The following is a 57,671-nucleotide window of genomic DNA, read 5'->3' as shown; positions in this document are numbered from 1 at the left end:
TACAAATACATTTTTGATTTTCTCAACATCAGCAGTTCTGATTTCGATTAAGAATTTATCATCTGTTGTACGTGGATCTGGGTTTTTAGCTTTAGCTCCTGGGTACATTTTGTTACGCACTAAGTATGTTAATGACATAAAGTGCGCTGCACAGAATACTGTCAACTCGAACATAATAGGAACGAAAGCTGGCATATTCTCACCCCAAGAAAAAGATGGTTTCCCTCCAATATCTTGAGCCCAGTCATGGTTCATAATAAACCATGTCATCAAAGATGCTAACGTTGTACCAAATGCACCGTAGAAGAAAGCAAGGTCAGAAATACGAGTTTTCTTTAATCCTAAGGCTTTATCTAAACCGTGTACAGGGAAAGGTGTATATACTTCATCTATCGTAATACCTTGTTTACGAATAGATTTTACTGCTTTTAATAAATCATCATCGTCTCCGTAAAGACCATAAACGATTTTAGTGTTCGTGATGCTCATCTTCAGTATGATGTTTTTTATAGCTTTCGCCTGATGATTTCAAAATAGTTTTTAATTCAGATTGTGAAATAACTGGGAATGTACGTGCGTACAATAAGTATAACACAGAAAAGAATCCCATAGTACCTAAGAAGATACCTACGTCTACCCATGAAGGCATAAACATTGTCCAGCTCGATGGTAAATAGTCACGAGATAAGTTGATAACGATAATATCAAAACGCTCGAACCACATACCGATGTTAACTACGATAGAGATAACGAATGTCCAGAAGAAGTTTCTTCTGATTGGACGAATCCATAATAATCCTGGTACTAAAACGTTACAGATAATTAACGCCCAGAATGCCCACCAATAAGGTCCTGTTGCTGCTCCTGGAGAGAAGTATGTAAAGTCTTCGTAACGAGATCCTGAATACCAAGCGATCCATAACTCTGTTAAGTAAGCTACTGCAACCATACCACCTGTTACAACGATTACAATGTTCATGTACTCGATGTGTTTACGTGTGATATAATCTTCGTAGTGTAAAACTTTACGCATTACACTTAATAATGTTTGTACCATCGCGAAACCAGAGAAAATAGCTCCGGCAACGAAATATGGAGGATATACTGTTGAGTGCCATCCTTTGATTACCGACGTTGCGAAGTCAAAAGATACAATCGTGTGTACCGAGAATACTAATGGTGTACATAAACCAGCTAATACCAAAGATAACTCTTCGAAACGTTGCCAGTGTTTTGCTCCACCACCCCATCCGAATGATAAGATTCCGTAGATTTTCTTAGCGAATGGTTTTGTTGCACGGTCACGTACCATAGCGAAGTCAGGAATTAATCCCATCAACCAGAAAACTGTTGATACAGAGAAATACGTAGAAATCGCGAATACGTCCCATAATAATGGTGAGTTAAAGTTAGGCCATAAAGATCCAAATTGGTTAGGAATTGGGAATACCCAGTACATTAACCATGGACGACCCATGTGAATTACAGGGAATAACGCTGCCTGTACAACGGCGAAGATCGTCATGGCTTCCGCAGAACGGTTAACCGACATTCTCCATTTTTGACGGAATAATAATAAAACGGCCGAGATTAACGTACCAGCGTGACCGATACCTACCCACCATACGAAGTTGGTGATATCCCATCCCCAGTTAATCGTTCTATTCAATCCCCATACACCAATACCAGTTCCTACGGTATAAGCAATTGCTCCAACACCAAAGATGAATGCAACCATTGCTATACTGAAACATGTCCACCACAATTTACTTGCTGGCGTCTCAATTGGACGAGCAATGTCTACTGTGATATCGTGGTAGGTTTTATGTCCTAAAATAAGGGGTTCTCTTACCTGTGATTCGTAATGTGACATATTTGTTTACCTTATTAATTCTTTACTAATTTAATTAAGCTTGTTCTTTTCTGTTTCTAACTTTTACTTGATAGATAACGTTTGGTTTTGTACCAATTTCTTCTAATAAAACATAAGAACGTTTATCTTTTGAAGCTGCTCTTACTTCAGATTTATCATCATTGATATCACCAAATTTCATCGCACCTGTTCCACAAGCAGCAGCACAAGCAGCAGCAGCCATAAACTCTTCGTCTTTAACTACTCTATTCTCTTTCTTAGCTTTTAAGATTGCAGCTTGAGTTTGTTGGATACAGAATGAACATTTCTCAATTACTCCTCGTGTACGTACAACAACGTCTGGGTTAAGTACCATACGACCTAAATCATTGTTCATGTGGAAGTCATATTTGTCATTATTCGCCCAGTTAAACCAGTTGAAACGACGTACTTTGTAAGGACAGTTATTTGCACAATAACGAGTACCAACACAACGGTTATAAGCCATCATGTTTTGACCTTGACGACCATGAGATGTTGCACCTACTGGACACACAGTCTCACAAGGAGCGTGGTTACAGTGTTGACACATTAATGGTTGGAAAATCACATCTGGATTTTCAGCCTCTGGCTTAATTAAACGTGTATATTGTTGTGGTTCGTTATCTGGATCAGATTCTAACGCAACTTTTTGAGTTAATTTTCCGTCTTTATCTTGGTAAGTAACATCAGAGTAGTAACGGTCAATTCTTAACCAATACATATCTCTCGACATACGCATTTGCTCTTTACCAACAGTTGGTACGTTGTTTTCTGCTTGACAAGCAATTACACACGCTCCACATCCTGTACAAGAATTCATATCAATTGTTAAATTGAAGTGAGGTCCTGTAGAACGATCAAAACTAGCCCATAAGTCAACTTCACCTACTGGAGAATCTCCTCTCCATGTTGGCATCTTCGCAACTGGATTCCATTCTTGACGATCTGTATTGATGAAATCAGCTAAAGAAACTTCTCTTGCGATTTCGTAACGTCCCATCAATGTTGGTTGCTGTTGCATGTTAGCAAATTCGTGTTTATCTGAACGAGAAGATTTTTCGATCTTAACGTTAGATGCACCTACATTACCAGTGTATAATGCGAAAGCATTAACCCCTACATTGTTTGCAACTTTACCAGCTTTTGTACGACCATAACCGAAAGCTAAACCTACAGTTCCGATTGCTTGACCTGGTTGGATGAATACTGGAACGTTTTCTAAAACTACTCCATTAACAGTTAAGTTTACATACTCACCGTCAAATTGCATTCTTCCGTTTGTAACGTTGTAGTTATCTTGAATTTTGATTCCTAATTTTTCCGCATCATTTGGATTAACTGTTAAATAGTTATCCCAAGAGTTACGTGTAATTGGATCTGGTAATTCTTGTAACCAAGGATTGTTTGCTTGTGTACCATCTCCTAAACCAGCTTTAGAATAGAATTGAATTTCCCATTCTGTTGCTTTAGCTCCAGCTAATTTTGTAGCAGCCGCAGCAGCAACACCAGTGTTAGCATTAAATGCAGAAGTTTCAGTCGCTTCATTATAACCATTGTATAATGCTTTGTTGAAATCTACACCTAATTTTGGTAAAATAGCTGATTCCCAGTTTTGTTTTACATATAAGTAATATGGAGAAACTTTTTGTCTTGTTGCAGAAACCGCCATCACCATAATTGGATCATTTGGATCTTCTACTTCTGTAACTTTAGTAACTCCTGTCATCCATGCGATTAATGAATCTTGGAATTGACGAGAATCAAAAATACGTGGAATTGTTGGTTGTTGTAATGAATATACACCTGTTAATGGGTTGAAATCATTCCAAGACTCTAAACCGTGAGTAACTGGAGCAATAACGTCCATTACTGATGCAGTTTCGTCTAATTTTTCAACTAAACCAACTTTAAGTCCAATGTTTTTAAAAGCTCCTTCAATTTCTTTTGCATTTTTAGCATTGTAAATTGGATTTGTTTGGAAGTTTAATAAAACTCCAACTTGTCCAGCTTTAGCTTCAGCAACAAATTGATTAAATACAGCGTCGTTAGACTCTTTTAATAAAACAGCTTTATCAGAAACTGCAGCTGATCCTAATAATTGGTTAATTGCAAATGCAATTGCGTATGCTTCTTTCGAACCATCTGCCATTACTACAGCTTTAGAACCTTTTGCTGTTAATTCAGCAGCAATAGCTAATGCTTCTTTAGAAGAAGCTGAACCACCTGCTAATTTATTATAAACTTCAGCCAATACTTTTTCAGTATCAGTTGGTTTTAATGGATAACGTGTATCAGCATTTGCTCCTGTTAAAGATAAAACAGATTCTACTTGGATGTGACGCATCATGTTTGCTCCTGGTTTACGAGCAACACCATAATCACCTTCCATTCCACCACCATTGTAATCACCTAAGAAATCTGCGTTGAAAGAAACAACTAATTCAGCATTCTTAAGATCATAGAATGGCAATTCTCTTTTTCCGTAAACTTCTTGCGCTGCGTCTAATGCATTCGTAGAAGAAATTGCATCATAAACAACGTGTTGAGTTGTTGGATATTTTGTTGCAAACTCAGCAATCAACTTTTTAGTTGTTGGTGAAGGTAAAGAAGAAGTTAAAATAACTACTTTTTTCCCTCCTACTGATGCTAATGCTTTTGTTACACGTGCATCAAGCTCTTTCCAAGATGTTGCTTTGAAGTTATCACCTGCGTTTGTTAAAGGTGATTTTATTTTATCAGAATCGTATAATGATAATACAGATGCCTGAACACGTGCATTTGTAGAACCATAATATTTTGCGCCTTTGTTTGCATCAATTCTAATAGGACGACCTTCTCTTGTACGTACTAATACGTTCGCGTAATCGTATCCATCAAAAACTGTTGATGCATAATAAGTAGGTACACCAGGCATAATGTTTTCTGGTTTCACTACATAAGGAACAGATTTTACGATTGGAGCTTCACAGGCTGCTAAAGTAACAGCAGCTGTACTGAACCCTAAAATCTTCAAAAAGTCACGTCGTGAAGTTTGACTATTCTCCATGGCGTTATCATTCCCTAAGAAATTATCTACAGGAATTTCTTCTGCAAATTCGTTGGTAGTTAACTTTTCATTTAATGTATTGTCAGTTAACTCCTCAAAACTTTTCCAGTAATTTTTCTTCGAAGCCATTTATACTCCTCTCTTTTTTATATTAATAATGACATTTACCACACTCTAAACCTCCGATAGCATCAACTGTAATCTTAGTTGCGTCACCGTACTGTTTTTTCAGTTTTTCGTGTAGTTCTGCGTAATATTCTTTGTTATACTCGTTGTCCATATCTACCTCAGTAGTTCTGTGACACTCGATACACCATCCCATTGTGAAATCATTCGCCATTTTTACTTCGTTCATTTCATCAACACGTCCGTGACATGCGAAACAAACTTGGTCTCCTGATCCAATGTTCAATTCTTTAGCATTTGGAATAGTTCCATCTTTAATTGCTTTCTTAATCGCTTTCTCTCCAGCTACAACGTGTTGTGCGTGGCTAAAGAATACGAAATCTGGCATATTGTGGATACGTACCCATTCGATTGGTTTTTGTGGACCATCGTATTTGTTCGTTTCTGGATTCCATCCAATCGCTTTATACATTTTTTGGATTTCTCCTGTATAGAAATTCTTAACTGCTTCCTCATCAGCGAATTTACCAGAAGTGATTAATTCTTCTTCGAAGTAATCTCCTTTGTATTCTTTGATTGTTTTGTGACAGTTCATACATACGTTTGGTGAAGGAATTCCAGACACTTTACCGTATTTAGCAGAACTGTGACAGTACTGACAGTCGATACCTTGTACACCTGCGTGAACTTTGTGAGAGAAATAAATTGGTTGTTCTGGCTCGTAACCTTTATCAACACCAATTCCCATTAATCCCCAATACACGTTGTACAATGCAAAGAATGCTAATACTGCGATTAACACACCACCAACTTTTTGGTATTTCTGAAAGAATTCAGCAAAAGAAAAAGCTACTCTTTCAGTTTCTGCATTTAATTCCTCTGTAGCTGTCGCTTTAACTAATGCATTAACGCGAACCAAGATCCACAATAATAATACCGCTAAAACAACAAAACCTACTGCAATTACTCCTGAATTAGCTCCACCTCCTTGTGCAGCCTCAGCAGCTTTTTTCGCAGCGGCTTCTTTCTTTTTCGCAGCTTTAGCTTCTTCAAAAGCCTTAACTCCTGCATCAGGATCAGCTGTATATGCTAAAATATTATCAATATCACCTTCTGATAAGTTAGGGAAAGCTAACATTTCAGTGTTATTGTAATCAGCATAAATTTTGTTTGCATACGCATCTCCTGATTCACGCAAAGCTTTGTTGTCCTTAATCCAAGCGTGTAACCACTCTTTTCCAAGTCCAGCTTCTTCTTGTACGCGTTTCTCAACATTACGTAATTCCGGCCCAATTAATTTACCATCAATCTGGTGACATGCAGTACAGTTGGCTTCGAATAATTCGTAACCTTTTCCTGCATCTTGGGCATTTGCTAGGGAGAACGTCGATAGTATTATCGCGCAGCTCCATAAACGTATTCTTTTTAGAAATCTTGCCTTCATTTACTTAAATAATCTCAGTTCGTTGTTTCTTTTAACTCGTTTTTATTTGAACACTTAACTAACAGCAAAAATAGCTTCAATACTTAATAAAATCATAAAGTTTACATACTGAACTTTGTCATTGAGCTTAATTTAAAACGTTTCTAAATTAATTGTTAAAAAATATCGCTGTATAAATATTATCTATTTGATTTGATAGAAAAGATTTAGAACAAGAAAAATTGCTATTTAACATAATTTTAAAAATAATCAAAGTTCTTTTTATTAGAATCTGCCAATCAATTTTATAGTTTTATCATCATTAATTAGTATTCATAAAAAAATTGGAACAATATTCGTTGTAAGAAAATAAAAGTCTATAAAATTTAATAACTTAATTGTAAAAAGTATATTTGCACAAATTAATTTCATCTTATGAAAAAATTTATCTTTTTATTCCTTATTACTTTTTCTTCTTGTGTTTTTGCTCAAGATAAAATTGATACTGTTCAAATCATCAATAATGGTACATTGAATATGGAAATTGATAGTAGAATAAATAATGTATTAAAAGCAAAAGAAGATGCTGTTTGTAGTTATACCACTACTGTAAAGAAACCGACAGAGAAAAAACCAGTTATACAATCTAATGATCCTTGTGCGGGAACGCCACAAGTAAGTGGTTTCAAAATTCAGATTTATTATTCAAAAGATAGAAAAGATGCGGAGAAAGTAAGAAATGAATTTTCTAATTCTTATCCACATTTATCGGCTCAGACTGCTTATTTCTCGCCAGATTATCGTGTTTTGGTTGGAGATTATTTCACAAGAGCATCAGCTTCGAGAGATATTCGTCGTTTAAAATCAAAATATAACAGTGCTTTTTCTATTCCGTTCAAGGTTTTGTGTAGAAAAGCGAAGTAATAGTTTATAAAAAGGAAAATGTATCCTTATCACAACAAAATAAAACAACGAATAAATAATGGCGAATTAGTTTCGTTTGAGTTTGTAGAAAAATATAAAAATATTTCTCCATGTTTAGTTTTATATTTCAAAACAGAACCTTTTATAAGACATATTCGCGAGCATCGTTTTTCTGAATATAGACAATTACTAAAAATAGAAAACGATTAACTTCTTTTAGAGATTTAAAATTTATTCGAAAACATAAAAAAATCGTTATCAATAATCTTGGTAACGCTTTTTTATATTTTAATGGTAATATTTAGTAGTTGATTCATGCTTTTGTTTTTAGTTGTTCAGAATTCTAACTCTGCCCTCAATTTCTAATTGGATAAGTATCGATGCTAAATTAGTTTGTACAAATCCTAAATTACCTGCAACTAAAACACCTTTTTCTCCAGTCGATATTTTTTCGATTCCATAAACACTCGATTCATCTTCGGGACTCGAATTTCCTTCGTAACGATAGATGTAAATAATCTTAAAATCATGCGGATGATCAATCAAATCACTTTCTAATAAATTAAAATCTTCTTGATATCCTTTTTTGGCAAGCTCGCTTAGCGCAACACTTGACGTTTCATAATTAAATTGCCTTCTTTCGAACATAAAATTTATTTTTATTTTGTTAATAATTATAAATCTAATTAATTAATAGACAGAAAGTTGTTAAACATACGTTAACAATTTGATGACATAAAAAATTTAACATACTTAATGATTTATTGTATTCGAAATAAGTTCTTATTTTTGACAAAAAGATAAAATGATTTTAGAAAAATTAAACCAAAACGAAGCAAATTTTGCTGATGTTATCGCACATATCGAAGAAAATTATACTTATACAGCTTCTGCATTTGTAAATGGAAATCAGGAAAATGTTGTCGATCAAAATCAAGGAAGTGCAAAAGTTTTTGCGTTCGCAAAATTGAATAATTTTTCGGAAGATGATACCTTAAAATTATTTGCAGAACATTATCAAGCGGTTTTAGATACGCCAGAAGGAACAGACCACAACAACATTCGTCAATTTATGAAGAACGGTTGGAATGGTGTCAAATTTGAAAACGAAGTATTGAGAAAGAAATAATCTCGATAAGAATAATTAGAATAAACAAAAAACGTCTTACATAATGTAAGACGTTTTTTGTTAATTTAAGGCAGTATCCCAAAAACTGTGTAAATATAAAATAAGGTGGTTTTTAGTAACTCACCTTATTTATTTTATTAAATTTATAAAACACAGTTTATTATGAAAAAATCTGTAGCACAATTGATCCAAGATCAAGGTCATTTAGAGGGGATCACTAAGTAAATTATTAAAAGAATTACATTCAGACTTATTAGAAGCCATGCTTCATGGGGAGCTTGAAGCCCATTTAGACTATTCCAAAAATGAGAAAAGTGACAATCCAAACGCGCGAAATGGCACTACTTCAAAACGTTTAAAAAGTGAATATGGAGAAACGACAATAGAGGTTCCTCGGGATCGTGAAGGTAGTTTCGAGCCCATTATCGTTCCAAAACATCAATCCAAATCCGTTTCCGTTGAAAACATGGTGATTTCGCTTTACGCAAAAGGTCTGAGTGTTTCGGATATTGAGCAGGAACTTTACGAATTATATGGCTACAAACTCTCTACATCAGCGATCTCCATCATTACTGATAAAGTGAATAGTCAAGTATTGGATTGGCAAAATCGTCCTCTTGAATCGATTTATTGCATTGTTTGGATGGATGGTATTGTATTCAAAGTACGTCAAGGTGGAAAAGTAATCAATAAAACGATTTATTTAGCCGTTGGTTTAAATCGTAAAGGTCACAAAGAAATCCTTGGCATGTGGCTTGGAGAGAACGAATCTGCTGCTTTTTGGCAAGGTGTGATGACTGATTTGAAAGTTCGTGGAGTTGAAGATATTTTGATTACTGTAACCGATAATTTGAACGGATTTACTCAGGCAATCACCAATATTTTCCCTCAAGCGAACACACAAATTTGTGTAGTTCATCAAATTAGAAACTCGGCTCGATATGTGGTTTGGAAAGATAAAAAAGAGTTTACCTCAGATATGAAATTGATTTATAATGCGACAAATAGAGAAATGGCAGCTCATGAATTAGACCGATTCGCCGAAAAATGGAATCAAAAATATCCTTACGCGATACAATCTTGGAGAAATAACTGGGACGAATTGACTGTATTTTTTGACTTTCCCATTGAAATCAGAAAAATTATTTACACCACCAATCTTATCGAAAATTTGAACGGAAAAGTGCGTAAATACACCAAAAATAAGATGGTATTCCCAACGGACGACGCGCTGAAAAAGTCGGTTTATCTATCCTTAATGCAAATTTCTAAAAAGTGGACACAACCTATTCATAATTGGGGGATAATTTTAAATCAATTTTTAACTATTTTTGAAAAAAGGGTTCAACTATAAAATAGTCAAACCCATCTGAAATCTATTTACACAAAATTTTAGATAGTGTCTTATTTAACTAAAAAGGCGCCATAAAACTAATCGTATAATGATCGATGGTTTTTCCATTCAAATCTTTCAATTCCAAACTAACTGGTACTTTATACGATTTTAGCTCGCTTTTCGGAATTTTAATATCAATTAAACCTTGCTTCAATTCGCCTTCGTCTATCTTTATATATTTATCAGGTTCTACTAGCAATACGGTTTTTCCACCTTTGAAACCATTCACATTTACAACTAATTTGTACGTTTCATTCGTTTTATTCATCAAACTATATTGCATCGTATTGATAATATAATCGCCTTCTACAACATAATCTTTTCCTGGAACTTGTAAAAATTTTACCTCGACATCACTTCTATTCGACATAAAAATCGTCATAGCAGAAATCATCGCAACCAAAACTAACGTAAACGTGACTAATCTTGCAGTTATTTTGAATGATTTTCCTTGTTCAATATTTTCTTCGGAAGCATATTTTATTAATCCTGTTGGCAAATTAATCTTCGTCATAATATCATCGCAAGCATCCATACAAGCTGTACAATTGATACATTCTAACTGAGAACCATTTCTGATATCGATTCCCGTAGGACAAACCGCCACACATTGACCACAATCGATACAATCTCCTTTTCCTGCAGCAACACGATCTTCACCTTTTCTGAATTTTGAACGTCCATTTGTGCTTTCACCACGTTTAAAATCATACGAAACTTGAATCGTTTTTTTGTCAATCAAAACACCTTGAAATCTCCCGTAAGGACAAACCAACGTACAAACTTGCTCACGAAACCAAGCGAAAACAAAATAGAAAAAAATACTAAAAATAAATGTTCCCAATAATAAACCTCCATGCTCTGATGGACCTTCGGTAATTACTTTGATCAATTCATCCATTCCGATGATATATGCCAAAAATATATTCGAAAAGAAAAACGAAATAATGTAAAATATCGTCCACTTTCCTCCTCTTTTCAAAATTTTTTCTTCGTTCCAATCTTGTTTATCCAAACGAATTTGTTTGCTTCTATCACCTTCTATCCAATACTCAATTTTACGAAAAACACTTTCCATAAAAATTGTTTGCGGACATAACCATCCACAAAACAATCGTCCATAAACAGTCGTAAATAATATAATAAAAACCACACTTACAATCATCCCGAAAGCAAGTAAGAAAAAATCTGTTGTAAAAAATGGATAACCAAAAAGAATGAAATTCGTATTGAACACATCAAATTTAAAAATAGGATTTCCATTTGTTAATTTTATAAAGGGTAACCCAACTAATAAAAGCAATAGAACCGAAGAAACAATTGTACGATAATTAGTGTATCTCCCAGAAGGTTTCTTCGCATACACCCATTTTCGAGTTCCTTTTTTATCCATTGTTGCGACCTCTGTTCTGAATTGCTCATTCTCTTTTTCGAACCCAAGTTGCGTTGTATCATGCTTTACATCACTCATACCATTTACTTAATATCTATGCAAATTTACCGCTACATCTACGCTAAACTTTGGCACTATTTATGGTATTTATGGTAATATTTACGGATTGATATAAATCATTAATTCATAAAAACATAGACCTCCCCCCCTAAACTACCTAGTATGAGAATTTTAATTTATTTTATCACATTATGCTTTGCAAATAGTTTATATGCGCAAGAAATACATAACACAAAAAATGTCTCTCAATTAGCTATTTATCCGAGCTGCGAAGATTCTACAGACAATTATTCGGGGTGTTTTGAAAACAAACTAACAGAAGATGTTTCACAGCGATTAGCGAATATAAAATTGGATAAAATCTTAAAAGGTTCAGGAGATTATTTCGCAAAATTATTTTTTGTGATTGATGAAAACGGAAACTTCACAAATGTAACTTCCCAAGGAAATGAAACTTTAGCAAGAATTTCGACACATATTTTATACAAAATAAATCGTGAACAAGAAGAAAGTGCAACCAAAATAAAACCTGCTTTAGTAGACGGAAATCCTGTAAAAGTTAGTTTTAATATTCCAGTAAAATACAATTTAAAGTAACTACGAATAATATTGTTTTCTGAATTGTTCGGGCGTAAACTCAGTGTATTTTTTGAAGAATTTCACAAAATAAGAAGCATCCTGAAAATTGAGTAAATACGCAATTTCTGTGACCGAAATTTCTTTATTTACCAACAAACGTTTTGCTTCTAAAACAATGCGACTTCTTATTAATTCACCTGCCGAAGTAGCTAACACATCTTTGCAAAGTGCATTCAAATGATTGGGTGTGATGTACAACAATTCGGCATACTCTTTTGGTAATTTTTTGATCTTGAAATTTTGTTCAATAAGTGACTGAAAATTACGCAACAACACCGATTGATAATCATTTTTTTTGACATTTACAGCTTCCAAACTACGTTCAATATCAATGAATAAATTCATCAAATGGAAACCAATTTTTAAATTCGAGAATTGATTATTTTCTTGATTTTCATTTATCATTTCTTCAAAATAACTTGAAATTTTTTCTTGTACATCTGGCGAAATTTCAACCACATGATCTTTCACCAAAATAGATTGTAAAAATCTAAATTTCTGTAAAATGGAAGAATTAATTCCAATCCAATCGAAAAAATTATCAAAGAAATTCACGACAAATCCATCATATTCTTCCTTAAAATACCATTGATGCACTTGCCCTGGTTTCATAAAATACATTGTTCCAGATTTTGCCTCAAATTTCTCAAAATCGATCAAATGCTCGCCACTACCTTCTGTAAAATAGACCAAATGGTAATAATTATGACTGTGAACTTCCTGTAAATGTGGATTACTATCAACATAACCTCTAAAACGATCGATGGAAAACAACTCATTGCTATTTTTTTCGGTATTCAGGTTACAGATATCGTATGTTGGAAAAAGTCTTTTAGTCATTTTGAAACAAATTATCAAGTGTAAAAATAAAGAATATTTGAAAGGAAAAATTTAACTTTAAACAATAGAACATCAAAAATGGAATTTAAAGAGAAAAAAATTGTCTTACTTTCTTTGGATGGCGGAGGAATTAGAGGAATTATATCGTGTGTCATTTTAAAATACATCGAAGATAAATTAAAGGAAATTCATGACGAAAATGCTAAAATAGGCGATTATGTCGATTTTATTGCAGGTACAAGTACTGGTGCTTTAATCGCTTCTTTGTTGTTATCGCCTTCGGAAGATAATCCTAAAAAAGCAAAACACTCGATTACAGATGCGTTGAATATTTATTTGGGAGAAGGAAAAAATATTTTCTCAAAAACATTCTGGACAATTCTCAATAATCCGTTGAGTGTGCTAAAAGATAATTTACCAACGCTTGTATTGGAAGAGCAATTAAAAATCGTTTTTGGAGATACAGAGTTAAAAGATTTGATTCGTCCTTCCGCGATAGTATCTTATGATACTGAGCATCAAAAACCAAAAATTTTCAATTCGATTGATGGAATCTCTCCTTTCCGAAATTTCTATGTAAAAGATATTTGCCGTGCTTCATCAGCTGCGCCAACTTATTTTGAACCTGCAAAAATAAAATCATTCGCTGATCAAGAATTTAGTTGTATTGATGGTGGTGTTTTTGCAAACAATCCAACTTTTGTTGGCTTTATCGAAACGCAAAAAATAAATTTTAATAAATACTTCAAAGATGAATTAAAGTATAATGGAACAGCTCCTTTACAAGAATTTATTATCATTTCTCTCGGAAATGGTTCGCGTGCAAAATCTTATAAACACGAACATTTAACAGGAATTTCAAAATCTAAATGGGTAGATCCTTTGGTAGACATTTTTATTTCGACTGGCGTTGATATGGTCGATCAGGAAATGAGAAGCATGTTCGCTTTATTGAAGCCAAAATATCAACAAAATTATTATCGATTTAATCCTGAAATTCCAGAATCTGCATTGGATTTAGGAAATGTTTCCAACAGCAACATTAAAACATTATTGGACGTTGCCAATGATTATGTCGCAAAACACAAAGAACATTTGGATGAAGTCGTTCAAAAATTAATTTTCAATCAAATTGAAATCTCATAAAAAAAGGCTTTGAGTAAAATTTCAAAGCCTTTTGTAATTTCTATTTATTTCGAACATAAACAAATATTTCCTGTTCTCGATTCAATCCTCTATTATCCACAATACTTTCTAAACACGCATGACAATCTGTTACAATTCCCTCTCCATTGTAATTCGTGTAACTCCCATTCTCTAGCGCAACAACATGTGGTTTCAACAAATCTGCATTCAGTTTTTTGCGTTCTCCAATCAAGGTGTACACATATTCACGTCCAGTTTCGTCAGTAAAATTATCTACTTTATAAATTTGATCCAATTCTCTTTCGTGATCAATTATAACAAATAAGTAGTCTTTGTGGCTATCTTTTTCAAAAAAAATTCTTCTCATAGCTTCAATTGTTTGACTCAAATTTAATAAAAGAATATTGGTTTTACCAATGAAAATTAAAAAGTTTTAAGAGAATTTTAAAATATTATCAATTTCAAAACAGATAATATTTTACTTTTACATTAGCCAAAACACAAAAATGAAAACTCTTCTAAAAATCTTGACTTTAGGATTAATTTGCCTTATTTGTCAACCAATTTTTGCGCAAAAAAACGCGAAATTAAAACATGACTTCGAAAAAATTATCCGTTCAAAACATTCATTTCCTTTTAATGGAGTTGTGATTGTTTCCAAAAATGGTAAAACGATGTATGAAAAAGTACATTTCTGGTATTATCCTTGTAGGAAATTTGTATCTTGAATCCAACTAAAACGAATAAAATCTAACCAATTGGAATTCAATACAAAAAAAATACTCAAATATTTCTCTCTTACGCTTTTATCAATAATTTTATTGCTGACCATTGCAATTTTTAGTTTACAGTTTCCTGCTGTACAAAATTTTGTAAAAAATAAATTAGTTAATTACCTCGAAAATAAAATACATACAAAAGTTCAATTAGATCGTATTTATATCGATTTTCCAAACAGTTTGGTCATGGAAAATCTTTTTTTACAAGGACAAGATGTCGACACACTTTTATCGGTCAAAAAATTTGACGTTGGTTTAGATATTTGGCAATTGACCAAAAGTAAAGCCGATATAAAATCTATTGATTTAAATGGTGTTCACGCGAATGTTATTCGTAAACCAGATGGAAAATTCAATTTCAATTATATTATCAATGCTTTTGCAACAGACGAAAAAGACGAAAGTCCTTCAAAGCCATTTATCATTTCGTTAGATAAAATAAAACTGAATGATATTAATGTTTCCTTCAATGATCAGCAAGCGGCAAATAACATCAAAGTTTATCTAAATTCATTTGATACGCGTGTCAAAAAATTCGATTTAGAGCAAAATTCGTATGGAATTGGCGATATCAATTTGGATGGTTTAAAACTAAAATTGAAACAAGATATTGTAAAAGAAGTTGCGAAAAAAGTAGAAGAAAAAGTAGATTCTTTGAATGATCAAAAGCCAATGAAAATTGAATTGAACGGAATTAATTTAACCAATTTTGAAGTAGATTATGGTGATGATATTTCTGGAATGTTTGCTAAAGTCAAATTCAAAGATTTCAAAACGCGTGTTAAAAAACTTGATTTACAACAAAATTCTTATGCGGTTGATGATATTTTAGTGAATGGTTTGTTGGTTGATTTTGATCAAAAAATGGTTAATAAAATCAAAGAAAATAATGTTGATAAAATTGATCCAAAATCTAAGCAAAACCCTCTTCAAATTGCATTAAACAAAATTAATTTGAATGATATAAAAGTCAATTATGGTGATGAAAACTCTAAGACTTTTGCCAAAATTAACTTAAACGAATTCGAAACGAAAGTCAATAAACTTGATCTTGACAATTCTATTTTCGATATCGAAAATATTTTATTGAAAGACGCAGATATTGAAGCGAATTTATACCTTTCTTCGAACAGTTCTACTTCAACCTCATCTACTTCTTCATCACCAATGAATTTGGTTTTGAATGAAACGAAATTAGAAAATGTAAAAGTAAAATACAACAATACAGCTGAACGTCGAACTGCACAAGGAATGGATTTTAATCATTTGGATTTTTCTAAATTAAATCTTGATTTGCGCGATTTCGAAATGAAAAATAACACATTTGCTGGACAAGTAAAAAGTGCTGAAATAAAAGAATCAAGAGGATTGAATATTCAGAAATTGACAACAAATTTCTTGTACGCAAACACACAAGCGTATCTGAAAAACCTCTATTTACAAACACCAAAAACTGTTCTTCGTGACGAAGTTATTTTGCACTACAATACGATTAATGAGTTAACTTCTCATCCAGAAAATGTTTTGGTTAATGCGAATATCAAAAACTCAAAAATTGGTTTTGCAGATATTTTAAATCTTGCTCCAACGCTTAGAAATACGACGCCTTTCGACAAATATCCAAACGCCATTCTGAGTGTTAACACCAATGTAAAAGGAAAAGTAAACGATTTATTGATTAACAATCTCCAAGTTTCTGGTTTAGACGATTTGCAACTTTCGGCTTCTGGAAGAGTGAAAAATGCGATGAATCCGAAGAATTTATTTTATGATTTAAACATCAAAAACTTCTCGACATCATCAAAAACGATTTATAATTTAGTTCCGAAAAAAACTATTCCAAATAACATTAGAATTCCTTCAAAGCTTTCTGTCAAAGGAAATGCAAAAGGAACAACCGAAATTATCAATACACAATTGGCAATAAATTCTACGTTGGGAAATGCGAAAATTGATGCAATTGTGGACATGCAAAAAAAGGATGCAGAAAAATATAATGTCAAAGCAGATCTACAAAATTTGGATATTGGAACGCTTATTAGCAACAAAGATTTAGGTAAAATAACTGGAAAAATTAACGCTGTTGGAACAAGTTTCAACCCTGAAAAAATGGTTACAAAACTTTCAGGAACCGTTTCATCCGCTTATTACAATAAATATACTTATCAAAATATTGCGCTCGACGCAAAAGTGAATCGTGGTGCGTTTGATGCGCATGTTTTCTCAAAAGATCCAAATGCGAATCTTAATTTAACTGCTTCTGGTGTGTACAAAAAGGATTTATCAGATGTAAAATTGAACGGAAATATTGTCAAATTAGATGTTCAAAAGCTTGGTTTTTACAATGAATCAATGATTGTTGCAGGAGAAATTGATGCCAATTTTGCTGATTTAAATCCAGATTATTTAAATGGTTCTTTGTACCTGAAAAACTTTGCATTATCCAATACAAAAGATGTTTTTCCAATGCAAGAAGTGAGCTTGATTGCGACTTCAACTGCTGATTCGAATCAAATTAGTTTGACTTCACAATTGGCCGATTTGGATATGAAAGGAAAATTTAAATTGACACAAATTTTTGGTTCGCTAACTTCAACAATTAACCAATATTATGAATTTCAGAAACCAAATAAAGACGAAAAAATAGAACCTCATCAATTCTTTACTTTGAATGCAAAAATTAAAGATGATGAGTTGATTCGAAGATTTGTTCCAGATTTGAAAAACTTCGAAACCATAACATTTGATGCAACTTATAATACAGATTCAAAACAGATTAATGTGGATGGAAAAATCCCAAATTTAACGTACGGAACAAATACGATTAACAATGGATTGATAAAATTATCCAACCAAAATGAAGCCTTGTTGTATTCGTTGAATGTGGATGCGTTAAAAAGCGAAAGTTTTCAATTACAAAAAATTGATTTGAATGGTGATATTACAAATAATGTGATCAATTATAACGTTTCGACAAAGGATGTGAAAGATGTAACGCAATTTTTGCTGGCTGGAAATCTAAAAACGTTGAATGATATCACGGAAATTAGTCTAAATCCGAATGGATTGGTTTTAAACTACGATCAATGGCAAGTTGGCGAAGGAAATTTAATTCAGTTAAGAAAAGATGGAATTGTGGCGAATAATTTCAGTTTGATGAACAATGGAAGTCAAATTTTATTGCAATCTGAATCGGAAAAAGGAACAAGTCCACTGAATATTACCATTAAATATTTCAAAATTGAAACCATTGCAGAAATCATTAAAAAAGAGGATTTACCTGCCGAAGGAACAATCAATGGAACAGCTCAAATTAGAGATTTAAACAAAGAAATGACCTTCAATGCTGATTTGACCGTTTCAGATTTAAAAGCTTTTGGAAATCCTATTGGAAATATTATAGCAAAAGTAAAAAACACTTCTCCAACCATGATTAACGCTGACATTACCTTAGATGGAAACAGCAACAACATGAAGATTTTTGGAGATTATAACACCAAAGAAAGTGCGTTTGATTTAGCTTTAGATATCAATCGATTAGAAATGAAATCGGTGCAAGGATTTACAATGAATCAAATCAAAGACACAGAAGGTTATATTTCTGGAAATCTAAAAATCGCTGGAACAATGGATAAGCCGAGCATTTTAGGTCAAGTCAAATTTAATCAAGTAGGTTTAACGATTGCTGAAACAGGAAGTAATTTCAGAAAAATTGATGACGTGATTGATTTCACGAACGAAGGAATTGAGTTCAATCGATTCAAAATTAATGACAACGATGGTAATTCATTAACGATAAGAGGAGAAATTTTAACCGAAACGTATCGTGACTTCGCTTTCAATTTAACAGCAAATGCACGAGATTTCAATGTGGTAAATTCAGAAAAATCGAACGACGCCATCATGTACGGAAAGTTAGCTGTTAATGCAAACTTAACGATAAAAGGTGACTTAGATTTACCGAAAGTAAACGGAAGCTTAACCGTGACTGATGATACGAATTTCACATTTGTTTTACCACAATCTTCACCTTCTTTACAAGAGCGCGAAGGAATTGTCGAATTTATCGATCAAGATCAAGTGGCGCTTCAAGAAACGATTAAAACAGATGAATTAATAGCCGAATCTAAAATAAAAGGGTTAGATGTAAGTGTCAATATTGAAATTAGTAAAGAAGCTAAAACATCTATTATCATCGACAAAGCAAACGGAGATTTTGTTGAAATACAAGGTGAAGCAGAATTAACAGGCGGAATGGATCCTTCAGGAAAAATGACGTTGGTTGGCGTTTATCAAGTAGAAAAAGGTGCGTACGAACTTTCGGTAAGCTTGTTAAAACGTCGTTTTGATATTCAGAAAGGAAGTACCATTACATGGACTGGTGAGCCAACTACAGCCAATTTAGACATTACGGCGATTTACAAAACAAAAGCTGCTCCCATTGATTTAATCGAACAACAAATTTCAGGTTATTCATCAGCAGAAATGAACATGTACAAACAACGAATTCCGTTCAATACTGAATTAATTTTAAAAGGTGAACTATTAAAGCCTGATATTAAATTCAATATTTCAATGGATAAAGACAATCCTTCCATTGCAACTGCGGTAATCGAAAATACACAATCGAAATTGGATCAGTTGAAAAATGATGAAGCCGAAATGAACAAGCAAGTATTTGCCTTGTTATTATTGAATCGTTTTATTGGCGAAAATCCATTCGAAAGTAAAACAAGTGTTTCTGCAGAAACAATGGCGCTACAAAGTGTGAGTAATATTTTGTCGCAACAATTGAATAATTTGGCGGATGATTTAATCCAAGGAATTGATATCGATTTGGGATTAGATACACAAGACGATTATTCTTCGGGATCTAAAAATACACGAACAGACCTGAATGTTGCCGTGAGCAAACGTTTGTTAAACGACCGATTGAAAGTTTCGGTTGGAAGTAATTTTGGTTTAGATGGTGATGCGCGAGAAAATGAAAACATGACTAATATTGCGGGTGATATTACAATTGATTATAGTTTATCGCGTGATGGTCGATACATGTTGAGAGCTTATCGAAAAGATGAATACCAAGTCGCATTACAAGGACAAATTGTAGAAACAGGCGTTGGATTTATCATCACATTAGATTACGATAAATTCAAAGAAATTTTCGAGAAAAGAAGAAAAAATAGAGCGAACAGAGCAAATAGAAAAACACAAAATCAAGAAGTGAAACCATGAAAAAATCAGTTTTAACCTATATCAAATTTATAACTTGTTCAATTTCTATTTTAGGTATTTCTTCTTGTAGCAATACACGTTTTCTGAAAGAAGGTGAAATGCTTTACACGGGCTCTAAATTAACAATAGAAGGCGATTCGTTAAGCAAAACCGACAAAGCTGAATTAAAAGATAATCTCGAAAAAAATATCATTCCAAAACCTAATTCAAGTTTTTTTGGACTTCGTCCTCGTTTGTACATTTACAACATCACGAGCGAACCTAAAAAGCAAAAAGGATTGAAATATTGGTTGAAATATAAAGTGGGACAGAAACCTGTTTTATTGGGTGATGTCGACATCGAATTCAATAAAGATATTTTAGTTAATTATTCTGAAAACAAAGGATATTTCAATGCCAAAGCACAGGGTGATACAATAAGTAAAAACAAAAAAGCGGAAGTGCATTATGTCTTGCAACCGCGCAAACGTTATTACATCAACCAAGTTAATTTCCCAAAAGATACCACTTTGGCGGTCAACAAGGAAATTAAAAAAACGCAAGCAAATACGTTACTGAAAGATAAACAACCTTTCGATTTGGATGTAATCAAAGCTGAACGAGAACGAATAGATGCGCGTCTGAAAGAAAATGGTTATTATTATTTTCATCCTGATAACATCATTGTGCAAGCGGATAGTACGGTTACGAATAAGCAAGATGTCGAACTATTTGTCAAGTTAAAAGACAAAACGCCAGAACAAGCAAAACAACAATATAGTATTGACAAAGTAATTGTTTTCCCAGATTATAACATTCGAGACGCACGAAAAGGTATCTATAAAATGCCGATGAACAATGATTCCTTAGCAAAATACGAGCAAAATGGTTTTTACATGGTTGATCCAAAAAATAGTTTCAAACCAAAAGTTTTTGATCGTGCGTTATATTTTAAAACGGGAGAGATTTACAACCGAGCAGATCATAATTTAACCCTTAATCGATTAATTAATTTGGGGGTATTCAAATTTGTGAAAAATGATTTCGTGATTTCTGATTCGGTTAACCATAAATTTGATGTGTATTATACCTTAACACCACGCGAATTTCAGTCGTTGAGATTAGAAGTTTTAGGACGAACAAACTCGGCGAATTATGGTGGTGGTGAGTTAAATTTAAATTGGACACATCGAAACATTTTCAAAGGTGCAGAACAGCTTAAAATGGCGTTATATGGTGCATTTGATATGCAATTGGGCGGACAAAAAGATGCAAATAATATTTTTAGAGCTGGTTTTAATACGCAACTTTCTATTCCGAGAATTGTAGCGCCTTTCAAATTTCATTCATCAAGTGCGTTTGTACCGAGAACCAATATTGAGATTGGTTACGAATATCAAAACAGATCGAGATTATATACGCTTCACAATTTCAATACTTCTTTTGGTTACGTTTGGAAAGAGAATGCGCAAAAAGAACATAATTTAAAGATTTTTAGTGCAACTTTAGTCTTTCCAGAAAAAGTGACAGATGAATACAACAGCAAAATCTACGATTCAATTGGAAATATCATCAACCCAAGTTTGAAACGCGTTGTCGACAAACAATTAATTTTTGGACCACAGTATTCGTATACGTATACCACAACAATGTTACCTCGAAAAAGCACATTCTATTACCGAGGTTTAGTTGATTTGGCTGGAAATTTAACAGGATTAATAACAGGTGCGAATGCGAAAAAAGACAAGGAAAAAGAAATTTTCAAAATACCATTTAGTCAATATGCAAAAATGGAACATGACTTCCGTTTTTACCATAAATTCTCGGAAAAATCATCAATAGCCACACGATTCATTGGCGGAATAGCCTATCCGTACGGAAACTCTGAATTTGTTCCCTATTCCAAACAATTTTTTGTAGGAGGAAGTAACAGTATTCGTGCATTTAGAGCCCGAACATTAGGGCCAGGAAGTTATGATCCACGTAATCAAAATTCGAATTTCTTTTTTGATCAATCAGGTGATATTAAATTAGAACTAAATGCAGAATTTAGACAAAAATTATTCAGTTTTCTTAACCTTGCGTTATTTGTGGATGCAGGAAACATTTGGTTAATTAACGAAGATGAAACACGTCCAGGTTCCAAATTCTCAAAAGATTTTATGAGCGAAATAGCAGTTGGAGCAGGTTTAGGATTACGTCTTGATTTTAATATTTTAATTTTAAGATTAGATTTAGCAACTCCACTTCGAGTGCCTTATTACGAAAAGAATGATCGCTGGACTTTTGATAAAATAGATTTTGGAGACAAAGCATGGCGAAAAGACAACTTGATCTTGAACATCGCGATTGGATATCCATTCTAAGCAAAGCGTAAAGCGTAAAGCGTAAAGCGTAAAGCGTAAAGCGTAAAGCGTAAAGCGTAAAGCGTAAAGCAAAAATAAAAAAAATGAGCGTCACAATGGACGCTCATTTTTTTATTTAATGATATATTTATTTTAAGTCAAAACGATCTGCATTCATCACTTTGTTCCAAGCTGCCACGAAATCATTCACAAATTTATCTTGCGCATCTGCTTGTGCATAAACTTCTGCTACGGCACGTAATTCAGAATTTGAACCGAATACTAAGTCCGCACGAGTTCCTGTCCATTTTGGTGCGCCAGTTTTACGATTAGATCCCATATAGATTTCTTTCGTTTCATCTGTCGCTTTCCAAACGGTACCCATATCCAATAAATTCACAAAGAAATCGTTTGTCAATTGACCTGGACGATCGGTGAAAATACCATGTTTAGAACCATCATAATTCGCATTCATCGCACGCATTCCACCAACTAAAACAGTTAATTCTGGTGCAGTCAAGGTTAACAATTGTGCTTTATCAATCACCAATTCTTCTGTCGAAACAGATCTTCTTGTATTTTTGCGGTAGTTTTTAACCCCATCTGCAATTGTTTCTAAGTATGCTACAGATTCAACTTCTGTTTCCTCTTGCGTTGCATCTCCACGACCTGCTGCAAACGGAACTGTAATTGTTTTCCCAGCATCTTTTGCTGCTTTTTCAATCGCTGCATTTCCTCCTAATACAATTAAATCGGCAATCGAAACTTGTTTTGAAGAATTCGCTGAATTAAATTCTTGTTGAATATTTTCTAAAGCTGTTAACACTTTATTCAATTGAATTGGATTATTTGCTTCCCAATTTTTCATTGGTTCCAAACGAATACGCGCACCATTCGCTCCTCCACGTTTATCCGATCCACGGAAAGACGAAGCCGAAGCCCAAGCTGTAGAAACTAATTCTGAAACAGATAATCCTGAAGCTAAAATTTTAGATTTCAAATCAGCGATATCAACCTCATCAATTAATTCATGTGTAACAGCTGGAATTGGATCTTGCCAAGTGAACACTTCTTTCGGAACATCTGCACCTAAATAACGAGAAAGTGGTCCCATATCACGGTGTGTCAACTTGAACCATGCCTTACGGAAAGCATCTTCAAATTCTTCTGGATGTTGCAAGAAACGACGTCCAATTTTTTCGTAAGCTGGATCCATACGTAACGCAATATCCGAAGTCAACATCGTTGGTCTTAATTTTTTTGAAGCATCATGCGCATGTGGAATAATTTCGCCTACATCTTTTGCTACCCATTGATGAGCACCTGCAGGAGATTTTGTTAATTCCCATTCGAAACCAAATAAATAACTTAAAAATAAATTTGACCATTCTGTTGGTTTACTTGTCCAAGTTACTTCAATACCTGATGTAATTGTGTCACCTGCATTTCCTGTTCCGTACGAGTTTTTCCAACCCAAACCTTGCATTTCCAAATCAGAAGCTTCAGGATCTGGGCCAACATGATCAGCCGAAGCCGCACCATGCGTTTTTCCGAAAGTGTGACCACCAGCAATCAACGCCAATGTTTCTTCATCATTCATTGCCATACGCGCAAACGTATCACGAATATCGCGTGCCGAAGCCAAAGGATCTGGATTACCATCTGGACCTTCTGGATTCACGTAAATTAATCCCATTTGTACCGCAGCCAACGGATTTTCTAAATCGCGATCACCAGAATAACGGCTATTTGCACCACCACTCTCTTCTAACCATATTTTTTCAGAACCCCAATAAACATCCATATTTGGTTCCCAAACATCAGCACGACCACCAGCAAAACCTAACGTTTTGAATCCCATCGACTCTAATGCTACATTTCCTGTTAAGATAATTAAATCTGCCCACGAAATTTTATTACCATATTTTTGTTTGATAGGCCAAATTAAACGACGCGCTTTGTCCAACGAAACGTTGTCTGGCCATGAGTTAAGCGGCGCAAAACGTTGCTGTCCTTCACCTGCTCCACCACGACCATCTTGCACACGGTATGTACCCGCACTATGCCACGCCATACGAATGAAAAATGGACCATAATGCCCAAAATCTGCTGGCCACCAATCTTGAGAATCAGTCATCAAAGCTTTTAAATCAGCTTTAACAGCTTCTAAATCTAATTTTTTAAATTCTTCGGCGTAATTAAAATCTTCCCCCATTGGGTTCGATTTATTTGAATGTTGACGTAAAATATCAACTTTTAATTGATTTGGCCACCAATCTTGATTTTGTGTTCCTTCTCCTGCCACTGGTTTTGACATTGTACCATTGTGGAAAGGGCATTTTGAAATATCACCTCCTTGATTCTCCATGAATACTATTTTTTTATGTTTAATAATTTTTGTTTTGTAAATATCATAAATATAGTAATTTGTCTTATCAATTAAAAATCAAATTGTTTTATCAATCAATCAATTTATTTTATATAGAATGTAAATTAAATAGTTATTAATTATATTATAAAAATTGATTCGTTTATTTTTAATGAGTAAAGAGATTTCGAGAATCGACTAGCTTTTAAGTTTATATCTGTATCAAGATAAAACTACATTTCACATAATATCAATGCATAGAAATTTTCAATCTTAACTTCAATATATCTTAACATCGTAAAATTATTATAGTCAAAAAAATGTTTATACATTTGTAACAATGAAATTTATAATTCTCATAATTGCATTATATGTTAATGTTCTATCATTTGTGCCATGTCAAGACACAAATACTAATAGAACGCAAGTTTCTATGGTGCATAGTGAGAAAGATAATTCAGATCATAAAGATCAATGTAGTCCTTTGTGCGTTTGTAATTGTTGTCAAATTACAATTTCATCAATGAAATTTACACGATTACTAAAAACTCCTAAAGTTTTTGAACCAAATACTTCCAAGAAAATACAATTCAAAAAGAATACAATTCAAAACCAATTGTATGCCGATATCTGGCAACCTCCTAAAATAAATATTGCTTAACGAGACGATTTCTTTTTTCGTCTACACATTGATTTCAATTGATATAAAATTGAAGTCAACACTTTTCTGTGCTCATTTATTTTGATAATAAGTGGGTAATGTTAATACAATTAATCAAATTATCTGTGTTAGATAAAATCATAAAATTTAGTATCCAAAACAAAATTGTTATTGGAATTATGACTGTATTGTGGATTATCTGGGGCGTATGGAGCGCAACAAAATTGCCAATAGATGCGGTACCCGATATTACCAACAATCAAGTCCAAATTATTACGGTCAGCCCTACTCTAGCTGGTCAAGAAGTAGAACAATTGGTCACTTTTCCAATTGAGCAAAGTATTGCGAATATTCCTGATATCGAAGAAACAAGAAGTATTTCTCGTTTTGGTTTATCTGTGATTACGGTAGTGTTTAAAGAAGATGTAGATATTTATTTTGCGCGTCAATTAGTCAACGAAAAATTAAAAGAAGCACAAGAAGACATTCCGCAAGGTGTTGGCATTCCCGAATTATCACCTGTGAGTACTGGTCTTGGAGAAGTCTATCAATATATTTTACATCCTAAAAAGGGAAGTGAGAAAAAATACAATTCAAAACAATTGCGCGAAATGCAAGATTGGATTGTTCGTAGACAATTAAACGGAACGCCTGGTGTTGCTGAGATCAATAGTTTCGGTGGAGAATTGAAGGAATACGAAGTTGCTTTAGATCCGAATAGATTGCGCGCAATGGGAATTAGTGTATCGGATATTTTTGATGCCTTAGAAAAAAATAATCAAAATACTGGAGGAGCTTACATCGATAAGAAGCCAAATGCTTACTTTATTCGAGGAATTGGAATGGTAACTTCTTTAGATGATGTAAAATTAATTCCTATAAAAAATGCGACGGGAACTGTTCCTATTTTTATAAAAGATGTAGCTGATGTAAGACTAGGACATGCCATACGATACGGAGCAATGACTTACAATGGTGAAGTAGATGCTGTTGGTGGTGTTGTGATGATGTTAAAAGGTGCGAATTCTAATGAAGTAGTTAATCTAATTAAAGAAAAAATACCAACAATTCAAAAATCGTTACCAGATGATATCGTCATCGAGCCTTTCCTTGATCGAACGAATTTAGTAAATCGTGCAATTAAAACAGTAGAAAAAAATCTGATCGAAGGTGCATTAATTGTCATTTTTGTATTGGTTATTTTTCTTGGTAATCTAAGAGCTGGTTTAATCGTTGCATCTGCCATTCCTCTATCCTTATTATTTGCATTAGGAATGATGAATGTTTTTGGTGTGAGTGCGAATTTAATGAGTTTAGGAGCTATTGATTTTGGATTGATAGTCGATGGAGCAGTTATTATTGTAGAAGCGACTTTACATCATCTAGGGCTTAGAAAATCAACGCATCGATTAACCCAAAAAGAAATGGATGAAGAGGTTTTTCTTTCAGCTTCAAAAATTAGAAATTCAGCCGCATTCGGGGAAATCATCATACTTATTGTCTACATTCCTATTCTTACTTTGGTTGGTGTAGAAGGAAAAATGTTTACACCAATGGCTAAAACAGTTGGCTTTGCAATTCTAGGCGCATTGATTCTTTCGTTAACGTACATCCCAATGATGAGTGCTTTATTTTTATCAAAAAAGCCTACTCTCAAAGCTTCTTTTTCAGATAAAATGATGGTGAAAATCCATAAAGTTTATGAACCATTATTAGAAAAAGCAATCCGAATCAAATATTGGTTAGTTGGTATTACTGTTGCAATTTTTGCAGTATCAATTATTCAATTCAGAAATATGGGTGGCGAATTTATTCCACAATTACAAGAAGGTGATTTTGCTTTTCACTGTATTTTACCACAAGGAAGTTCCTTAACCCAAAGTTTAGAAACATCCATGCAAGCTTCTCGAATTTTAAAAGAATTTGATGAAGTAAAAATGGTCGTTGGTAAAACAGGTTCCGCTGAGGTTCCTACAGATCCTATGCCTCCTGAAGCAACAGATATGATTGTGGTTCTAAAACCAAAGGACGAATGGAAACGTAACATTTCTTATGAAGAATTAGGTGATGAAATGATGGAAAAACTAGAGGTTATTCCTGGTGTTTTCTTTGAAAAAAATCAACCAATCCAAATGCGTTTTAATGAATTGATGACAGGAATTCGACAAGATGTAGCTGTCAAAATTTTTGGCGAAAATTTAGATTCTCTCTCTTATTATGCAGATAAAACCTCAAAAGCAATTCAATCTGTTGAAGGTGTTACAGCGCCACAAGTGGAACGCGTAAGTGGTTTGCCTCAGATTAATGTTGAATATGACCGAATCCGAATGGCAAATTATGGATTAAATATCAAAGATGTAAATGATATGTTGAGTACAGCATTTGCAGGAAAAACAGCTGGACAAGTTTTCGAGAATGAACGACGCTTTGATTTGGTTGTTCGATTGGATAGTGCGCATCGAAAAAGCATTGATGACATTAACAATTTAATGATTCCTACAAGTTCTGGCAATCAAATTCCAATCTCTCAGGTGGCAAAAGTGAGTTATAAATTAGGTGCTTCACAAATTAGTCGCGAAGAAGGAAAACGAAGAATTGTAATTGGTTTCAATGTAAAAGATCGTGATGTACAATCAGTTGTAAAAGATATTCAGACAAAATTAGACAATGAAATCAAATTGCCTTCTGGTTATTATTTCACCTATGGAGGACAGTTCGAAAATCTACAAGCAGCTAGTCAACGTTTGATGATCGCAGTACCAATCTCCTTATTATTAATTTTCATGTTATTGTATTTCACATTTCATTCATTCAAACAAGCTGCATTAATTTTCACAGCAATTCCAATGAGTGCAATCGGAGGTATTTTTGCATTAATTATTCGCGATATGCCATTTAGCATTAGTGCCGGAATTGGTTTTATTGCTTTGTTCGGAGTAGCTGTTTTAAATGGAATTGTTTTAATTGGAACATTCAACCAATTAGAAAAAGAAGGAGAGAAAAATATTTTAAAACGAATAATGGAAGGAACCAATATTCGATTACGACCTGTGTTAATGACAGCAACAGTTGCATCTTTAGGATTTTTACCGATGGCAATTTCCACAGGCGCAGGTGCCGAGGTTCAAAAACCTTTAGCAACAGTTGTCATTGGAGGATTAATCACAGCTACTTTTTTAACCTTATTTGTATTACCAATGTTATATTTAATTTTCAATTCAAAACTTCCGAAAATAAAATTGAATTCAAAAAATACACTTCCATTTCTTGTAATCGGAATGTTTTTAATCGGACAATCTATTCAAGGGCAAACTCATTCAATTAACATTCAAGAAGCACAACAAATTGCAATTGAAAATAATCCATTAATCAAAGCAGATGAACGAAGTATCTCATCAAGTGAAGCTTTAAAAGGAGCCGCAAATGAATTACCAAAATTAAATGTGGAAGCGCAACTTGGGCAATATGCGAGTCCAAAATTTGATTATGGTTTATCTATTTCTCAAAGTATTCCATTTCCAACGATTTTTAAACATCGAAAGGCAGTTTTAGAATCAGAAGTGAATAGCAAGAAGATACAAAAGGAAGTGACAACAAACGAATTGTTGAAACAAGTGAGAACCTATTTCTATCAGATCGAATATTTAGAATATAACCATGATCAACTCGAACAATTAAATAAACTTTATTTAGAATTTATTCGAATTGCTTCGGTTCGATTTAATGCAGGTGATATTAAGAAAATCGAAATTAATACAGCAGAAACACAACAAGGAGAAATCAATTTGTTGCTGAAACAAAACAAAGTGTATTTAGCAAATGCGTACAAAAATCTAAACGTATTATTGAATACCGAAGAGAATTTTACAATTACCAAAGAGACAAATTATATTCCATTAAAATTGAGTGGAATTTTAGACGGTTCTACAATTGATAATAATCCTACTCTCAAAGCTTTTTACCAACAGATGGAAATTACAGAACGAAACAAAGAAGTCGTAAAAGCCGAAGGTTTACCAGAATTTTCACTTGGTGTAAACAGTTTATCGATGATTGGAATGCACGAAAAAAATGGAGTACAAAGGTATTACAATGGCCTTGATCGTTTTACTTCTGTAAACCTTGGTGTTGCAATTCCATTAACGTTTGGTGCTACAAAGGCAAAAATCAAAGCTTTGGAATATGATAAACAAGCCATTCAAGAAACAGCCAATTTTCAAAAACAACAGTTAACGATTCAACTTGATAATTCAATTAATCAATATCAACAAGATTGGGAACAATATGAGTATTATGTAAACCAAGCCATTCCAAATGCAGAAAAAATTGTAAAAGCAGCTCAATTGGGTTACAAAACTGGTGAAATCTCGTATGTCGAATATCTTTTTGCATTGCAAACCGCAACGGATATTCAATTAAAATATCTTGAATCGATACAACAAGTCAATCAAACTGTTGTCAATATTAATTCTATCATCAATCAATAAAATGAAAACAATAAAGATTATTATCTATAGCGTGTTAGCCATATTATTTCTAAGTAATTGTACCAAAGAAACAAAAACGGCACAACCTACAGAAGAAAAAGAAGCTGAGCACGAAGAAGCTCCACAAACAATTGCTACGCTAACAGAAGAACAAATGAAGGCTGTTGGTGTAAAACTGGGAACAATTGAAGTAAAGGAGTTAACAGCTATGATTAAAGCAAATGGAATTTTAAACGTTCCGAATAGCAATATGGCAAGTGTTGCATCCATGTTTGGTGGAGTAATACAAACCTTACCCATTCAGGAAGGTTCATATGTCAAAAAAGGACAAGTAATTGCGACAATTTCAAATCCAGAATTTATTCTAACACAAGAGCAATATTTAACTGTTTTGAGTCGAATTACCTATGCAGAGCAAGAATTTAGACGACAAAAAGAATTGTTTGATAACGATGCTGGTGCAAAAAAGAATCTTCAGAACTCTTCTGCTGAATTGAAAACATTACGTTCTCAAAAAGCATCTTTGTCTCGTCAACTGCAAATGATGGGAATTAATCCTTCTAAAGTAAGCAATGCAAATTTGAAAAATGGAATGGTAATTACAGCACCAATTAGTGGAACAGTAAGTAAAATTATTGCGCAAATAGGGAGTTATGTAGATGTCTCGTCTCCTGTCGCTGAAATCATTGATAACAGTTCTATTCACTTAGATTTACAAGTTTTCGAGAAAGATTTACCTAAAATGAAAGTTGGTCAAGTTATTCAATTTGAATTAACAAATAATCCAGGAAACAGTTACGAAGCAGTCGTTTACAGCATTGGTTCTTCTTTCGAAAATGAAAGTAAAACCATTGCAGTACATAGCAAAGTACGAGGAAATAAATCTGGATTGATAAATGGAATGAATATTACAGGAGCCGTAAGCTTAAGTAATTCCTCTACACCTGCTGTTCCCAATGATGCAATTGTAGAAGCGGATGGTAAATTTTACATCTTTGTCAAAACAAACAAAAAAGTAGAAGAGCATACAGATGAAGAAAGTAAAGATCCGAACGAAAAGAACAAAGAACATAAAAATGAAACATCGATAAACTTTGAAAAAATCGAGGTTGTAAAAGGTTCTTCAGATATGGGTTACACAGCTATTACAACCGTAAATGAAATTGATCCAACTGCACAGATTGTTGTAAAAGGAGCCTTTTTCGTTAATGCTAAATTAAGTAATTCTGGCGATCACGGACATTAAAAACAATTCAAATAAATTGAGTTGTTCCCCTAACTAACTTCCAATAAAAAGTCCGATAAACAATATGTTTATTGGACTTTTTTATAATTGTAATAAGCAACCTTTTTTATATTCAGTTTTTCTTATAGAATTTACCTTCTCTATTGTAATGTGTATTATTTTTTCAATTATAATAGATACTTTTTTAGATAAGTAAAAATACCTTGACTTCAATCGTTTTAATTCAACCTCTACTTTTTATAATTCTCATATCTAACGTCTAAAATCTAACTAACAAGTAATATAATCCTAATAAATTTGGAAAATATCAATTTTAACGTTTCGCATTCGAATGTTTTAAGGTGTAAAAAAACAACTATTCTAAATCACCTGAACTACAAAAATCTTTTACATACATTCTACAGCCATTATGTTGCCTTTATCCTGCCTTTATCCTGCCTTTATGTTGGGAGTATCTAGCAAGTTGACCGTCCTAATATAACTATACATGTTTTTAAATAAATCCTATTATAGTTATACACCAATTGATCTTAATCCTAAATTGTACTATACAAGGAAGTTTTGAAGATTAAACCTCTATTAAATTTTTTATTTAAAGTTGAATATATATAGATGAACTATGTTTTACCAACATTTAAATTCACTTTTCTGTAAACGAACTCAAATTCCGAAATACGAATTTCAGACAAATATACGTTCTCATTATCTTGCTTTTAACATCAAAGAGTATCTGCTATTAATTATTGATGAAAGTAAGTGAACCCACGCGTTGTTTATGTAATTTACATTTAGTGAGTGTTTATTACCAACCTCACCTTATGGGTGTACAATCACCCTCAAAATTATAGTGTTTTAAGATTTAAATTTCTATTATTTACCCAGTCAAGGTTAAACATAGACAAACAAAATTTTTATAATGTTCAAATTAATTTCCAAAGCTAACGTAGGAGTTGTAGCCAAGTTTATTTTTTTAATCTTCGAATTGTTTTTTGTATAAAAACATTTGAAAAAACATACTTTTTAATCTATTGCAATTTCATGCCATTATCTATTGATGAAAGAACAATAAGTGAGCCGTTGTATATGTTGTTTACATTTAGTGAGTGTTCGTAATCAACCTCACCTTATGGGTGTACAATCACCCTCAAAAATTATAATTTATGCTATAATAAGCTCTATTCCTGCTTTATCAGCTTTGTATTTTATTTTAGTCATCAGTTCATAATAACTCCAATTCCTCAATACAAATTCTTCTTCTTTGGCTAGCTCCATCCTTTCTTCTTGATCCAATAATATAAGTGTTCCTGCTTTATTATTGATGCAAAAATCAATTAGCTTTCGACTGTAAACATGTAATCGATTATGTACGTAATTACGTTCTAATTGACTCATTTTTTCTAGCGCTTTTAGTTTTCTAGTTCTTCCTTTGCCCGATTTCGCATAGGCTACTCCTACTTGCGTTCGTTTACGGGAGGCTTGTATCGCTAATCTTCTATACAAAAACTCTTCTTTGGTTCCGATAGAAAGTCTAGATTTACCTACTTTTACAACCAATGGATATTCTAATGATAAAGAAGCTTCTGCAATAGTTTCGGGTTGTAATTGATGATTTTCTTTTTCAATTTCAACAACAGCTAACCAAAATATTTTACCTTTTTCTATTTTTATTTGCGACGTACAAAGTTTAACTTCACCATTTACTACTTGTTCCAATAGTTTTTTGTTGCCTGTAAAATCTTTTCCTAAATAGGTTTTGAATGGAAGTTGAAACAACCGAAAACAAAAACTTTTTTTCTCGGGATGATAAGATAATTTACTAATACTTTCTGCTCCAAAAGGAAATGCCATATCTCGTTTGAAGTTTTTTAAAGAAGCTTCTCCTCTCCAATATTCTTGGTAATCTTTGTTAAACGTACTGTGGAGCCTATTATTTAAACACGATAATATATTCATCGGAATTTCACCCTTAAAACGATTTGATATCACATGATAAGTGGTATTTATTCGCGAACGTTGTAAGATTCCTGCTTCATCTTTCTTTTCATCAACCAACTTGGGTACAATCCCTTCTGAGAGATACAAAAACTCTTTCACCATTCCTTGTATATATAAATGAGAAACGATCAAATTAGCAGCTCTAAAACATCTGTTTCGCCATCTATAAAGCTTATCAAATGCCTCTTTACGTTCTTCTTGGGTTGGTAAATCGACGATTAACTGTATTTTTCGAGTAAGTATTAAAGTAGATTTTTCCATCATCAATAGTTTAAGAATTTAACTTTATTTTGTTGAGTAAATTTATAGGCGACTATAAATTCATTGTGTACTTCTTTTTGAGATAGTTGTAATTCTTCAGCGATATTTGCAAAAGATTGTTTACGCTCGCATCGAAGTTTTAAAATCAACGATTGTGTTTCGCTTATTTGATTTTGTTTCTCTACAGTAGAGACTGTTTTGGTTTTAATAACTAACTTGTCTTGGTGATTTAAAATCATCTTAAGATCCGCTATAGCATGTTTAATTTCGTTACTTGTTTCAGTTATTCCTCTTCCCATTGCATTGGCAATCGCTTTGTATTGAAATCCATGTTTTAAACAGAGTTCAATCAAATGCTTTCTTTCATCACTTAATAGGGGTAACACTTTTATAATTTCCTCATAATAGTGCTGTTGCCTATCATGGTCGATTAGGTTTTGAATATTATCAGCGGGTTCATATCCAGCCAAATAACTTTGATAATTCTCATAACTTTCTAGAGAGCTCACGGTTCTAAAAAACTTATTCTTCGGTTTAGCATAATGCGAATAACAACTGTATTTCATGACAAGTCTCAAAAAGAAAAAGATATGATCAGGAGATTCCATCTTCTCTCGATATTCCCAAAGTTTCAGAAACACATCTTGAACCAAACATTCCACAACAAATTCGTCCTTAATTATTTGTTTTCCAAACCAAAATATGCGTTTATTATATCTGACATAAATACGTTCGAAAGCAGTAGAATTGCCTTTTTTTAATAATTCAAATTCTTTTTCTAGCATAATAAAGGTGGTTTTAATTATGTTTTACGTGATACGTTTGACGTTCTACGTTTTAACATCGTTTTTTAAATTCAACATTAGTTTTAAAAGCCACTCCTTTTCCTGTACATCGCGCCAACTTTGTTCTTGGGAAAGGGGTTTTTTGTTATGTTTTACGCTCTACGCTTAACGTTTTACGTTATTTTTTTAGTTTTACGTGATACGTATTAAGTTCTACATTTTTATTCTTATTATATTCAAATTCACTTATAACAAAGAATTTTAGAGTCGACATACGATTTGTAGACGAGCTTCAATTCATTGAAACAAGCGTAAAAAAGATTAGTGAGCGATAGCGAATCATTTAATCTTTTTAGTGCGTGAAATGGTAATTGAACGTCGAAAATCGCAGTCTTGATTTTTTTTGTTTCGTTTTTTTTATCAAGAAAAAAAATGAAAGTAAAATTCTTTTTATCATATGATACTCATCAAAGCTTATCATTTAGCTGTCATTCTGAGCTTGTCTCAGAATCGCATTCAATATGTCATTTCGAGGTATCGAGAAATCTTTTGTCGCTTTTTACTTGACTAAAAAGTAACCAAAAAGTCAAGGCCGTAAACCTCTTTATTAAAAATGTTCTCCTTTCACAAAAGATTTTACAAACCCTACGGGCTAAAACCTTTTTAACGCTGCATTCAATCATTTTCTTAACGTGAGAGTTTTAATGCCGGTTTTTCATCCGTTTTCAATATTCAAATTTACTTTTAACAACATATTTTAGAGTCGACATACGATTTGCAGACGAGTTTCAATCCATTGAAACAAACGTAAAAAAGATTAGTGAGCGGTAGCGAATCATTTAATCTTTTTAGTGCGTGAGATGGTAATTGAACGTCGAAAATCGCAGTCTTGACTTTTTTGGTTCGTTTTTGTGTCAAGACAAAAATGAATGTAAAATTCTTTTTATCACATGAGTATTAATCAGAGCTTACCATCTCGCTGTCATTCTAAGCTTGTCTAAGAATCGCATCCTACAATTCTAACATCTAATTTCTCATATCTAACATCTAATTTGTACATTTTACAACTCAACACCGATACACGAACACCGAACAAACCATACGGAACGCATATACAATGGATACAGAATGGATACAGCGCGGATACACAACCGATACAGAAAAGTGTCATTTTGGATATACACCGATACAGGAATTTAACACTTTTTAACACATTATTTCTCTAATATTCTGTCATTTCGAGAAATCTTTTGTCACTTTTTTTATTCATTGAATATCTATTTTAATTATTGGTATTCATATGCCCTTCGGGGAACAGTCAAAAAAACTAACGAAAAAAAACTTGTCTTTGATTTTCGACGGTCAAAATTAGTTTTAGCCATTCAATATTTTAAATCATTTGCTACGCAAACAGTAAAACATTTTAACCATGCCTTTCAACTTTTTGACACTCGCCTCCAAATCATATGACATTTTTTTAATTCCTTTTTCAATATTCAAATTCACTTTCTACAATGAGTTTTGTCATTCTTGACTTGTCTCAGAATCGCATCCTATATATTTGATTTAGATTCCACTCAAACAACTAACATCTAATCTGTACATCATACATTTAACTTATTACTTATAACTCATTACTTACAACTTAAAACAGGTAGTAGCCCCAATAAATTTGGAAAATGGCAATAAAGGGTTTACTTTTAATGTGCGAAAAATAAAAGTATAACCTAGCTGTCAAAGTCTCATTACCGAGGCTCTGATAGAGAGCGAGTAAAGAAAGGGGAACCTTTTCTTTACGTTCCGTTAAATGTTATAAAACGGAGAATTGTTCTTTAAAAGAATGGAAAAAACGAACAGACTTTGTCTGGAGGTTTTTTACGGATGAATTGAAATTGTTTCGTTCTCATTTTGTGTTGGGTTTTATGGAACGATGTTTCTCGTGTATGAAGATATACTTGCAAAAAAAGCAAGGCGGCTTCACACTTTAGTACCGTGGGCGACCAAACCCAGCTTATAAACTCGAAAGTTTAAAAGTTACCCCTAAAGCATATGTGAAAACCGCCCATGCCGTATTACGAAAGTACAAAACTTTTGAGACATGGAGCGATTTCACGAAACTCTCGAGGTAAAATTGGTCGTTTCGATTCGAGATTCATCGTTTTAATTATGACTATTAAAAGTCTAATTATCAATTCGCTTATACAAATATAAACAATTTTAATTAAAACCCAATATGTTGGGTGATTATTTTTAGTTAAATGAATAAAATATTCGAATTTGAAACTACACAATTTGATTTTGATTTAATTAATCATGTGAAAAATCTCAGAAAAGTTAATAGGATAACTAAAGATGAACTAAGCCTAAAAATGGGGGTTGCTAGAAGCTTTGTTAGTAATGTTGAATCTTATACACAGCGACATAAATATAGCACCCGTCACATAACTCTTTTGGCAAAAGCATTTGGATATAAAAACATTGGAGAATTGTTAGATTTTCCAACTCCTAAATATGATAAAATTAAAGTGACTGTAGAGCAAACTTATAATGAGGCAGGCACTAAAGTATTGAAAAGTGAGGTGGTGAAGATTGTTGAGATAAAATAATGTGTTAGATTTTACAAATTATCACAAAAAATCTAAAGGACTTGGTGTCGATTTTTTATCAATATCTGTAATGTGCGTATAAATCATGGTAGTTCTAATGTCGTTATGACCTAATAATTCTTGAACTACACGTACATCAATTCCACTTTTTATAAGATGAGTAGCATATGAATGTCTTAAAGTATGTACGCTGCCTTTTGATAAAACACCAGCTTTACTCATAGCATTTTTTAAAATTAATTGGACGCTCCTTTCGCTGTATTGATTCCCTTTAGCCCCTTCAAACAAAAAGTCTTTAGGTTGATAAACCTTATAATATTCTCTCAATAATAACAAAAGTTTATCTGGCAAAGCTACTATTCGATCTTTGTTACCTTTACTTTGACGAATAAGAAGTAAATCACTTTCCGATTTTATATCTGCAATTTTTAAATTTATCAATTCGCTTAGTCGCAATCCACAGCTATAGATTATGGTAAGAATAGCTTTATGTTTTAAATTTTCTGTTGCATTTAATAAATTTCGTACTTCTTCTTGAGAAAAGAAAGTTGGTAATTTATTAACTTTTCGTTTCGGATAAAGATAATTTAATTCGATTTTCTGATTTTCAACTAATTCAAATACTTTTTTAATTGCCCCAACCAAAGAACGTTGATAGGAAACACTGATATTTTCTTGAGTTACTTTTGTATTGATAAACAATTCGATTTCTGAAATAGGAATTTCATCTAATCTATTGTATTTTTCCATCTGCTCTAAGAAAACTTGAGCGTAACCACAATACGATTTTATGGTATTGTTTGCATATCGTTGTAATTTTAATCGATTTTGCAACGTTTTTAGAATTGTTTCGCTATCCATACATTCATTATTACATTTTACATCAAATTACTTCGTGATACATGAATTTTGTTTTAGTAAGTGTCTAATTTACAAAAAAATAATTATATTTGTTTTTAATTTTACGAAATGCGGATATAGTTGATTTTTTACGAAACAAAAGCTAGATCAGTTTCGTGAAAAAACAATGTTAGGCGATATTTTATAAAAATTGTAACTTTGAAATAAAAAAGTGGAAAAAATATATATTGAAAATTTTGGTGGAATAAAAAAAATGGATTTTGAATTTAAGTCCATAAATATACTTATTGGACCTCAAGGCTCTGGTAAAAGTATTACTGTTAAACTTCTATACTTTTTTAAAAACTTCATTAATGAAATTATAAAAAATATAGAAAATGAAGAATCAAAACGTGATTTAGACAAGAATCATAAAGAAACTTTTATAACTTTCTTTCCACGTGAATCATGGCCAAAAGAAAAATTTTTGATAAAGTATGAAAATGATTTAACCTTTATTATCGTTGAAAAAATAGATAATAAGCTTAAATTTGAATATTCAGAAAATTTGAAAAAATTACTTTCGAAAGGGAAAAAAATATATACGACCGAAAAAAGTAAGCTTCTCCAAGAAGGTAAAATTTCAAATTTTAGACTTCATCGAGAAATAAGTCAAAAAGTTACAAAATGTATTCAAGATGAGCTTGGTCATGAGTCGACTTATCAACAATTTTTCATTCCTGCTGGACGAAGTTTTTTTGCAAATATTCAAAGTACAATATTCTCTTTTTTAAGTGAAAATAGAACACTTGATCCATTTTTAATTGAATTTGGCTCATTTTATGAAAATCTAAAAAGATTTTATAACGATATTGTTCAAGATAAAACTGAAAGAAAAGATAAGGAATTTGATGATTTAATTTCTCAAATATTAAATAGTAATTATTTTAGAGAAAAAGAAAAAGATTTTTTAATTCACTCAGACAATCGAAAAGTGAATTTGACAAACGCATCTTCAGGACAACAAGAGACATTGCCTTTAATGATTATCTTAAAGACTTTAAATTATATTGGTTCAGCAGGTGGAGGTTTTACACTATACATTGAAGAACCAGAAGCTCATTTATTTCCAACTGCACAAAAGAAAATTGTTGAATTACTTGCACGCACCTTTAATAATGAAAATAGAAATTTTCAAATTTTTATTACAACGCATAGTCCTTATATTTTGTCTTCATTCAATAATTTGATATATGCTGGAAATTTATCCAATACATCAGAAAAATTTTCAAATGAAGTTAATTTAGTAGTTTCACCTAAAGAAAAATTAAATACAGAATTGTTTAGCGTGTATTCACTAAGAAATAATGAGAAGAGATACTTAATGGATAATGAGACTAATCTAATTTCATCTACAATTTTAGATTCAGTTTCAGAAGATATTTCACTCCAATTTGATAAATTATTAAATATTGAATTCGCATGAAATGTAGATCTAAGTCAAAACAAAAATTATTTGTTTTTGAAGAAAACAGAAGTAAATTAACTCTTGAAAATAAAAATTTAGTAGATTCAGAAACGGTTAAAGTTGATGGATGTGAAATTGATGATGAATCAATAAGATGTGATTTTTTACATATTGCAAATGAAATTGAATTTTTTATTGAATTAAAAGGACAAGATATAGAACATGCATTAAATCAAATTAAAGCTACAATCAAAAAACTAAGTAAAAATATTAAAAATTCTCAAAAAAAATCTTATGTAATTTGTACACGTAGCCCCTTAACAACAAGTGAAATACAAAACCATAAATATTATTTCAGAAAAAATTATAACTCTGAATTAATCGTGAAAAGCTCACCTTTTAAAGATTCATATTAAAAAAACATCGCCTAACATTGTATTGGCAAAATGCGGGGTTAAAGTCTAAGTTGAACAATTTGTAATATTTAGCCGCCAATATTTTCCAATTTCACATTTTTGTTTAACTTAGTTTCATTGAAAAAATATTGGCTACGGTTGGTCTGAACTTGAACTTTCGTTCAATTTAAGCCCGCACTTCGCCAATACTTTTTCCGTTAGCGGTCATTGTAAACAGACACACTACATAAAATGAAAGTAACGACATCAAACATAATATTATTCATTGTTGTAGAACAACTCAATTACAGACAGAAACCAATGGAAAGATAAAAATGGAACATTAAGACAAATAGAAAATGAATGACAAATGACAGACAATGAAATAAAATTGAATTTTCAGGAACTTGATGACAACCTAAATTCGGCATTTGAAATAAACGATATTAGCAAACTGTCAGAACTTCTTGCAGACAATTGGACAATCCTTGAACCGAGCATTGGAATAGTTCGCAAAGATGACTTTATCAAAACCATAAAGGAGGGAAGGCTGCAACATTATTCAATGAAAAAGGAAGTAATACTTGTGAAAGTTTTTGACAATACAGCTTTGGTAATTTCACGAGGTAGAAATGTCGGAAAATATTTGAACAAACCTTACGATACAGAAATTTGGGTGACTAACATTTACAAGAAGGAAAAATCAAAATGGCTTTGTATATCTACACAAGAAGCACCTGTAATGTGTAAATTATAAAAAGTGTAATCTGGAAACTAAATTAAAAATATGACGAAAAAAATAATCCGTCAAACGAGATGAAATAAGAACAACGAACCGCTAACAAGGTATTGCCAAAAGCGGGGCTGAACGTCAATATGAGTACCGTCCGAAAAATTAACAGTTACAACACATCTATCAACTTTAATATCTGATGAGGAATAAGTATTCGATATCGCAGTTTTTGTATCTTGTAATAGTTTTGATTGCCCTCCTTTTTTATTATAATCATCCCACTTAGAATTGGGCATTATGTATAACATATCCAAATCCGATATACCTTTGATACCTGTATATCTTCCGTAAGAACCTACTTGCAGACTATTTGCAGTTTTGGAATCTATATCTCTATAAAATTCATTCAAAGATTTTGTTATACGACCATATCTGTAGGAAATAGTATCTGCTTTATCTTGAGGAATTTTAATATTTGATATAAACTCTTGAAAGGTTTCTGATGTTTTCATAATATTACTTCTCTTTTCTTACTCCTTTGAATGGTGTACCATCTTGTTTAACATCCATAAATTTCCCTGTATTTATATCTCTTTTAACCCATTGACTTGTTTTAGGGTTAAAAACTTGTGAGCGTTGTTTAACTGCTCCGTGGCGGCGATTATCACCCGGTATTCTGTTTGTAGCCATTAGCTAAAATTTTTATTAATAATTATTTAATAATTATCCCACGTGAAGCAAATCAGGATTGGATTTGTAGTATTCGAAAAGAAATATTTGAATTATAGAAATTATCTATTAAGTTTTATATTAAAAACTTATTTAAAGTTCTATTTTTGATTCATAGAATATCAATATTTCTTAAAGAGATTTCGATTATTAAGAAAATCATTACAAAAGTAAACTCGGTACGTCGGCAAACAATTCCGAGTTTTTTTATGCAATAAATTCTCCTCCATTTTTTATATTATGTTTTCATTTATTTAATATTTACCTTAGTTGTCTTCCAAAATTAAGATAAGATTTCACAATTAAAAATTTCATAATCTTAAAAATTAAAAAGATTATCAACAAGTTGTTAATTATTTGATATTAAAATAGTTAATAACAAATAGATATCTCTCTTTTTCAAAAAAAAATTTATTTTTTATATAAAAAATTATTACAAATATTTTCATAATAGAAACATCTTTTGTTTGGAAAATATTTCTCCTAAACTTTATTATAAATTAAAAAATCCCCAACTTCAGCGTCGAGGATTAATATTACATATTTAAGTGGAATTAATTACAATCTTCCACCCACTCCCTTAAACTTATCAATAAAGGCACTTATTTTTTGAAAAACAGTTTGCTTTTTTGTAAGATATTGTGGATTTAACGGACTCATTTTGGGTAAAATGGCGTTTAATTCAGTACCGTTAGAACTTGCGTATTCCCGTTTTAAAGAAGATTCGATGTAGCGTTTTGTAGCTTCTTCGTTTAAGTTTTCTTCTGTGATTAATTGGGTTGCTTCTTCTTTTTGTTTGACTTGCGCATACTTAAAGAACGAATCAATAACCGTTGCTTTATCTGGAATAGTATCTAAATCTGTTTCATTGATAAAATCTACAACTAAAGATTCTTTTCCTCTATTCCCAATACTTGCACGAATTACTCGACTTATTTCTTCAACTAATTCGGCTTTGTTTTTTGTTTTTTTGTTGTGCTCGAAGATTAATTCTAAGATGTAATCTAAATTAATCTCTTGAGATTTTAATAAATCAACTTCAAAAACCACATCATCCCAATCGATTTCACCATCTTCTGGTTGTTTCCCTTCTTTTTCTTTTCTTAACCAATCACGAATATCATTATACGTCGAACGATAATCCTGCTCTGTTCGCTGTGGTAACAACTGAATCTTTTGCATCACTGTTAAATCATCATCCGAAACATGGTACATTTCTTTGAATTCTTCTACAGCAGCTGCATCGCTTTGGTCAATGTTTTGTAAGGCTTTTAGACTTGTGAATTCATCATAGTTTTGTAAGATATTTTCAACGCGTAAGTATTCACCGAATAATTTTGTAAACTCTTTTTTATCCTTTTCTTTTTCAATTTGATCAGGATTTGGGAATTTTGTATTTAATTCGTTGACCACTTCAATAAATCCTCTACGTGCATCACCTGTTGAAACATCTGTAAAACCTTCTAAATATTCTTTGTAGCTTTTCTCTAAAACAACATTCTTCGTGTTTTTATTTCCAAATAATGTGATGGCATCAATCGTTGCTTGTTCCAAATCACGGAACGTAACAATATTTCCAAAAGATTTCGTTGCATCTAAGATACGATTGGTACGCGAAAATGCTTGAATTAAACCATGGTAACGTAAGTTTTTATCAACGAATAAGGTATTTAATTTTGGTGCGTCAAATCCAGTTAAAAACATACCGACAACGATTAGTAAGTCGATTTCTTTGTTTTTTACTCTTTCTGAAAGATCACGGTAATAATTTTGAAACTCATCACTATCTACACCATAACTTGTTTTGAACATCTTGTTGTAATCGTTGATGGCTTTCGTTAAGAATTCTTTTGCTGTACTGTTTAAAGCAGAAGGCTCGAATGATTCGTCTATGATTTCTCCAATTGCTGATTGTTCTTCGTTCGCTGCAAAAGAAAAGATCGTCGCAATCTTCAACGGTTGATCGCTGTCTATTTGCTGACGATTTAATTCTTCGTAATAATGTTTAGCTGCTTCTACGCTACTCACGGCAAACATCGCATTGAAACCGTTATTTCCGCCTTTTGTACGGTGTGTTTTAATGCGGTAATTTTGTAAAATGTATTTAGAAATTTCGCTGATACGTGCAGGATGCAGAAAGGCTTTCTTCGCATCTTCTGCATTCAATTTCTTTTCATCTATTTCTGTCTCAACCCCTTTGAATTGAGGTTTAACATTGTGGTAATCCACTTTGAATTTTAAAACCTTTTCATCTCTGATGGCATCTGTAATGACATACGCGTGTAATTCTGAACCAAAAACACTTGCTGTGGTTTCTGCACCTAAGGCATTTTCTGGGAAAATTGGTGTTCCTGTAAATCCGAATTGGTAATATTTTTTGAATTTCTTTTGCAGATTTTTTTGGGCTTCACCAAATTGAGAACGGTGGGCTTCATCAAATATGAAAACAACTTGTTTATTGTAAATATCCAACTCTTGATCGCCTTTCATTAAGTTGTTTAACTTCTGAATGGTTGTTACAATAATTTTGTTGTCGTCTTTATCTATGTTTCGTTTTAAACCTGCTGTACTATTTGAACCATTAACACTATCAGGAGAAAACTTTTGATATTCTTTCATGGTTTGAAAGTCTAAATCCTTACGATCCACCACGAAAAATACTTTATCGATAAAATCTAATTTAGTCGCTAAACGAGCAGCTTTGAAACTGGTTAAGGTTTTCCCTGAACCGGTAGTATGCCAAATGTACCCACCACTTTCTAATGTAGACCATTTCTTTGTTTGATAAGCACTTTTAATTTTCCATAAAATACGTTCGGTTGCTGCAATCTGATAAGGTCGCATGACCAATAATGTATCTTTAATATCTAAAACCGTATACGTTAGTAAGACATTTAATAACGTGTTTTTTTGAAAAAAAGTTGCTGTAAAATCCTTTAAATCTTTGATTAAGGTATTATCTGCTTTTGCCCAATTCATCGTGAAATCGTAACTGTTTTTGTTACGCGTAACGGTATTGGCAAAATAACGTGTATCTGTTCCATTCGAAATGACAAACAACTGCAAGTATTTGAATAGCGAATTATCTGAATTAAAGCTCTCTTTGGAATAACGATGGACTTGATTAAACGCTTCACGAATGGCTACACCACGTTTCTTCAGCTCTACTTGAATCATCGGTAATCCGTTGACCAGAATTGTTACATCGTAACGATTGGCGTGCGAACCTGTTTGTTCGACCTGTGAGATAACCTGTACTTTATTACGCGTAATATTCTCTTTATCGACTAAATAGATGTTTTGTATGTGTCCATCATCAAATACAAAATCGTAGATGTGGTTATCGTGAAGTTTACGCGATTTATCGACTAAACTATCACTTGGTTTATCTAAATATTCTACAAGGAAACGCGCCCATTCGTTATCGGTAAATACCATATTATTCAATGCTTGTAATTGTGTACGCACATTGACTAACATAGCTTCCGTTGATTTGAGATGTGTCGGATTCTCGTATCCAAGATTAATTAAATCTTGGATGAATTCTTTTTCTAAGGCAGCTTCTGATTGATAAGCCACTGGAGCCTCGTTTAATTCGTAGAATTTGGTGTATTTGTCCAATACAATGTAATTGTTGGATTCTGCAATCGTTTTGTACATCTTATGTTATTCTAAGTAGCTGTTAATGGGTTGAATGGTTTAGATTCTAATTTGTTTCACTTTCTAAATTGCATTGCTCGTAATGACGTGAGCAATATGTTGCGTTTTTTCTGGATTGCTTCGCTTTGCTCGCAATGACGGTGAGCAATGACTGGATTGCTTTGCTTGCGTTGTTTGCTGGATTGCTTCGCTTTGCTCGTAATGACGTTGGTTATACTCGCGATGACGGTGAGCAATGACTGAATTGCTTTGCTTGCGTTGTTTGCTGGATTGCTTCACGTTGTTCGCAATGACGTTGGTTATACTCGCGATGACGGAGAACAATGACTGAATTGCTTTGCTTGCGTTGTTTGCTGGATTGCTTCGCTTTGCTCGCAATGACGTGGAGTTACCATTCATTAATTTCATCCCATAAGTCAATCCAATTTGGGTTGAGTGTTTCTATTTGTTTTAATTTATTTTTTCGGTTACCTGCTTTTATTCTTTTTTCCTCTGTTATTGCGTCTTCAATTGAATGGAAGCTTTTGTAATAAACTAAGATTGTGCAGTTATATTTTGCCGTAAAAGATTCGGGATTATATTTTGTTTTATGCTCGTATACACGTCTTTTTAGATCGGCTGTTACGCCTGTGTATAGAGTACCGTTTCTTTTGTTTGCCATAATATAGACTACACCTCCTTTTTTCATTTTGGTTTACTGGTTTGGGGTTGCTTTTCTGGATTGCTTCACGTTGTTCGCAATGACGGGAAGCTTAATAACTTTTCTCTGTAATATTCGTATTGTTGGGTTCTTAGTTTAATTTCTTTTGTAATTTCTTCCTCGATAGCTGTATGCGTGGCATCGAATTGATCTAAGAGTTTTACAATGCGTTCTTGTTCTTCTAATGGTGGGATTGGAACCATAAATTTTCTTATATTTTCCATAGTCAAATTTTTCATAGAAGAGTTGGATAAATATTTATTTATCTGATTTCTTACAAAGAAATCTGTCTTAAAATAGTAAAACATAAATGATGGAAGCAATTTTGAATTTTCAAATCTTATTCTTGATACATTGGGTGCTAAGTAATATTTATCATTTTCATTAATCAACGCTATTTCTCCAATAGTACCTACATAAGTAAATAACATATCATTTATATATAATTTACTTCTACTTAGTTTTGTGAACTCACTTCCATCAATATATTTAACATTTGTAAGGTCAAGTGTTCCTTTTACGTTTAATCCCCTCAGAGCGATAATATTTCCCTCATCACTATATTTAATGTGCTTTGTAAATTCATACCCTGCAAGTTTAGTAACATCCGCTACACTGCCTAATTTGTTCCACTCCAATTCCTTACCTTCAAACCTAAACAACTGCTCACGGAAGAACTCAAATTGTTTTTTACGGTTTTGGCGTTCGGTTTCTAATTCGGTTGTTAATTGGTTGGTTAACGAAGTTAATTCATCTAAAACACGAACAATTTCTTGTTGGATTTCAAGAGATTTTTCTGGATTATCTGGACAAGGGATTGGGATTAAAGTGTTTTTAGCATTAGTCCAATGTCTTTTATAACTATATTCTTTATTATAAAAATTAAGGAAGCAATAATAAATATATTTAGGAAAATCCTTTTTTATTTTTAATATCTTAAGACCATCAGCACCTTGAATAAAAGAGAAATTAACATATTTTATATGTTCAGAATGATCACCAAATAGTATGTATTCATCTGCAATTACAGTTTCAAAATTTTCATCTGTATAGCCTGCGATATATTCTTTACCTTGGTCAATAATTGGAGTTTTACCTATAGGTTTATAAATTTCTTTCTTTACCTTACATGGAGCAGTTATCACCTTGATAATATCATTTATGGCTTTCCATTCTACATCAACCCCTTGTAATAACTCTTCTAATTTGCTCATGATTTCCCTCCTTTTTTGTTATTTGCTTTAGCCTGTTTATCGCCTGCTTTAGCTTGTTTTTCTAAGATTGTAATGGTTTTTAGGTATTCACTTTCCACATTGCTAAGGGTTTTGGCTTTGTATTTTTTGTATTCTAAGGTTGCTTTCTCTTTCATTGCAGCATTAGAGATACTCCCTGCATTATCTAAAACTTTGCGTCCTGTCGAATTCAGTATATTATCTAACTCACGGATGTAGTCGTTCATACGCATTGGGCGCTCTTCAATAGCATTTAATTCGGCTAAATCAAAATAGGCTGCTACCAAGTTATTTAATACACGTAATTCTTTTTCTTCTAAAAAATTTTTAGCAATCATCGCTTCAGCTTGTGTAGGCTCATCGCCTTTAAAATTGGTTAATCCAACAAAAGGCTTATCGCTATCTACACGCATATAGATAACTTCGCTTGCAGTATGCCCATGAGCAGCATAATGCAATTTGTTTTGTACAATTTTGAAAAAAGTTACACTTGCATCACTTTTTGGGTCGTAATCGGTTGCTGTAGCGTACAAATCTAATATTTGGCGGTACATTACCTTTTCACTTGAACGGATATCACGAATACGATCTAAAAGTTCTTTCCAATAATTGCCTCCACCAAGATTTTTCATGCGTTCATCATCCATCGTGAACCCTTTTACGATGTATTCTTTCAGCCGATTGGTTGCCCATTGACGAAAGCCTGTAGCAATCTTCGAGTTTATTCTATACCCCAAAGCAATAATCATATCAAGATTGTAATAATCCAGTTCACGAGAAACTTCACGATTACCTTCTATTTGAACTGTTCGGATTTTCCGAACAGTTGCTTCTGCAATCAGTTCTTCTTCTGTAAAAATATTCTTAATATGTTCACTTACTGTTGATTTTGAAGTTTGGTATAATTCAACCAATTGTTTTTGCGTTAACCAAATTGTATCGTCATCCAATTGGACATTAATTTTAGTTTGTCCATCTTCTGCAGTATATAAAATTATTTCACTCATCCTTCGATTTCTTTTACAAGATGATCAATCGCTGCACGTAAAGATGAAATGTTGTTCACAGTTTCAGCTAACTCAGTATTTAACACTTCAATGTCTATCACTTCGCGTGTATCTACCGCTTCTACATACGAACTTACCGAAAGGTTATAATCGTTTTCTTCAATTATCTTATTCTCTATGGTTACTGCAACATGTTTTACATTTTCTTTCGCATCAAACAACTGCATAATCTTCTCGATATGTACATCCTCTAACATATTGTTGTTGGTTACTTTCTTGTAGAAGTCCTCACCTGTCGCATCGATAAATTGTGTTTTGTACTCAGATTTGTGTTTTGATAAAACTAAGATATTTACGCCAATAGAAGTTCCAAAGAATAAATTTGCAGGTAAACTGATTACTGTTTCTACAAAATTTTCTTTTATTAAATATTTTCTGATTTTTTGTTCTGCTCCACCACGGTAGAAAATACCAGGAAAACATACAATGGCTGCACGCCCTTTACTTGATAAATAATTTAAGGCATGTAAGACAAAGGCAAAATCTGCTTTTGATTTTGGTGCTAAAACTCCTGCAGGTGCAAAACGGTCGTCGTTAATTAACGTTGGATCATCTGAACCTACCCAATTTACCGAATAAGGTGGATTAGATACAATGGCATCGAATGGTTTATCGTCGATAAAATGAGGATCGGTTAATGTATCTCCTAATTGGATGTTGAATTTATCGTAATTGACATTGTGCAAAAACATATTCATACGTGCTAAGTTGTAGGTTGTATGATTGATTTCTTGTCCAAAGAATCCATCTTCGATAATGTGGTTATCGAAATGTTTTTTAGCTTGTAATAACAAAGAACCCGAACCAGCAGCAGGATCGTAGATTTTGTTCACCGTAGTTTGTTTGTGCATCGCTAATTGCGCAATCAATTTCGATACATTTTGAGGTGTAAAGAATTCACCTCCAGATTTTCCTGCATTGGCTGCATAGTTAGAAATTAAGAATTCGTAAGCATCCCCAAATAAGTCGATTTGGCTTTCTTCGAAACTACCAAAATTTAACTCGGCAACTCCTTTTAAAATTGCAGCTAAACGTTTGTTTTTATCTTCTACGGTATTTCCTAAACGTGTACTTGTTGTATCGAAATCTGCAAATAATCCTTTGATATCTTGTTCAGACTCGTATCCATTTGCTGAGTTTTCAATATCTGTAAATATCGCCTTTAGATCTGTATTTAAGTTTGAATTTTTGTGTGCTTTATCGACTACATTACAAAACAATTGACTTGGATAAATGAAGTATCCTTTTGTTTTGATGGCGTCATCTTTAATTTCTGGTGTGATGATGTCGTCTGCTAATTTTGCATAGTTTACACTTTCGTCACCACCTTCAATATAATTAGTAAAGTTTTCACTAATAAAACGATAGAATAATGTTCCTAACACAAAGTGTTTGAAATCCCATCCATCTACTGAGCCACGTACTTCGTTGGCAATTTTCCAGATTTTAGCTTGTAGTTCTGCTCTTTGGGCTGTATTTGTCATTGTCTTTATTTCTTTTTAAAGATAAAATTTATCTTTTGTATATTCATTATTGTAAACATTACAATATTAATCCTTTTAAACGCCAAAACAAGACGTTAGTGCTTTTTTGTAATGGTTTTTTATTTTATTAATTGCAACTAATATTTAAAAGCACTTGCCATTAGTTCTTGTTCAGCTCTTGAAATTCCAATTTGTTTAGCGATATCCTGCCAATTCTTAACTACAGAAGTTACTTCATCGATTATTTGATCCATTTCTGTAGTCGTTAATCGAAAATACTCACCAACACTTTTCGCTAATTCAAAATCTAACGCATTATTATCCATATCAATATTCAAGGCTAAACCATCTTTATCAATGGATGGATTTAAATCATAAGCAGGTGATAAAACCCAACCTTCTTTCGTTAAAATAAATCCATGATTTCGTAAATGATCATCAGTATTGGATATCGCAATATTAAAAATGATTCTACGCCATAATTGGGTTAAATTTTCATTGATGTTAGCTCCATTCGATTGGATGAACTCCACAATATCTAAATAACTGGCAGGCTGATTTTTTATGGTTTCTTCGTTATTTCCTGTCATGGTCATTGCCGATGCGAAATGAATTCTATTACTTCCTTCACGATCAAATCGTTTAGTAAAAAAAGTATGATACGGACCATTAATCTTTTCTATTTTACATTCCGACATATTTATCCCTGCTTTTATCGCTAATTGATACGCTAAATATTCCCAACTAGCTTTATCAATAGTGTCATTCTTAGATGGAAATTTAGCAATCCATGGATGTTTATGCTCATCTAAAATATTAGCTTTTGGACGAGCTCCACCCAAAGAAGAACCAGGAGCTATTAATAGTTGTAACCATTTGTTTATCGCTTCATTATCGGTATCATTTTCGTAATGAACGACAGCTTGTTGAAGTTCTCTTACAGTAGACCATGGTGGCGTAGCCTTTTCGGTATCATTATCCAAAAAGTCAGATTTTGGATCTAGTTTAAAACGCAACGCCCCCATACGTGTTTCGTCATAGACACCTAATAAGAAATCAATATCATATAATGTTTTCGCTTTTTCACCTTTTATTTTAGCGAGTTGAGCTTCACGTCTTTTCATTAAGGTACGTCCCCAAGTATCAGGCATACTGTCTAGAAAGAGTCCAAAGTTTTCTTTATCATTAGCAAATTGTGGCCCTGCAAATAAATGTAAATTGGGATCTAACTGATGATGATGTCCAGATTTTAACCATAGATTATCATACGAAAAGCTGAATGCTTTTCGTCCCTTGGCTTGATAGGCCGATAATACGCCCATTAGTATTGGACTTTCTAAATCTTGCCAATCAGCATAAACATATATATCTGTTTTCTGTACTGCCATCCTATAATATCTCTAAATCTTGTAGTTTACGACCAAGTGTGTCGTCTGCTGCTAACTTTAAAAAATCATCTTGTAAGCCTAAAACCCGAAGCACATTGAAATAAGCTCCCATCGCTACACTTGGCTCTCCTTTTTCGATGAGATTTAAAGTGGATCTGGAAATATCTGCTCTTTCAGCGACTTGTACCGCTGTTAATTTGCGACGTTTACGGGCAAGTTTTATTTGCTCACCCATTTGTGATAAGGTATCTTTATAACGAGGTAAAACAATTTGTTTTTTCATAAATGTCCGTTATTTCATACAAATATAATTAAAACGACTGAAATAACGGACATTTTTATATGAATATTCAATTATTTTCTCTTTGCAAAAGGTTATTGAAAACTTGTTATAACTGTTTTGCGGTAAATATTTGAATATTCTCCGCAAGTTATGCGGTGATTAATTTGTTTATCGTTGCACAATTGGTTTACTGAAAGAATTTGAAGACAATATTTACAATCCAAAATCATTTGACCGAAACACTAAAACATAAACAAGTCTTCCACCATTACTTCAAAAAGGAGAAGACACTTTCAAATTGTGGGTACGTCAGATCATCGTAGACTAAATTAGTAAAAAACTAATATAGCCTTATGATTATGAAAAAGACCAAAGAAATCCAAACTTATTTAACTTATATTAAAAAATTACAAGTTCTAAAATATGCTAAAGAATATGGAAATAACACTATAGCTTATAATTTTTATGGTGTTAAAAAGAGTACATTTTATAAATGAAAAAAAGCATATGAAGAACATGGAGAAGAAGGTTTACTCAGAAAGAAACCAACTCCTCATACTTTTCCTAACCAAATTAAGCAAGAGATTGTAAATAAAGTATTAGAACTTCGAAAAGAACATAAATTAGGGACTTGGCGAATTAAATGGTATCTAGAACGTTATCATGATATTTTGATATCGGAATCAAGTGTTTATCGTATTCTAAAGCGTAATAATGTAGGTCGATTAGACAGAAAGGTGACTAGAAGAGCCATGCATAGTATCAAGTATGAAAAAGAAACACCTGGTCATCAGGTACAAGTTGATGTTAAATTTCTGATTTTTCATGATTCAAATGGCACTGAAATCAAACGATTTCAATACACAGCGATTGATGATGCTACACGAATTAGAGCACTTAAAATCTCTGAAAAACATAATCAATTAAGTTCAATTGAATTCATAAATTATGTTGTAGAAAAATTCCCTTTTAGAATTAATACAATTCAAACAGATAATGGACACGAATTTCAATCAAAGTTTCATTGGCATGTTCAAGATTTAGGAATCAGACACCGATTTATAAAAGTGGGTACACCTCAGTTAAATGGGAAAGTTGAACGATCTCATTTGACTGATAAAAAAGAGTTTTATCAACTTTTAAGTTACACAGATGATGTCGATCTAAATCAAAAATTAGAACAATGGGAAAAATTTTATAATTTCGATAGTCCACATGGTTCATTTAAAGGAAAAACACCTTATGGAATACTAAAATCTAAACTAAAATAATTATATTTAAAGCCTACGAAGTCATGAAGTACGACAGGTTTAATACAAACAAAATGTATACATTATTATATATTTTGTCTAAAATTCGTACATTTGATTATTATAATATACATTTATGTTAGATTTCACAACAATAAAAGATGTAAAAAATTCAATTGGTGAATGGTGTAAGAAAATGCGAAAAGCAGAACACTTAACACAACAAGAATTAGCTGATGAATTAGCGCTTTCTCGTTTAACAATTGCTAAACTTGAAAATGGAGAGAATCCTACAATCGAAACTCTTTTGAAAGTATTACAGTATTTTGACGAAATGAAATCAATCAATCAATTCGTTTCAGATAAAATTGAAAATTTAGATAATAATCAATCCATGTATTAATTATGGCAAAGAATCAAATCATTTCAATCAATTTTCATGGAATTGAAATTGGTAAAATTGGTTATGACGAAAACCAAAGGAAATCTTCATTCCAATATAATCCTGATTTTTTGGAGAATAACATCTATAAAAAAATATTTCCTTACGTCATTCGTAGAACACCTAATGTACAAGTGTTTTCTGAATTTGAGGGAGAAACATTTCGTGGTTTACCACCTATGATTGCTGATTCTTTACCTGATTTTTTCGGTAATATTGTCTTTAAGGAATGGCTTGAAGCGACTCAAAAAGACATAAGTTCAATCACTCCTTTAGAACAGCTTACTTACGTAGGAAAAAGAGGTATGGGAGCGATAGAATTTTCACCTGCAAAAGAAATTAGATCCAATCAAACAATTAATGTCGATGAAATTACAGAAGTAGTTAAAAAAGTATTGGATTTAAAAACTTCCACCGAAGAAAAAGGATTAAGTGATATTGCTTTACTGAATATTTTCAAGATTGGAACTTCAGCTGGCGGTGCACGACCTAAAATTTTGGTTTCGGAAAATAAATCTACAGGACATTTAATTCCTGGTGATTTAGAAACTTCTGAAGAATATAATCATTATTTAATCAAGCTTTCGATCGACGAAGATCAAGGCTATTCAAAAGAAAAAATCGAATATATTTATTATCAAATTGCAACTTCCATTGGAATTGAAATGATGCCTTCTAAATTAATTGAAGATAAACATTTTGCAACATTACGATTTGATCGTCAAAATGGACAAAAACAGCATATTTTGACAGCTTCAGGAATGACAGGGTGGGATTTCAAAAAGCCTGAAAATTCGTCTTATGAAAATCTTTTTAAACTAGCCTTTGATTTGAAACTTTCGCACAAAAATATTCAGCAATTATTTAAACGAATGGCTTTTAATCTTGTTTTTTTTAATATTGATGACCATTTAAAGAATTTCTCATTCATTTATGATACAGAAAAAGACCGTTGGAATTTAGCTCCTGCCTATGATTTAACCTATCCGTTAGATGCTTTAAAAAACTATCTTCGAATTTCAAGAGCGATGTCTATTAATGGAAAACGAACTGAAATTAATCGAACTGATTTACTGAAAATAGCTGATTTATTCACGATTAAAGATGCTAACGGAATTATTGATGAAGTCGTACAATCGACTAATCAATTCAGAATCCTATGTCAAAAACAAAATATTCCTGAAAAAGTGATTGATAAAATTGAATCTGAGTTTTTAATGTTTTAATTAAGAATAGCATGATACTAAATACAATTCGTTCAAGAGGATTTTGAATATCTTCAAAGAAAGACTCAGTTAATTTATATTGATAAGGGTTTTTGCTATTGAAGATTTTTATATTAATAGAAGATTTGCAGTTTTATGTAAGCAAATTTTGATAGCTGGTTATGCAAATAAAAAGTACAGTAAAATTTAAGCTACATTTTTGTAAACATTATTTAAGTTATTAAATTATTCAATTGTTTTGTAATTCAATGAGCTGTGTCTTCTTTTTCTGTTGTACCAAATATCAATGTATTGAAATATTTCGCTTTCCATTTGTTTTATGAAAATCTGTACGTTGTCAAAATGATTTGGACACCTCTTTCTAAAAATTAAGAGAGTGTTTGGTTTATAAATTTATTATTTTTTCTTTCGAACACACTTTAGATCCTTTGTTCGTAATTCTGAACAATTTAACTAAAATTCGTCATTTCGATACTAAATCGTCGGATTTTTAATTTCTTTTTCAATATTCAAGTTTTAAATTTACTTTTAATAAGGAATTAAAAAAACGTCATTGCTGAAGAGTCGAGTGTCAATTCGGCGTAGCGAACGTTAAAAATGATTTACTGTTCGCATTTTATATGTGAATGATTTAAAGCATTTAGTGAGTAGCCGTTATTGACCGATTTGTAGGCACAGACTTGACGTTTTTGGTTCGTTTTTGCGTCAAGGTAAAAATGAATGAAGGTAGTTTTGAAAAACGAGAATAATCTTTCTATCACTTTTTTATTCATAGCTTATCTATTTTAATTATAGGTATTCAGATGCCCTTCGGGAAAGTTCATCAAAAAAAACATTTGAAATTAAGAGGAGGAGCCATGGAATGGCTCAGGTAATTCAACTAACTAAATTATCTCCATAAAGTTGGCAACTCGCTTCACTCAGACACTCCAACTTTTTTATTCCAATAATTTAGAGTTAAATTGCATTTCGATTCTAAATCGTCGGATTTTTCTAATCCTTTTTTCTAATTCAGATTCGTTATCACTTTTATCAACGGATTTTAGAGTCGACTTACGATTTGCAGACGAGCTTCAATCCATTGAAACAAGCGTAAAAAAGATTAGTGAGCGATAGCGAATCATTTAATCTTTTTAGTGCGTAAAATGGTAATTGAACGTCGAAAATCGCAGTCTTGATTTTTTGATTACTTTTTGATCAAGCAAAAAGTAATAAATAAAGAACTACTAATTATTCTCTTATTCACGTAATTATGTTCAGATCCTCAACTCGTTGTTAATTTGAGGTATCGAGAAATCTATTACTTTCATTTTTTTATTCATAGCTTATCTATTTTAATTATAGGTATTCATATGCCCTTCGGGGAATAGTCAAAAAAACTAACGAAAAAAGACTTGGCTGTAAAACTCTCTACTAAATATGTTCTCATTTCTCTAAAGATTTTAAAAACCCTACGGGCTAAAACCTTTTAAACGCTCCATTCAACCATTTTCTTAACGTGTGTGTTTTAATACCGTTTTCGTCATTCTTTTCCAATATTCAAATTCGCTTTTAGTATGGTCACTGAGGTTTTAGAAGGAAAAAATCAAACATGCGAAGGGAATAGATCGTAAAAATGTGGCTTCGTGAACCTCAGCCACCAAGAAAAACCTGTTCCTAGGCTCTCGAAGGGAAAAGATCAAACTATCAAGAAGAAAAGGTTTTCAGTATGGTTAAAATTTAGTTTATATCCATTTGTTATACGTCTTAATTAAAATTCGTCAGTTCGAGTGATTTTTCGAAATAATAATGAAGAAAAATTGTATCGAGAATAGAATTTTATCTTCAAAAAATTCAGCCACCAAAAGATCGTTCCCTGAGTTCTAAAAAGGAAAATATCGTAAAAGTGTGACTTCGAGAACCTCAGCCACAAAGAAATAATCGTACCCTAAAAGGTATAATACTTACGTTTAAATAAATATTATACCTTTTTGGGTATAAAATAAAAATTATGACTATATTTATACCTCAAAGGGTATAATATGAATCAATCAATTGCAGAATTTATCAAACAAAAAAGAAAAAGATTAAAACTTACACAACCTGAATTGGCTGAGAGAGCTGGAGTTGGTTTAAGATTTATTCGTGAACTAGAACAAGGAAAACCTTCTGTAAGGTTAGATAAAGTTAATCAAGTTTTAGCTTTATTTGGTTCTGAAGTTGGTGTAATTGATAAAATTGAGCAATGAGAAAAGGTTTAGTCTATTATAAAAATCTATTTGCAGGAACAATTTCTGAAAATGAAAATGGTTATATTTTTAAATACGATCAAGAATATTTGAATAATTTGGAATCGAAACCAATTAGTTTAATGCTTCCAAAACAACAAGATTCGTATGAAAGTAAAATTTTATTTCCTTTTTTTGATGGATTAATACCAGAAGGTTGGCTTTTGAATATTGCAGTAAAAAATTGGAAATTAAATTCTAAAGATCGTTTTGGTTTATTATTAACCCTTTGCAAAGATTGTATTGGAGCTGTTTCTATCATTTCAAATAATGAAGAATTATGATAAAATGCCTTAGTTGTTACAAAGAATTAGCAGAAAATGAAACTGATTTTCATTCTAAATGTTCTAAAAAAATATTTGGTTCAACTACTCCTCCACTAATTGAATTTGATAGTAAACAATTAGAAGAATTAGCAAAAGAGTTGATTGTAAAAAGTGTTGCAGTTACAGGTGTACAGCCAAAATTATCTTTAAATCTTATAAGCGATATAAATAAACAATCAAGATTTACAATTGTTGATCTTGAAGGAAATTATATTTTAAAACCTGCTTCAAAAGAATATATCGACTTACCCGAAAATGAAGACTTAACCATGCATTTAGCGGAATTGGTAAAAATAAAAACAGCAACACACACACTTATTCGGCTTAATTCAGGTGAATTGGCTTATTTAACAAAGCGATTTGATCGAAAAAATGAAGATAAAATTGCTGTTGAAGACTTTTGTCAATTGACTGAAAATTTAACGGAACATAAATATCGAGGTTCAATAGAAAAAATCGGAAAATTAATCTATCAACTAACTAAAAATAGTGGATTTGAAGCTCAAAAATTATTTGAAATTGTTTTATTTAATTATTTGACTGCAAATGCTGATATGCATCTTAAAAACTATTCATTAATCGAAAATGATTTCAATGAATACGAATTATCTCCAGCTTACGATTTATTGAATACGCTGTTATTAATTCCCAATGATAAGGAAGAATCTGCATTAACAATTAATGGTAAAAAAAATAGATTAAAAATAGAAGATTTCAATCAGTTAGCGAAAACATTAAAAATACCTAATAAATCAGTAGAATCTATTTACAAAAGATTCATCAAAATTAAACTAAAATGGATCGATTTTGTGGAGATTAGTTTCTTAAATAAGGATACTAAACAAGCGTATATTGAAACATTGAACACTAGATTTAATAAATTGTTTAGTTCTAATAATTAGAGCAAGTATGACTTCAAGAACCTCAGCCACCAAGAAAAATCTGTTCCTAGGCTCTCGAAGGGAAAAGAGCAAACTCTCGAGAAGAAAAGATCGTAAAATGTGACTTCGAGAACCTCAGCCACCAAGAAATCGTTCCCTGAGCATTCTAAATGCAGTATCTTTCTATCACTTTTTTATTCATAGCTTAATCTATTTTAATTATAGATATTCATTTGAAACAATTAATAACTCATGAATAAAAAATGAATGAATATAGTTTTTCAAAATCCTTTTTCTAATTCAAATTCGTTGTCACTTTTAACAACAAATTTTGTCATTCTGATTTCTATGACACAACCACGTTATTTTTATAAATATTTTGATTTTTAATTAGTGCATAACTCCTGTGAATTATTTTATTTCTGACTGCGTTTACGACCGACATTTTATTTTTCCCTTCTTCTACTTTTCGATGATACTAAATAGCCAAGTTATTATCTAAACGATTAGCACTCATTTGATCCAAATGCAATAGTT

The 57,671-nt window shown here is 32.3% G+C and carries 42 protein-coding genes and 2 pseudogenes (1 of these 44 running past the window's edge); 22 read left to right on the top strand and 22 right to left on the bottom strand.

Going from position 1 to position 57,671, the window contains the following annotated elements; all coding sequences use genetic code 11:
• The 4 genes in view from B4J88_RS12975 to B4J88_RS12960 are tightly spaced (at most 34 nt apart) and all read right to left on the bottom strand, a layout consistent with a single transcriptional unit that may run on beyond the window.
• A protein-coding gene (locus tag B4J88_RS12975) for a DUF3341 domain-containing protein (RefSeq protein ID WP_221627898.1) crosses the window boundary here: on the bottom strand, nt 1–489 show its 5' portion. The gene continues 81 nt to the left of window position 1, outside the view; 489 of the gene's 570 nt are visible here — the first part of the coding sequence; it begins with the start codon at nt 487–489; the stop codon falls past the left edge of the window.
• Entirely contained in the window at nt 470–1,873 is a 1,404-nt protein-coding gene (gene nrfD, locus B4J88_RS12970) for an NrfD/PsrC family molybdoenzyme membrane anchor subunit (protein ID WP_038336919.1), read from the bottom strand. Before nrfD ends, B4J88_RS12975 begins: the two co-directional genes overlap by 20 nt.
• 34 nt (nt 1,874–1,907) lie before the next feature.
• Nucleotides 1,908–5,069 carry a TAT-variant-translocated molybdopterin oxidoreductase gene (locus B4J88_RS12965; RefSeq protein ID WP_291067803.1) on the bottom strand — a complete coding sequence of 1,054 codons (3,162 nt, stop codon included), beginning with the start codon at nt 5,067–5,069 and terminating at the stop codon, nt 1,908–1,910.
• A 22-nt stretch (nt 5,070–5,091) separates the two neighbouring features.
• Nucleotides 5,092–6,510 carry a c-type cytochrome gene (locus tag B4J88_RS12960; protein WP_038336916.1) on the bottom strand — a complete coding sequence of 473 codons (1,419 nt, stop codon included), beginning with the start codon at nt 6,508–6,510 and terminating at the stop codon, nt 5,092–5,094.
• 414 nt (nt 6,511–6,924) lie between these two features.
• Between B4J88_RS12960 and B4J88_RS12955 the strand changes: the two genes are divergently transcribed.
• Nucleotides 6,925–7,413 carry an SPOR domain-containing protein gene (locus B4J88_RS12955; protein WP_291047039.1) on the top strand — a complete coding sequence of 163 codons (489 nt, stop codon included), beginning with the start codon at nt 6,925–6,927 and terminating at the stop codon, nt 7,411–7,413.
• Between the two features lie 18 nt (nt 7,414–7,431).
• Complete coding sequence (locus B4J88_RS12950) at nt 7,432–7,623, top strand: hypothetical protein (protein ID WP_291047040.1); 192 nt, start codon at nt 7,432–7,434, stop codon at nt 7,621–7,623.
• A gap of 117 nt (nt 7,624–7,740) precedes the next feature.
• Here B4J88_RS12950 and B4J88_RS12945 read toward each other — a convergent pair whose 3' ends face one another.
• Complete coding sequence (locus tag B4J88_RS12945) at nt 7,741–8,061, bottom strand: hypothetical protein (protein WP_291047041.1); 321 nt, start codon at nt 8,059–8,061, stop codon at nt 7,741–7,743.
• Between the two features lie 157 nt (nt 8,062–8,218).
• Between B4J88_RS12945 and B4J88_RS12940 the strand changes: the two genes are divergently transcribed.
• Nucleotides 8,219–8,542, top strand: coding sequence for a HopJ type III effector protein (locus B4J88_RS12940; protein ID WP_291067802.1), 324 nt, complete (start codon nt 8,219–8,221; stop codon nt 8,540–8,542).
• Nucleotides 8,543–8,759: 217 nt separating this feature from the next.
• Nucleotides 8,760–9,896: pseudogene (locus tag B4J88_RS12935) on the top strand (IS256 family transposase); the annotation flags it as partial.
• Nucleotides 9,897–9,954: 58 nt separating this feature from the next.
• Here the strand turns inward: B4J88_RS12935 and ccoG are convergent.
• Nucleotides 9,955–11,409, bottom strand: coding sequence for a cytochrome c oxidase accessory protein CcoG (gene ccoG, locus B4J88_RS12930; protein ID WP_291067801.1), 1,455 nt, complete (start codon nt 11,407–11,409; stop codon nt 9,955–9,957).
• Nucleotides 11,410–11,553: 144 nt separating this feature from the next.
• On the opposite strand from ccoG, the gene B4J88_RS12925 reads away from it, so the two are divergent.
• Nucleotides 11,554–11,988: a hypothetical protein gene (locus B4J88_RS12925; RefSeq protein WP_291047044.1), complete on the top strand. Its 435-nt coding sequence runs from the start codon at nt 11,554–11,556 to the stop codon at nt 11,986–11,988.
• Here B4J88_RS12925 and B4J88_RS12920 read toward each other — a convergent pair whose 3' ends face one another.
• Entirely contained in the window at nt 11,989–12,870 is an 882-nt protein-coding gene (locus B4J88_RS12920) for an AraC family transcriptional regulator (protein ID WP_291047045.1), read from the bottom strand.
• A gap of 78 nt (nt 12,871–12,948) precedes the next feature.
• Between B4J88_RS12920 and B4J88_RS12915 the strand changes: the two genes are divergently transcribed.
• Nucleotides 12,949–14,016 (top strand): patatin-like phospholipase family protein, encoded by a 1,068-nt coding sequence (locus tag B4J88_RS12915; RefSeq protein ID WP_291067800.1) that lies wholly within the window; start codon nt 12,949–12,951, stop codon nt 14,014–14,016.
• A gap of 40 nt (nt 14,017–14,056) precedes the next feature.
• Here B4J88_RS12915 and B4J88_RS12910 read toward each other — a convergent pair whose 3' ends face one another.
• Complete coding sequence (locus B4J88_RS12910) at nt 14,057–14,383, bottom strand: hypothetical protein (protein WP_125349744.1); 327 nt, start codon at nt 14,381–14,383, stop codon at nt 14,057–14,059.
• Between the two features lie 139 nt (nt 14,384–14,522).
• Here B4J88_RS12910 and B4J88_RS12905 point away from each other — a divergent pair, with 139 nt between their 5' ends.
• The 3 genes from B4J88_RS12905 (at nt 14,523) to B4J88_RS12895 (ending at nt 22,375) form a co-directional block, all read left to right on the top strand.
• Complete coding sequence (locus B4J88_RS12905; protein ID WP_038336897.1) at nt 14,523–14,744, top strand: hypothetical protein; 222 nt, start codon at nt 14,523–14,525, stop codon at nt 14,742–14,744.
• Between the two features lie 237 nt (nt 14,745–14,981).
• A complete protein-coding gene (locus tag B4J88_RS12900) occupies nt 14,982–20,030 on the top strand; it encodes a translocation/assembly module TamB domain-containing protein (RefSeq protein ID WP_291067799.1) in 5,049 nt (1,682 codons plus the stop codon).
• Nucleotides 20,027–22,375, top strand: a complete 2,349-nt coding sequence (locus B4J88_RS12895) for a BamA/TamA family outer membrane protein (RefSeq protein WP_291067798.1) — start codon at nt 20,027–20,029, stop codon at nt 22,373–22,375. The genes B4J88_RS12900 and B4J88_RS12895 overlap by 4 nt, the downstream gene beginning before the upstream one ends.
• 127 nt (nt 22,376–22,502) lie before the next feature.
• Here the strand turns inward: B4J88_RS12895 and katG are convergent, their stop codons facing one another.
• Nucleotides 22,503–24,722, bottom strand: a complete 2,220-nt coding sequence (katG, locus tag B4J88_RS12890; protein ID WP_291067797.1) for a catalase/peroxidase HPI — start codon at nt 24,720–24,722, stop codon at nt 22,503–22,505.
• 340 nt (nt 24,723–25,062) lie between these two features.
• Between katG and B4J88_RS15230 the strand changes: the two genes are divergently transcribed.
• The 3 genes from B4J88_RS15230 (at nt 25,063) to B4J88_RS12880 (ending at nt 31,116) form a co-directional block, all read left to right on the top strand.
• On the top strand, nt 25,063–25,383 hold the full coding sequence (locus tag B4J88_RS15230; protein ID WP_280061562.1) for a DUF6660 family protein: 321 nt from the start codon (nt 25,063–25,065) through the stop codon (nt 25,381–25,383).
• A gap of 125 nt (nt 25,384–25,508) precedes the next feature.
• Nucleotides 25,509–29,870, top strand: a complete 4,362-nt coding sequence (locus tag B4J88_RS12885) for a CusA/CzcA family heavy metal efflux RND transporter (RefSeq protein WP_291067829.1) — start codon at nt 25,509–25,511, stop codon at nt 29,868–29,870.
• A 1-nt stretch (nt 29,871) separates the two neighbouring features.
• A complete protein-coding gene (locus B4J88_RS12880) occupies nt 29,872–31,116 on the top strand; it encodes an efflux RND transporter periplasmic adaptor subunit (protein WP_286474493.1) in 1,245 nt (414 codons plus the stop codon).
• A 1,158-nt stretch (nt 31,117–32,274) separates the two neighbouring features.
• On the opposite strand, the gene B4J88_RS12875 is transcribed toward B4J88_RS12880, so the two are convergent.
• Nucleotides 32,275–33,372 carry a hypothetical protein gene (locus tag B4J88_RS12875; RefSeq protein WP_291067796.1) on the bottom strand — a complete coding sequence of 366 codons (1,098 nt, stop codon included), beginning with the start codon at nt 33,370–33,372 and terminating at the stop codon, nt 32,275–32,277.
• A gap of 2 nt (nt 33,373–33,374) precedes the next feature.
• On the bottom strand, nt 33,375–34,157 hold the full coding sequence (locus B4J88_RS12870; RefSeq protein WP_114999456.1) for an RNA polymerase sigma factor: 783 nt from the start codon (nt 34,155–34,157) through the stop codon (nt 33,375–33,377).
• A 2,258-nt stretch (nt 34,158–36,415) separates the two neighbouring features.
• On the opposite strand from B4J88_RS12870, the gene B4J88_RS12865 reads away from it, so the two are divergent.
• A complete protein-coding gene (locus B4J88_RS12865) occupies nt 36,416–36,763 on the top strand; it encodes a helix-turn-helix domain-containing protein (RefSeq protein ID WP_291046845.1) in 348 nt (115 codons plus the stop codon).
• Between the two features lie 21 nt (nt 36,764–36,784).
• On the opposite strand, the gene B4J88_RS12860 is transcribed toward B4J88_RS12865, so the two are convergent.
• Complete coding sequence (locus tag B4J88_RS12860) at nt 36,785–37,624, bottom strand: tyrosine-type recombinase/integrase (RefSeq protein WP_291046846.1); 840 nt, start codon at nt 37,622–37,624, stop codon at nt 36,785–36,787.
• A 211-nt stretch (nt 37,625–37,835) separates the two neighbouring features.
• Here B4J88_RS12860 and B4J88_RS12855 point away from each other — a divergent pair, with 211 nt between their 5' ends.
• The 3 genes from B4J88_RS12855 to B4J88_RS12845 all read left to right on the top strand — a co-directional run bounded on the left by B4J88_RS12855 (nt 37,836) and on the right by B4J88_RS12845 (nt 40,223).
• Entirely contained in the window at nt 37,836–39,089 is a 1,254-nt protein-coding gene (locus B4J88_RS12855; protein ID WP_291067795.1) for an AAA family ATPase, read from the top strand.
• Nucleotides 39,086–39,487, top strand: a complete 402-nt coding sequence (locus B4J88_RS12850) for a hypothetical protein (RefSeq protein ID WP_291067794.1) — start codon at nt 39,086–39,088, stop codon at nt 39,485–39,487. Before B4J88_RS12855 ends, B4J88_RS12850 begins: the two co-directional genes overlap by 4 nt.
• Before the next feature lie 349 nt (nt 39,488–39,836).
• A complete protein-coding gene (locus B4J88_RS12845; protein ID WP_291067793.1) occupies nt 39,837–40,223 on the top strand; it encodes a nuclear transport factor 2 family protein in 387 nt (128 codons plus the stop codon).
• Between the two features lie 50 nt (nt 40,224–40,273).
• Here the strand turns inward: B4J88_RS12845 and B4J88_RS12840 are convergent, their stop codons facing one another.
• The 9 genes from B4J88_RS12840 to B4J88_RS12800 form a co-directional block, all read right to left on the bottom strand.
• A complete protein-coding gene (locus B4J88_RS12840; protein ID WP_291067792.1) occupies nt 40,274–40,711 on the bottom strand; it encodes an SMODS domain-containing nucleotidyltransferase in 438 nt (145 codons plus the stop codon).
• A gap of 4 nt (nt 40,712–40,715) precedes the next feature.
• Nucleotides 40,716–40,889, bottom strand: a complete 174-nt coding sequence (locus B4J88_RS12835; protein ID WP_181816283.1) for a hypothetical protein — start codon at nt 40,887–40,889, stop codon at nt 40,716–40,718.
• A gap of 597 nt (nt 40,890–41,486) precedes the next feature.
• Nucleotides 41,487–44,588, bottom strand: coding sequence for a type I restriction endonuclease subunit R (locus B4J88_RS12830; protein ID WP_291067791.1), 3,102 nt, complete (start codon nt 44,586–44,588; stop codon nt 41,487–41,489).
• 388 nt (nt 44,589–44,976) lie between these two features.
• Entirely contained in the window at nt 44,977–45,276 is a 300-nt protein-coding gene (locus B4J88_RS12825) for a GIY-YIG nuclease family protein (protein WP_291049589.1), read from the bottom strand.
• A gap of 38 nt (nt 45,277–45,314) precedes the next feature.
• The gene (locus B4J88_RS12820; protein WP_291067790.1) at nt 45,315–46,502 is read right to left on the bottom strand and encodes a restriction endonuclease subunit S; all 1,188 of its coding nucleotides are present in this window, start codon (nt 46,500–46,502) and stop codon (nt 45,315–45,317) included.
• A complete protein-coding gene (locus B4J88_RS12815; RefSeq protein ID WP_291067789.1) occupies nt 46,499–47,527 on the bottom strand; it encodes a virulence RhuM family protein in 1,029 nt (342 codons plus the stop codon). Before B4J88_RS12815 ends, B4J88_RS12820 begins: the two co-directional genes overlap by 4 nt.
• Nucleotides 47,524–49,071 carry a type I restriction-modification system subunit M gene (locus tag B4J88_RS12810; protein ID WP_291067788.1) on the bottom strand — a complete coding sequence of 516 codons (1,548 nt, stop codon included), beginning with the start codon at nt 49,069–49,071 and terminating at the stop codon, nt 47,524–47,526. Before B4J88_RS12810 ends, B4J88_RS12815 begins: the two co-directional genes overlap by 4 nt.
• 137 nt (nt 49,072–49,208) lie before the next feature.
• Nucleotides 49,209–50,459: a type II toxin-antitoxin system HipA family toxin gene (locus tag B4J88_RS12805; RefSeq protein WP_114999441.1), complete on the bottom strand. Its 1,251-nt coding sequence runs from the start codon at nt 50,457–50,459 to the stop codon at nt 49,209–49,211.
• A gap of 1 nt (nt 50,460) precedes the next feature.
• The gene (locus B4J88_RS12800) at nt 50,461–50,742 is read right to left on the bottom strand and encodes a helix-turn-helix domain-containing protein (RefSeq protein ID WP_114999439.1); all 282 of its coding nucleotides are present in this window, start codon (nt 50,740–50,742) and stop codon (nt 50,461–50,463) included.
• A 359-nt stretch (nt 50,743–51,101) separates the two neighbouring features.
• Between B4J88_RS12800 and B4J88_RS12795 the strand changes: the two are divergent.
• The 3 genes and pseudogenes from B4J88_RS12795 (at nt 51,102) to B4J88_RS12785 (ending at nt 53,660) form a co-directional block, all read left to right on the top strand.
• A pseudogene (locus tag B4J88_RS12795) lies at nt 51,102–52,013 on the top strand (IS481 family transposase).
• A gap of 115 nt (nt 52,014–52,128) precedes the next feature.
• Nucleotides 52,129–52,395, top strand: a complete 267-nt coding sequence (locus B4J88_RS12790) for a helix-turn-helix transcriptional regulator (protein ID WP_114999438.1) — start codon at nt 52,129–52,131, stop codon at nt 52,393–52,395.
• 2 nt (nt 52,396–52,397) lie between these two features.
• Nucleotides 52,398–53,660 carry a type II toxin-antitoxin system HipA family toxin gene (locus B4J88_RS12785; protein WP_291062422.1) on the top strand — a complete coding sequence of 421 codons (1,263 nt, stop codon included), beginning with the start codon at nt 52,398–52,400 and terminating at the stop codon, nt 53,658–53,660.
• A gap of 225 nt (nt 53,661–53,885) precedes the next feature.
• Here the strand turns inward: B4J88_RS12785 and B4J88_RS15175 are convergent, their stop codons facing one another.
• Nucleotides 53,886–53,972, bottom strand: coding sequence for a hypothetical protein (locus B4J88_RS15175; RefSeq protein ID WP_349679320.1), 87 nt, complete (start codon nt 53,970–53,972; stop codon nt 53,886–53,888).
• A 1,709-nt stretch (nt 53,973–55,681) separates the two neighbouring features.
• Between B4J88_RS15175 and B4J88_RS12780 the strand changes: the two genes are divergently transcribed.
• Genes B4J88_RS12780 through B4J88_RS12770 form a run of 3 tightly spaced genes read left to right on the top strand, consistent with a single transcriptional unit; the run spans nt 55,682 to nt 57,155 of the window.
• Nucleotides 55,682–55,888, top strand: coding sequence for a helix-turn-helix transcriptional regulator (locus B4J88_RS12780; protein ID WP_114999434.1), 207 nt, complete (start codon nt 55,682–55,684; stop codon nt 55,886–55,888).
• On the top strand, nt 55,885–56,211 hold the full coding sequence (locus B4J88_RS12775) for a HipA N-terminal domain-containing protein (RefSeq protein ID WP_114999432.1): 327 nt from the start codon (nt 55,885–55,887) through the stop codon (nt 56,209–56,211). The genes B4J88_RS12780 and B4J88_RS12775 overlap by 4 nt, the downstream gene beginning before the upstream one ends.
• The gene (locus tag B4J88_RS12770; protein WP_280035698.1) at nt 56,208–57,155 is read left to right on the top strand and encodes a HipA domain-containing protein; all 948 of its coding nucleotides are present in this window, start codon (nt 56,208–56,210) and stop codon (nt 57,153–57,155) included. The genes B4J88_RS12775 and B4J88_RS12770 overlap by 4 nt, the downstream gene beginning before the upstream one ends.
• Nucleotides 57,156–57,671: the final 516 nt, after the last annotated feature.

Source organism: Empedobacter sp. UBA5036, assembly GCF_002415215.1.
GTDB lineage: Bacteria > Bacteroidota > Bacteroidia > Flavobacteriales > Weeksellaceae > Empedobacter > Empedobacter falsenii_B.
Note: the sequence above shows the minus strand (reverse complement) of the source record. Positions and strands in the feature narration are given on the sequence as shown.

What these genes read in the sequence shown, in the direction of transcription:
- nrfD (WP_038336919.1), bottom strand. Translation starts at nt 1,873, where the DNA reads ATGTCACATTACGAATCACAGGTAAGAGAACCCCTTATTTTAGGACAT.
- B4J88_RS12965 (WP_291067803.1), bottom strand. Translation starts at nt 5,069, where the DNA reads ATGGCTTCGAAGAAAAATTACTGGAAAAGTTTTGAGGAGTTAACTGAC.
- B4J88_RS12960 (WP_038336916.1), bottom strand. Translation starts at nt 6,510, where the DNA reads ATGAAGGCAAGATTTCTAAAAAGAATACGTTTATGGAGCTGCGCGATA.
- B4J88_RS12955 (WP_291047039.1), top strand. Translation starts at nt 6,925, where the DNA reads ATGAAAAAATTTATCTTTTTATTCCTTATTACTTTTTCTTCTTGTGTT.
- B4J88_RS12950 (WP_291047040.1), top strand. Translation starts at nt 7,432, where the DNA reads ATGTATCCTTATCACAACAAAATAAAACAACGAATAAATAATGGCGAA.
- B4J88_RS12945 (WP_291047041.1), bottom strand. Translation starts at nt 8,061, where the DNA reads ATGTTCGAAAGAAGGCAATTTAATTATGAAACGTCAAGTGTTGCGCTA.
- B4J88_RS12940 (WP_291067802.1), top strand. Translation starts at nt 8,219, where the DNA reads ATGATTTTAGAAAAATTAAACCAAAACGAAGCAAATTTTGCTGATGTT.
- ccoG (WP_291067801.1), bottom strand. Translation starts at nt 11,409, where the DNA reads ATGAGTGATGTAAAGCATGATACAACGCAACTTGGGTTCGAAAAAGAG.
- B4J88_RS12925 (WP_291047044.1), top strand. Translation starts at nt 11,554, where the DNA reads ATGAGAATTTTAATTTATTTTATCACATTATGCTTTGCAAATAGTTTA.
- B4J88_RS12920 (WP_291047045.1), bottom strand. Translation starts at nt 12,870, where the DNA reads ATGACTAAAAGACTTTTTCCAACATACGATATCTGTAACCTGAATACC.
- B4J88_RS12915 (WP_291067800.1), top strand. Translation starts at nt 12,949, where the DNA reads ATGGAATTTAAAGAGAAAAAAATTGTCTTACTTTCTTTGGATGGCGGA.
- B4J88_RS12910 (WP_125349744.1), bottom strand. Translation starts at nt 14,383, where the DNA reads ATGAGAAGAATTTTTTTTGAAAAAGATAGCCACAAAGACTACTTATTT.
- B4J88_RS12905 (WP_038336897.1), top strand. Translation starts at nt 14,523, where the DNA reads ATGAAAACTCTTCTAAAAATCTTGACTTTAGGATTAATTTGCCTTATT.
- B4J88_RS12900 (WP_291067799.1), top strand. Translation starts at nt 14,982, where the DNA reads ATGGAAAATCTTTTTTTACAAGGACAAGATGTCGACACACTTTTATCG.
- B4J88_RS12895 (WP_291067798.1), top strand. Translation starts at nt 20,027, where the DNA reads ATGAAAAAATCAGTTTTAACCTATATCAAATTTATAACTTGTTCAATT.
- katG (WP_291067797.1), bottom strand. Translation starts at nt 24,722, where the DNA reads ATGGAGAATCAAGGAGGTGATATTTCAAAATGCCCTTTCCACAATGGT.
- B4J88_RS15230 (WP_280061562.1), top strand. Translation starts at nt 25,063, where the DNA reads ATGAAATTTATAATTCTCATAATTGCATTATATGTTAATGTTCTATCA.
- B4J88_RS12880 (WP_286474493.1), top strand. Translation starts at nt 29,872, where the DNA reads ATGAAAACAATAAAGATTATTATCTATAGCGTGTTAGCCATATTATTT.
- B4J88_RS12875 (WP_291067796.1), bottom strand. Translation starts at nt 33,372, where the DNA reads ATGGAAAAATCTACTTTAATACTTACTCGAAAAATACAGTTAATCGTC.
- B4J88_RS12870 (WP_114999456.1), bottom strand. Translation starts at nt 34,157, where the DNA reads ATGCTAGAAAAAGAATTTGAATTATTAAAAAAAGGCAATTCTACTGCT.
- B4J88_RS12865 (WP_291046845.1), top strand. Translation starts at nt 36,416, where the DNA reads ATGAATAAAATATTCGAATTTGAAACTACACAATTTGATTTTGATTTA.
- B4J88_RS12860 (WP_291046846.1), bottom strand. Translation starts at nt 37,624, where the DNA reads ATGGATAGCGAAACAATTCTAAAAACGTTGCAAAATCGATTAAAATTA.
- B4J88_RS12850 (WP_291067794.1), top strand. Translation starts at nt 39,086, where the DNA reads ATGAAATGTAGATCTAAGTCAAAACAAAAATTATTTGTTTTTGAAGAA.
- B4J88_RS12845 (WP_291067793.1), top strand. Translation starts at nt 39,837, where the DNA reads ATGACAGACAATGAAATAAAATTGAATTTTCAGGAACTTGATGACAAC.
- B4J88_RS12840 (WP_291067792.1), bottom strand. Translation starts at nt 40,711, where the DNA reads ATGAAAACATCAGAAACCTTTCAAGAGTTTATATCAAATATTAAAATT.
- B4J88_RS12835 (WP_181816283.1), bottom strand. Translation starts at nt 40,889, where the DNA reads ATGGCTACAAACAGAATACCGGGTGATAATCGCCGCCACGGAGCAGTT.
- B4J88_RS12830 (WP_291067791.1), bottom strand. Translation starts at nt 44,588, where the DNA reads ATGTACAAAACGATTGCAGAATCCAACAATTACATTGTATTGGACAAA.
- B4J88_RS12825 (WP_291049589.1), bottom strand. Translation starts at nt 45,276, where the DNA reads ATGAAAAAAGGAGGTGTAGTCTATATTATGGCAAACAAAAGAAACGGT.
- B4J88_RS12820 (WP_291067790.1), bottom strand. Translation starts at nt 46,502, where the DNA reads ATGAGCAAATTAGAAGAGTTATTACAAGGGGTTGATGTAGAATGGAAA.
- B4J88_RS12815 (WP_291067789.1), bottom strand. Translation starts at nt 47,527, where the DNA reads ATGAGTGAAATAATTTTATATACTGCAGAAGATGGACAAACTAAAATT.
- B4J88_RS12810 (WP_291067788.1), bottom strand. Translation starts at nt 49,071, where the DNA reads ATGACAAATACAGCCCAAAGAGCAGAACTACAAGCTAAAATCTGGAAA.
- B4J88_RS12805 (WP_114999441.1), bottom strand. Translation starts at nt 50,459, where the DNA reads ATGGCAGTACAGAAAACAGATATATATGTTTATGCTGATTGGCAAGAT.
- B4J88_RS12800 (WP_114999439.1), bottom strand. Translation starts at nt 50,742, where the DNA reads ATGAAAAAACAAATTGTTTTACCTCGTTATAAAGATACCTTATCACAA.
- B4J88_RS12790 (WP_114999438.1), top strand. Translation starts at nt 52,129, where the DNA reads ATGTTAGATTTCACAACAATAAAAGATGTAAAAAATTCAATTGGTGAA.
- B4J88_RS12785 (WP_291062422.1), top strand. Translation starts at nt 52,398, where the DNA reads ATGGCAAAGAATCAAATCATTTCAATCAATTTTCATGGAATTGAAATT.
- B4J88_RS15175 (WP_349679320.1), bottom strand. Translation starts at nt 53,972, where the DNA reads ATGGAAAGCGAAATATTTCAATACATTGATATTTGGTACAACAGAAAA.
- B4J88_RS12780 (WP_114999434.1), top strand. Translation starts at nt 55,682, where the DNA reads ATGAATCAATCAATTGCAGAATTTATCAAACAAAAAAGAAAAAGATTA.
- B4J88_RS12775 (WP_114999432.1), top strand. Translation starts at nt 55,885, where the DNA reads ATGAGAAAAGGTTTAGTCTATTATAAAAATCTATTTGCAGGAACAATT.
- B4J88_RS12770 (WP_280035698.1), top strand. Translation starts at nt 56,208, where the DNA reads ATGATAAAATGCCTTAGTTGTTACAAAGAATTAGCAGAAAATGAAACT.